General features: G+C 29.0%; 59 protein-coding genes, 1 pseudogene, 1 CRISPR repeat array and 1 other annotated feature (2 of these 62 cut by a window edge). Of the genes and pseudogenes, 11 read left to right on the top strand and 49 right to left on the bottom strand.

Features of this window, described 5'->3' with window-relative positions:
- The 7 genes from KQI42_RS13505 to KQI42_RS13475 all read right to left on the bottom strand — a co-directional run.
- Positions 1-221: the start of a sugar O-acetyltransferase gene (locus KQI42_RS13505; RefSeq protein WP_216520662.1), read on the bottom strand. 331 nt of this gene lie to the left of the window's left edge; only the first 221 of its 552 coding nucleotides appear in the window; the start codon lies at positions 219-221; its stop codon lies beyond the left edge, outside the window.
- 17 nt (positions 222-238) lie between these two features.
- Positions 239-679 (bottom strand): NUDIX hydrolase, encoded by a 441-nt coding sequence (locus KQI42_RS13500; RefSeq protein ID WP_216520659.1) that lies wholly within the window; start codon positions 677-679, stop codon positions 239-241.
- Positions 680-807: 128 nt separating this feature from the next.
- Positions 808-1,230 (bottom strand): metallothiol transferase FosB, encoded by a 423-nt coding sequence (gene fosB / locus KQI42_RS13495; RefSeq protein ID WP_246566576.1) that lies wholly within the window; start codon positions 1,228-1,230, stop codon positions 808-810.
- 41 nt (positions 1,231-1,271) lie between these two features.
- Positions 1,272-1,769 carry a GNAT family N-acetyltransferase gene (locus tag KQI42_RS13490; protein WP_216520657.1) on the bottom strand — a complete coding sequence of 166 codons (498 nt, stop codon included), beginning with the start codon at positions 1,767-1,769 and terminating at the stop codon, positions 1,272-1,274.
- Between the two features lie 33 nt (positions 1,770-1,802).
- Complete coding sequence (locus tag KQI42_RS13485; RefSeq protein WP_216520655.1) at positions 1,803-2,840, bottom strand: S66 family peptidase; 1,038 nt, start codon at positions 2,838-2,840, stop codon at positions 1,803-1,805.
- 204 nt (positions 2,841-3,044) lie between these two features.
- Positions 3,045-4,832 carry a thioredoxin domain-containing protein gene (locus KQI42_RS13480; RefSeq protein ID WP_216520653.1) on the bottom strand — a complete coding sequence of 596 codons (1,788 nt, stop codon included), beginning with the start codon at positions 4,830-4,832 and terminating at the stop codon, positions 3,045-3,047.
- A gap of 118 nt (positions 4,833-4,950) precedes the next feature.
- Positions 4,951-5,835, bottom strand: coding sequence for a LysR substrate-binding domain-containing protein (locus KQI42_RS13475; RefSeq protein WP_343231694.1), 885 nt, complete (start codon positions 5,833-5,835; stop codon positions 4,951-4,953).
- Between the two features lie 128 nt (positions 5,836-5,963).
- On the opposite strand from KQI42_RS13475, the gene KQI42_RS13470 reads away from it, so the two are divergent.
- Together KQI42_RS13470 and KQI42_RS13465 are read left to right on the top strand one after the other, a co-directional pair.
- Positions 5,964-6,542, top strand: a complete 579-nt coding sequence (locus tag KQI42_RS13470) for a chromate transporter (RefSeq protein ID WP_216520652.1) — start codon at positions 5,964-5,966, stop codon at positions 6,540-6,542.
- A complete protein-coding gene (locus KQI42_RS13465) occupies positions 6,535-7,098 on the top strand; it encodes a chromate transporter (protein WP_216520648.1) in 564 nt (187 codons plus the stop codon). Before KQI42_RS13470 ends, KQI42_RS13465 begins: the two co-directional genes overlap by 8 nt.
- Positions 7,099-7,211: 113 nt before the next feature.
- On the opposite strand, the gene KQI42_RS13460 is transcribed toward KQI42_RS13465, so the two are convergent.
- The 3 genes and pseudogenes from KQI42_RS13460 to KQI42_RS21010 form a co-directional block, all read right to left on the bottom strand.
- A complete protein-coding gene (locus KQI42_RS13460; protein WP_216520646.1) occupies positions 7,212-7,391 on the bottom strand; it encodes a DUF255 domain-containing protein in 180 nt (59 codons plus the stop codon).
- Positions 7,392-7,727: 336 nt separating this feature from the next.
- The gene (locus KQI42_RS13455; protein ID WP_216520643.1) at positions 7,728-8,273 is read right to left on the bottom strand and encodes a hypothetical protein; all 546 of its coding nucleotides are present in this window, start codon (positions 8,271-8,273) and stop codon (positions 7,728-7,730) included.
- Between the two features lie 365 nt (positions 8,274-8,638).
- Positions 8,639-9,466 (bottom strand): annotated as a pseudogene (locus KQI42_RS21010) (serine hydrolase domain-containing protein).
- Between the two features lie 396 nt (positions 9,467-9,862).
- On the opposite strand from KQI42_RS21010, the gene KQI42_RS13440 reads away from it, so the two are divergent.
- Both KQI42_RS13440 and KQI42_RS13435 read left to right on the top strand, forming a co-directional pair.
- Positions 9,863-10,984: a threonine synthase gene (locus KQI42_RS13440; RefSeq protein WP_216520639.1), complete on the top strand. Its 1,122-nt coding sequence runs from the start codon at positions 9,863-9,865 to the stop codon at positions 10,982-10,984.
- A gap of 186 nt (positions 10,985-11,170) precedes the next feature.
- The gene (locus KQI42_RS13435; RefSeq protein WP_343231693.1) at positions 11,171-12,226 is read left to right on the top strand and encodes a DmpA family aminopeptidase; all 1,056 of its coding nucleotides are present in this window, start codon (positions 11,171-11,173) and stop codon (positions 12,224-12,226) included.
- 18 nt (positions 12,227-12,244) lie between these two features.
- On the opposite strand, the gene KQI42_RS13430 is transcribed toward KQI42_RS13435, so the two are convergent.
- From KQI42_RS13430 to cysK, 18 genes are all read right to left on the bottom strand, one after another.
- Positions 12,245-13,435, bottom strand: a complete 1,191-nt coding sequence (locus tag KQI42_RS13430) for a hypothetical protein (RefSeq protein ID WP_216520637.1) — start codon at positions 13,433-13,435, stop codon at positions 12,245-12,247.
- A gap of 58 nt (positions 13,436-13,493) precedes the next feature.
- Positions 13,494-13,985 (bottom strand): GNAT family N-acetyltransferase, encoded by a 492-nt coding sequence (locus KQI42_RS13425; protein ID WP_216520636.1) that lies wholly within the window; start codon positions 13,983-13,985, stop codon positions 13,494-13,496.
- A 100-nt stretch (positions 13,986-14,085) separates the two neighbouring features.
- The gene (locus tag KQI42_RS13420) at positions 14,086-14,769 is read right to left on the bottom strand and encodes a 5'-methylthioadenosine/adenosylhomocysteine nucleosidase (protein WP_216520635.1); all 684 of its coding nucleotides are present in this window, start codon (positions 14,767-14,769) and stop codon (positions 14,086-14,088) included.
- A gap of 225 nt (positions 14,770-14,994) precedes the next feature.
- On the bottom strand, positions 14,995-15,879 hold the full coding sequence (locus KQI42_RS13415) for an SPL family radical SAM protein (protein ID WP_216520634.1): 885 nt from the start codon (positions 15,877-15,879) through the stop codon (positions 14,995-14,997).
- Between the two features lie 243 nt (positions 15,880-16,122).
- A CRISPR array of direct repeats spans positions 16,123-18,855; the repeat unit is 30 nt; unit sequence TTTTACATTCTACTTTAGTTCTATTAAAAG.
- Between the two features lie 186 nt (positions 18,856-19,041).
- Positions 19,042-19,320, bottom strand: a complete 279-nt coding sequence (gene cas2 / locus KQI42_RS13410) for a CRISPR-associated endonuclease Cas2 (RefSeq protein ID WP_216520630.1) — start codon at positions 19,318-19,320, stop codon at positions 19,042-19,044.
- An 8-nt stretch (positions 19,321-19,328) separates the two neighbouring features.
- Positions 19,329-20,321, bottom strand: coding sequence for a type I-B CRISPR-associated endonuclease Cas1b (cas1b, locus tag KQI42_RS13405; RefSeq protein ID WP_216520628.1), 993 nt, complete (start codon positions 20,319-20,321; stop codon positions 19,329-19,331).
- 11 nt (positions 20,322-20,332) lie between these two features.
- On the bottom strand, positions 20,333-20,824 hold the full coding sequence (gene cas4, locus KQI42_RS13400) for a CRISPR-associated protein Cas4 (protein WP_216520626.1): 492 nt from the start codon (positions 20,822-20,824) through the stop codon (positions 20,333-20,335).
- A 13-nt stretch (positions 20,825-20,837) separates the two neighbouring features.
- Positions 20,838-23,099, bottom strand: coding sequence for a CRISPR-associated helicase Cas3' (cas3, locus tag KQI42_RS13395; RefSeq protein WP_216520624.1), 2,262 nt, complete (start codon positions 23,097-23,099; stop codon positions 20,838-20,840).
- A gap of 19 nt (positions 23,100-23,118) precedes the next feature.
- Positions 23,119-23,886 carry a type I-B CRISPR-associated protein Cas5b gene (gene cas5b, locus KQI42_RS13390; RefSeq protein ID WP_216520622.1) on the bottom strand — a complete coding sequence of 256 codons (768 nt, stop codon included), beginning with the start codon at positions 23,884-23,886 and terminating at the stop codon, positions 23,119-23,121.
- Positions 23,873-24,757, bottom strand: a complete 885-nt coding sequence (cas7i, locus tag KQI42_RS13385; protein WP_216520621.1) for a type I-B CRISPR-associated protein Cas7/Cst2/DevR — start codon at positions 24,755-24,757, stop codon at positions 23,873-23,875. The genes cas5b and cas7i overlap by 14 nt, the downstream gene beginning before the upstream one ends.
- A complete protein-coding gene (gene cas8a1 / locus KQI42_RS13380; RefSeq protein ID WP_216520619.1) occupies positions 24,747-26,423 on the bottom strand; it encodes a type I-B CRISPR-associated protein Cas8b1/Cst1 in 1,677 nt (558 codons plus the stop codon). The genes cas7i and cas8a1 overlap by 11 nt, the downstream gene beginning before the upstream one ends.
- An 11-nt stretch (positions 26,424-26,434) precedes the next feature.
- Positions 26,435-27,160, bottom strand: a complete 726-nt coding sequence (cas6, locus tag KQI42_RS13375; RefSeq protein ID WP_216520616.1) for a CRISPR-associated endoribonuclease Cas6 — start codon at positions 27,158-27,160, stop codon at positions 26,435-26,437.
- Between the two features lie 77 nt (positions 27,161-27,237).
- Positions 27,238-28,191 (bottom strand): helix-turn-helix transcriptional regulator, encoded by a 954-nt coding sequence (locus KQI42_RS13370; RefSeq protein ID WP_216520614.1) that lies wholly within the window; start codon positions 28,189-28,191, stop codon positions 27,238-27,240.
- A 161-nt stretch (positions 28,192-28,352) separates the two neighbouring features.
- The gene (locus KQI42_RS13365; RefSeq protein ID WP_216520612.1) at positions 28,353-29,120 is read right to left on the bottom strand and encodes an SDR family NAD(P)-dependent oxidoreductase; all 768 of its coding nucleotides are present in this window, start codon (positions 29,118-29,120) and stop codon (positions 28,353-28,355) included.
- A 140-nt stretch (positions 29,121-29,260) separates the two neighbouring features.
- Positions 29,261-30,613 (bottom strand): MATE family efflux transporter, encoded by a 1,353-nt coding sequence (locus KQI42_RS13360; protein ID WP_216520610.1) that lies wholly within the window; start codon positions 30,611-30,613, stop codon positions 29,261-29,263.
- Positions 30,614-30,695: 82 nt separating this feature from the next.
- Positions 30,696-31,511, bottom strand: a complete 816-nt coding sequence (locus tag KQI42_RS13355; RefSeq protein ID WP_216520608.1) for a MerR family transcriptional regulator — start codon at positions 31,509-31,511, stop codon at positions 30,696-30,698.
- 86 nt (positions 31,512-31,597) lie between these two features.
- Positions 31,598-32,140, bottom strand: coding sequence for a serine O-acetyltransferase EpsC (gene epsC / locus KQI42_RS13350; protein ID WP_216520606.1), 543 nt, complete (start codon positions 32,138-32,140; stop codon positions 31,598-31,600).
- Between the two features lie 4 nt (positions 32,141-32,144).
- Positions 32,145-33,062 carry a cysteine synthase A gene (cysK, locus tag KQI42_RS13345; RefSeq protein WP_216520604.1) on the bottom strand — a complete coding sequence of 306 codons (918 nt, stop codon included), beginning with the start codon at positions 33,060-33,062 and terminating at the stop codon, positions 32,145-32,147.
- Positions 33,063-33,121: 59 nt separating this feature from the next.
- Positions 33,122-33,357: a binding site (T-box leader), on the bottom strand.
- A gap of 210 nt (positions 33,358-33,567) precedes the next feature.
- Here cysK and KQI42_RS13340 point away from each other — a divergent pair.
- Entirely contained in the window at positions 33,568-34,263 is a 696-nt protein-coding gene (locus KQI42_RS13340) for a response regulator transcription factor (RefSeq protein ID WP_216520602.1), read from the top strand.
- Positions 34,264-34,305: 42 nt separating this feature from the next.
- Here the strand turns inward: KQI42_RS13340 and KQI42_RS21390 are convergent, their stop codons facing one another.
- The 4 genes from KQI42_RS21390 to KQI42_RS13325 all read right to left on the bottom strand — a co-directional run bounded on the left by KQI42_RS21390 (position 34,306) and on the right by KQI42_RS13325 (position 36,081).
- On the bottom strand, positions 34,306-34,419 hold the full coding sequence (locus KQI42_RS21390) for an LDCC motif putative metal-binding protein (RefSeq protein WP_281420455.1): 114 nt from the start codon (positions 34,417-34,419) through the stop codon (positions 34,306-34,308).
- A 22-nt stretch (positions 34,420-34,441) separates the two neighbouring features.
- Complete coding sequence (locus KQI42_RS13335; RefSeq protein WP_216520600.1) at positions 34,442-34,774, bottom strand: hypothetical protein; 333 nt, start codon at positions 34,772-34,774, stop codon at positions 34,442-34,444.
- Positions 34,775-34,855: 81 nt separating this feature from the next.
- Positions 34,856-35,311: a GNAT family N-acetyltransferase gene (locus KQI42_RS13330; protein ID WP_216520598.1), complete on the bottom strand. Its 456-nt coding sequence runs from the start codon at positions 35,309-35,311 to the stop codon at positions 34,856-34,858.
- A 44-nt stretch (positions 35,312-35,355) separates the two neighbouring features.
- A complete protein-coding gene (locus KQI42_RS13325; RefSeq protein WP_216520596.1) occupies positions 35,356-36,081 on the bottom strand; it encodes an HAD family hydrolase in 726 nt (241 codons plus the stop codon).
- Between the two features lie 133 nt (positions 36,082-36,214).
- Between KQI42_RS13325 and ytaF the strand changes: the two genes are divergently transcribed.
- The gene (gene ytaF / locus KQI42_RS13320; RefSeq protein WP_216520591.1) at positions 36,215-36,838 is read left to right on the top strand and encodes a sporulation membrane protein YtaF; all 624 of its coding nucleotides are present in this window, start codon (positions 36,215-36,217) and stop codon (positions 36,836-36,838) included.
- Positions 36,839-37,156: 318 nt separating this feature from the next.
- On the top strand, positions 37,157-38,536 hold the full coding sequence (locus KQI42_RS13315) for a sensor histidine kinase (RefSeq protein ID WP_216520586.1): 1,380 nt from the start codon (positions 37,157-37,159) through the stop codon (positions 38,534-38,536).
- Here the strand turns inward: KQI42_RS13315 and KQI42_RS13310 are convergent.
- Genes KQI42_RS13310 through KQI42_RS13300 form a run of 3 tightly spaced genes read right to left on the bottom strand, consistent with a single transcriptional unit; the run spans position 38,533 to position 42,358 of the window.
- On the bottom strand, positions 38,533-39,651 hold the full coding sequence (locus tag KQI42_RS13310; RefSeq protein WP_216520584.1) for a GerAB/ArcD/ProY family transporter: 1,119 nt from the start codon (positions 39,649-39,651) through the stop codon (positions 38,533-38,535). The two genes, KQI42_RS13315 and KQI42_RS13310, sit on opposite strands and share 4 nt — an antisense overlap.
- A 2-nt stretch (positions 39,652-39,653) precedes the next feature.
- Positions 39,654-40,925 carry a Ger(x)C family spore germination protein gene (locus KQI42_RS13305; protein ID WP_216520582.1) on the bottom strand — a complete coding sequence of 424 codons (1,272 nt, stop codon included), beginning with the start codon at positions 40,923-40,925 and terminating at the stop codon, positions 39,654-39,656.
- Positions 40,922-42,358 carry a spore germination protein gene (locus KQI42_RS13300; protein WP_216520580.1) on the bottom strand — a complete coding sequence of 479 codons (1,437 nt, stop codon included), beginning with the start codon at positions 42,356-42,358 and terminating at the stop codon, positions 40,922-40,924. The genes KQI42_RS13305 and KQI42_RS13300 overlap by 4 nt, the downstream gene beginning before the upstream one ends.
- A gap of 133 nt (positions 42,359-42,491) precedes the next feature.
- On the opposite strand from KQI42_RS13300, the gene KQI42_RS13295 reads away from it, so the two are divergent.
- Complete coding sequence (locus KQI42_RS13295) at positions 42,492-43,409, top strand: LysM peptidoglycan-binding domain-containing protein (RefSeq protein WP_216520578.1); 918 nt, start codon at positions 42,492-42,494, stop codon at positions 43,407-43,409.
- Between the two features lie 136 nt (positions 43,410-43,545).
- Here the strand turns inward: KQI42_RS13295 and KQI42_RS13290 are convergent, their stop codons facing one another.
- The 9 genes from KQI42_RS13290 to nhaC all read right to left on the bottom strand — a co-directional run bounded on the left by KQI42_RS13290 (position 43,546) and on the right by nhaC (position 51,225).
- Complete coding sequence (locus KQI42_RS13290; RefSeq protein ID WP_216520576.1) at positions 43,546-43,983, bottom strand: ferritin family protein; 438 nt, start codon at positions 43,981-43,983, stop codon at positions 43,546-43,548.
- Between the two features lie 62 nt (positions 43,984-44,045).
- Positions 44,046-44,813: an S-methyl-5'-thioinosine phosphorylase gene (locus tag KQI42_RS13285; protein ID WP_216520574.1), complete on the bottom strand. Its 768-nt coding sequence runs from the start codon at positions 44,811-44,813 to the stop codon at positions 44,046-44,048.
- 40 nt (positions 44,814-44,853) lie between these two features.
- Positions 44,854-45,888: an S-methyl-5-thioribose-1-phosphate isomerase gene (gene mtnA, locus KQI42_RS13280; protein WP_343231692.1), complete on the bottom strand. Its 1,035-nt coding sequence runs from the start codon at positions 45,886-45,888 to the stop codon at positions 44,854-44,856.
- Positions 45,889-45,899: 11 nt separating this feature from the next.
- On the bottom strand, positions 45,900-47,189 hold the full coding sequence (locus KQI42_RS13275) for an amidohydrolase (RefSeq protein WP_216520568.1): 1,290 nt from the start codon (positions 47,187-47,189) through the stop codon (positions 45,900-45,902).
- Positions 47,190-47,272: 83 nt separating this feature from the next.
- Positions 47,273-47,800, bottom strand: coding sequence for an ECF transporter S component (locus KQI42_RS13270; RefSeq protein ID WP_216520567.1), 528 nt, complete (start codon positions 47,798-47,800; stop codon positions 47,273-47,275).
- A 21-nt stretch (positions 47,801-47,821) separates the two neighbouring features.
- On the bottom strand, positions 47,822-48,244 hold the full coding sequence (locus KQI42_RS13265) for a DUF1893 domain-containing protein (protein ID WP_216520565.1): 423 nt from the start codon (positions 48,242-48,244) through the stop codon (positions 47,822-47,824).
- A 21-nt stretch (positions 48,245-48,265) separates the two neighbouring features.
- Complete coding sequence (locus tag KQI42_RS13260; protein WP_216520563.1) at positions 48,266-48,604, bottom strand: DsrE family protein; 339 nt, start codon at positions 48,602-48,604, stop codon at positions 48,266-48,268.
- A 311-nt stretch (positions 48,605-48,915) separates the two neighbouring features.
- On the bottom strand, positions 48,916-49,713 hold the full coding sequence (locus tag KQI42_RS13255) for a M55 family metallopeptidase (RefSeq protein WP_216520562.1): 798 nt from the start codon (positions 49,711-49,713) through the stop codon (positions 48,916-48,918).
- A 102-nt stretch (positions 49,714-49,815) separates the two neighbouring features.
- Complete coding sequence (gene nhaC / locus KQI42_RS13250; RefSeq protein ID WP_216520559.1) at positions 49,816-51,225, bottom strand: Na+/H+ antiporter NhaC; 1,410 nt, start codon at positions 51,223-51,225, stop codon at positions 49,816-49,818.
- Between the two features lie 302 nt (positions 51,226-51,527).
- Between nhaC and KQI42_RS13245 the strand changes: the two genes are divergently transcribed.
- The 3 genes from KQI42_RS13245 (at position 51,528) to rpsD (ending at position 54,123) form a co-directional block, all read left to right on the top strand.
- Positions 51,528-52,895 carry an MATE family efflux transporter gene (locus KQI42_RS13245; protein ID WP_216520556.1) on the top strand — a complete coding sequence of 456 codons (1,368 nt, stop codon included), beginning with the start codon at positions 51,528-51,530 and terminating at the stop codon, positions 52,893-52,895.
- Between the two features lie 66 nt (positions 52,896-52,961).
- The gene (locus KQI42_RS13240; protein WP_216520555.1) at positions 52,962-53,381 is read left to right on the top strand and encodes an acyl-CoA thioesterase; all 420 of its coding nucleotides are present in this window, start codon (positions 52,962-52,964) and stop codon (positions 53,379-53,381) included.
- A gap of 142 nt (positions 53,382-53,523) precedes the next feature.
- A complete protein-coding gene (rpsD, locus tag KQI42_RS13235; RefSeq protein WP_216520735.1) occupies positions 53,524-54,123 on the top strand; it encodes a 30S ribosomal protein S4 in 600 nt (199 codons plus the stop codon).
- Between the two features lie 48 nt (positions 54,124-54,171).
- Here rpsD and KQI42_RS13230 read toward each other — a convergent pair whose 3' ends face one another.
- From KQI42_RS13230 to KQI42_RS13210, 5 genes are all read right to left on the bottom strand, one after another.
- Positions 54,172-54,924, bottom strand: a complete 753-nt coding sequence (locus KQI42_RS13230; RefSeq protein ID WP_216520554.1) for a hypothetical protein — start codon at positions 54,922-54,924, stop codon at positions 54,172-54,174.
- A gap of 77 nt (positions 54,925-55,001) precedes the next feature.
- The gene (pssA, locus tag KQI42_RS13225) at positions 55,002-55,589 is read right to left on the bottom strand and encodes a CDP-diacylglycerol--serine O-phosphatidyltransferase (protein ID WP_216520553.1); all 588 of its coding nucleotides are present in this window, start codon (positions 55,587-55,589) and stop codon (positions 55,002-55,004) included.
- A complete protein-coding gene (locus KQI42_RS13220) occupies positions 55,570-56,571 on the bottom strand; it encodes a lysylphosphatidylglycerol synthase transmembrane domain-containing protein (protein WP_216520549.1) in 1,002 nt (333 codons plus the stop codon). The genes pssA and KQI42_RS13220 overlap by 20 nt, the downstream gene beginning before the upstream one ends.
- Entirely contained in the window at positions 56,507-57,151 is a 645-nt protein-coding gene (locus KQI42_RS13215) for a nicotianamine synthase family protein (RefSeq protein WP_216520548.1), read from the bottom strand. Before KQI42_RS13215 ends, KQI42_RS13220 begins: the two co-directional genes overlap by 65 nt.
- A gap of 13 nt (positions 57,152-57,164) precedes the next feature.
- Positions 57,165-57,671, bottom strand: the 3' end of a protein-coding gene (locus KQI42_RS13210; RefSeq protein WP_216520547.1) for a ferrous iron transporter B. The gene runs 1,248 nt beyond the window's last position; 507 of the gene's 1,755 nt are visible here — the last part of the coding sequence; the start codon falls outside the window, past its right edge — the gene reads right to left on this strand; its stop codon occupies positions 57,165-57,167.

Genomic DNA, 57,671 nt, shown 5'->3' with positions numbered 1-57,671 from the left:
ATATTATATCCATAATCAAAATGAAATGGAGGTTCTATAAGAAAATCTCCTTTTAATTTAATTAACCTCTTTAAAATTTCTTTTCTTTTTTCAATTTCGTTAGGTCTTGAATTGTTAAATTCAAAGCTCACACTTCTAGCATATTCCCTTTCTTTAGATAAGATCTCATCACTAGCATCATATAGCTCTCCTGCTAACATCTTTTCTTTTTCACTTCTCATTATGATTATCTCCTTTTTCAGTTCTTCATTTTCCTTAGCCATAAAATAATTCTAGACTCATTTAGTATCTTTTTTACTAAATGTTCTTGCGAAATAGAATCCTTTATCTGCTCTCTTCTATGAGGAACCATTAATATAGGCAAATTACTGACTGAAAACCATCTTAATGCTGATGTTTCATCACTTTTATCTCTTGGTTTTCCATCCACTATTTTAGCTATAAATATATGTTGTCTATCGCTAAACTGTGGTCTGTAATATTCTCCAGTTTTCTTTTCAACTACAACCATATACCCTGTCTCCTCTTCTGTTTCTCTTATAGCACATTCTTCAATAATTTCATTTTTCTCCAGTCTTCCTCCTGGTAAATCCCAAATAGGAAAATCTCTCCTCCTAACAAGGAGTATTCTCTTTTCCTCATTAAATATTACTACAAAAGCTCCTTCTGTTATATCCATATTCTCTCCCTTTATCCATATTTTAAATTTAAATAGTATGAAATCTATAAGCTATTATGCTTATAGATTTCATACTCTGTGGATATCATTTTACTCCATGTGACCATAATAATATATTTAACTAATTTTTATATAAAAAATTCTAATTCTTCTCTATTATCTTTATAAAATTTTATTCTACCTTCTCTTGTCTTTGTATGAAACTCGAACAAGTGTCCATCGGGATCTCGAAAATATATTGATTTACCTTCTTCCTTATATCTTGGTCTACCTTCTCTTATATTTACATTTAATTTGTTTAGTTTTTCTACCACAAATTCATAATCCTCTTCGTCTATTGAAAAGCTCATATGAGTATAGGATTGATATATTTCATTCCTTTCAATATCACTTTCGACATTTAATGCAAGCCATATACCTTGTAAATCAAAATAAGCAAGTCTTTCTCCTTTAACTAGTAATTTTGCATCAAAAACATTTTTATAAAACTCTATAGATTTTTCTAAATTTGATACTGAAAAAGTTATATGATTTATTCCTTTAATTTTCATTTTTCATCCCCCTATAAGATTAATTTTTCTATATATAATTACTATAATTTTAGTTCATAGGATTCACTATCTTCATCTTCTTTAACCTTTATAAATCCAATCGATATAAATAAGTTCTTGGATCTTTCATTATATTTATAGATAGTAGGTATCTGAATCTTATCTAATTTAATGGATTTTGCCCTATCTATTAATGCTAGCACTGATTTTTTACCTATTCCTCTTCCCCAATATTTTTCATCACCTATTATTATAGGCATATTTTTTTCTGATAAAGTTATATCTCCTATAGGTATCCAAGTATCTTTTTCTAAGATTTCTATAAAATATAACTCTCCTATACTGCTTAAGTAACCATACATTCTATTTACAATTTCCATATCGTATATTCCTTGTATCAAGCCTTCTGAATAATATAATACTTTTGAATTTTCATACCAAGGCAATGCTACTTTCCATTCTTCCTCTCTTGCTTTTCTTAATCTTAACTCATTATCTACTATAATAATATTAGGTTGTTCTATATTTCTTATAGCCATGCCTATCATCTCCCTAGAATTATCTTTTTATATTTAAATAAAAGGACTTTCCATTAAGTAGATCTCTCTCTTTCTAGAATCTATTTTCATTCTTCCGCCTAAAGGCAATATGATCTTAGGGTCTGTATGTCCAGAATCTACATTCATAATTATTGGAACATCTTTAACTCCAAACTCAAAATTTACTATATTGAAAACAATTTTATTTAATTCATTCTTTTCTTCCTCATTATAGTCTTTTGGTCTCCCAAATAATATTCCTTTCACTTTATTCAAGATTCCTTGAGTTCCATAATTTCTTAGCATATAACCTACATTCTGAGGTGATGGCTTTTCTTCTGATGTTTCAAAAAACAATATTTTATCATTCCAGAATTTCTCATCTGGCCAATACTTTGTTCCTTTCAAAAATTCCAATACTTCAATACATCCTCCCCATAATAACCCTTCTGTTATCTTATCTCCTTGAAGAAACATATAGCCATCTTCATTAGAACAAAATTCAGTACATTCTCCAATGGTATCTTTGTTATTCCAGTCTTTATATCCATTTGTATACATGGGATAACTATTATATTTATAGGGATAATTTTCTTCAAACATTATTGATTTAATATGTTCTATACTTTCTACAGGTAAATGCTGCAATTGCGCAAATCCTGCCATAATTGATGGGCCATAAAAAGTTATCATGCCTTTATAGTTCAAATAAGATAGGAAAGTAGTTGCATCTGAAAATCCCATTATAAATTTTGGGTTATTTAAAATCAAATCTAAATCCAAATATTCAAGTATACGTACAGACTCATATCCTCCTATTGAAGTAATAATTCCATCTATAGAATTGTCTTTAAAAGCTTCATTAATATCCTTAGCTCTTTTTTCGGGGCTTTTATATAGCTCCTCAGGAGACATTCTTGCAGTAGGCATTTCTACAATATCCAGATTGAATATTTCTTTTAAATTCTTAATTCCAAGCTCATAGTTTTCTGGAAACAAAAATGGAAGACCATTTGATGGAGAAATAATTGCTATCTTTGAATTTTCCTTTAATCGTCTTACTTTATTCAAATTAATCCCTCCTAAGTTATTTTAATTTATTAAATATTATTAACCAATATAATTATAAGGAGTATACCATATAATATGAATTGATGCATGATTTTTAGAAACATATATTAAACAAATCTATTTTTGTTAATAAATTATGAAAACTAGGATTTTTCCTAGTTTTCATAATTGTAAATATATTCTTTTGTAGATATTCCATCATTTCTAATATAAATTTCCTAAAGCTATAATTGAATAAATATGAGAAAGAGGATTATTATTTATATCTTCGCCAACAGCATACAGAATTTGTCTAACTCTTTCACTATACTTTTCTTCTTTAATAATCATATATAACTTTAATAAACTTATTAAAGCAAAAGAGTTTCCTGATGGTATAGCTCCATCATAGAAATCCTTTGGCTTTGAAATTAACTGTTCTGATATATTACTGTAAAAATATAACCCTCCTTCTTTTTCATCCCAAAATAGCTTTAGCATATCTTCAGTTAATTTTATTCCAATATTTAAATATACATCTTCCTTTGTAGATTCAAATAATTGAAGAAGTCCATATATAAAGAAAGCATAATCCTCTAAAAAACCAATGTTATAAGATTTTCCATCTATATAAGTAGATAATAAATGTCCTTCTTTATCTATGCAATTGGCTATAATAAAGTCTGCAGCTTTTTTTGCTCTATTAATATATACCCTGTTATCAAAAGTTATTCCACCATAAGCTAAAGCACCTATCATAAGCCCATTCCAAGAAGTCAATATTTTTTCATCTCTATGGGGTTTGACTCGCTTTTCTCTATAGTTAAATAGCATTTGATTAATACTATCTAATTTAGACTTATCTGAACTACTCATGTTTTCTAAATCTTGATTTATTAAATTAGGAATATTCTTACCTTCAAAATTACCTTTTTTACTTATATCATAATATCTACAATATAAGCTTCCTAATTCTTCACCTAATAAATCTATAATCTCTTTGTAATCAAAAACATAAAATTTTCCTTCTTCCCCCTCTGAATCTGCATCTAAGGCTGAATAAAATCCGCCCTCTCCTGATGTCATATCTCGTAGTACAAACTCAAATATTTTTTCTCCTATCTCTTTATATAAGAAGTTTTTAGTTGTCTCATATGCTTTAGCATAAGTTATAGATAATAGAGCATTATCATATAACATTTTTTCAAAGTGAGGTACTAGCCACTTCTCATCTACAGAATACCTACAAAATCCATATCCTACATGATCAAATATGCCACCTTTATACATTTTATCTAAGGTAATTGTTGCTATTTCAATAGATTCTTTATCGTCTTTTCTATGTCCATATTCTAACAAAAACCAAACGTACTGAGGCATAGGAAATTTAGGATATCTTCCGAATCCTCCATTACGTCTATCAAATATCCTTTTTAAGCCTTCTTTAGTTTTATCATATATATCTTCCTCAATATCTCCTTCAGCATAATCCATATATCTATCTTTAACTTCTTCTACTATATAATTACTCTCCTCTTTTATCTTTTCTTTATCTTTATTCCAAAGTCTATGAGTTTTCTCTAACAAGTCTATTAGTCCCGTTAGCCTATCTCTGCTTTTTTTAGGAAAATATGTTCCTATAAAAAACGGATTACCTTCAGCTGTAATTAATACATTTAAAGGCCAACCTCCACTACCAGTCATAGCCTCTGCAAAAGTCATATAGACTTTATCTATATCTGGTCTTTCTTCTCTATCCACTTTGATAGGTACAAAGTATTCATTTAAAACCTTTGCAACCTCTTCATCTTGAAAAGACTCTCTATTCATTACATGACACCAATGGCATGTGCTATATCCTATACTTAAGAATATTGGCTTATCTTCTGTTTTTGCTTTAGTAAAAGCTTCATCACCCCAAGGATACCAATCCACAGGATTATGGGCATGTTGTAGAAGATAAGGAGATTTCTCATTTATCAATCTATTGGGTACTCTATTTGAGTTAGTCATACTATCACTTCCTTTCATAAGTTATTTTAGGTTATTATACCCTAAATAAAAAAGATTACTATAATTAATTTAATAGTAATCTTAGATGAATTCTTTTGATTTTTTTAATAGAGGTAATCTATTTATCCCTTGCTTTATTCTTGATTAGTTCAATTAGCGTTTTATAATTCTTAGTTTGAATCTTATCTTTATGAAATACAATATGATTTACACTGATTAATTCAAAATCATTTACTTTTACTTCAAAAAGCTCTTCACTGCTAAGTTCCTTTTCTACTAATATTTTGGGCAACACACTTATTCCTAAGTTTTGCTTTACCGCATAGATTAAAGCTTGTGAATTTACACTTGTCCACTCTGGATTTACAGTTATATTATGTAATAATAATGCACTGTCAAAAATATCACGAATGGCACTGCCTTCTTCTCTCAACAATAATCTTTCCTTTATTAACGTATTAACATCTATCGATTTTTCTGACACAAATTTATGTTCAGGCGAACAGAATACTGCCAATCTATAGTTTGAAAATGGGATTTTTATTAACTCTTCCTTATAAATAACTCCTTCAATCAACCCTAAATCAATTTCATTGTTAAGTAGCATATTTTCAATATTTCTGGCATTGTCAATTATAACCTTGATGGGAGTATTCTTGCAAACCGTTTCAAATTTTGCTATTGCTTTAGGTAAAATAAAATTTGCAATGGTTATGCTTGATCCAATTTTGATAGTTGCATTGTCTTCTAATTCTTTGGCGTTTTGTTCCAAGTCATCATATAAATCTAAAAGCTTTATTGCTTTTCTTAGAAATAGTTTGCCTGTTTCATTTAAATAAAGCCTTCTTGAAATTCTATCAAATAAACAAATGCCTAAATAGCATTCTAGTTCATTGATTGCATGAGAAACTGCTGGCTGTGTCATAAACAGCTTTTCAGATGCCTTTGTAATACTCTCTTCTTCGCATACAGTTTTAAAAATACGCAAATGCCTCAAATTCACATGAATCTCTCCCTTACATTACTAATTAGTTATGTTTATTATAACATTATACTATTTTACTTATGATATTTCTATAGGATATAATATAGAAGGTTTATAATTTGTATGTAGAGGAGAATTTTATCATTATGAAATCTAATAAATTAAAACTTTATTTTTCGCTGTTTAGAATAATGTTTTCTATAAGCGCATTTACTTTTGGAGGTGGATACATTGTTATACCTATGATGCAGAAATACTTCGTAAATAATCTAAAGTTGATTAGTGAACAGGAGCTACTGGATATGGCAGCGATTTCGCAGTCAACACCTGGTGCGATTGCAGTTAATATTTCTGTATTAGTAGGTTATCGTATTGCTGGACTTATAGGTGCAATCATTTGTTGTATCGGAACAGTTCTTCCTCCTTTGCTTATTTTATCTGTTATATCTTCTTGCTATAGTGTATTTCGAGATAATAGAGTTATTTCTTCAATACTAAAAGGGATGGAGGCAGGTGTCGCCGCTACTATCGTGGATTTAGTAATTGATATGAGCAAAGGAATTTTAGATGAAAAAAATTGGTTGTTAACATTAATAGTTCCTGCTTCATTCTTCGCTAGTTTCTTTTTAAATATTAATGTTGTTTTAATTATTATTTTCTGCTCATTCCTATGCTTTGTACAAACTTATTTGAAAAGCAGGAAAGGAGGGACAAGATATGACTAAAAATATCATTATTTTGTTAGTAAGTTTTTTACAGATTGGTTTATTTAGTATCGGTGGCGGTTATGCTACAATACCGTTAATACAGGAACAAGTAGTTGATTTCCATCATTGGCTTACTTTGCAAGAATTCACTGATATTATTACAATCTCTCAAATGACCCCTGGTCCATTAGCAGTTAACACCTCAACTTTTGTTGGGATACGAATTGCAGGTATATTCGGAGCTATAGCGGCCACATTAGGATGTATTCTATCTGGCTTTATTCTTTCCATCCTTTTATACAGATTTTTCAGAAAGTATAAAGATATAGATAGCATTTCCGATATATTGAAAGGACTACATTCTATTTCTGTTGGACTTATTGCGGCTTCTGCATCTACTATCGTTTTGATTGCCTTTTTTGGCTCCCCATTACTCAATGTTAAAGCTGTTAACTTTAATATTACTGCTATCATTGTATTTATTATTTCTCTATTTTCACTAAGAAATTATAAAATGAATCCAATATTGATTATTATTCTAACAGGTATTATAGGTTTATTTTTTTATCAATAATGTTTGGGGAATACTAATTTGCATAAACACTTTCTGTATTATGCATGATATGTATATTTATAATCTTCATAAACTGTTGTGCCTTATACCTCTGAAGGAAGTACTCATGGATTTTATCTGCTGCCACAGTGTACGTATCTAATTCTCCCTATCAAGGGATTATCTTCTGTTTTTGCTTTAGTAAAAGCTTCACCACCCCAAGGATACCAACTAATAGAATTATGGGCATGTTGTAGAAGATAAGGAGATTTCTCATTTATCAATCTATTAGGTACAACATTTGTATTTGGCATATTATCACGCTCCTTTCATATGTTTTTTCTTATTATACCCTGAATAGCTATAGTATCTTTTGTTTATAAGCAATGTCTATTTTAATTTCATTATCAGATGTTCTTATGTATATAATAAAAGAAATCCTCTTGGATTAATATTTATTTTGATATTAATCCAAGAAGCTTTCTTTACTTTACACAAAATTTTAACAATTTAAAAGTATTATTCTAATATTAATTTATACAGACTATTACTCAAAGACAAAAGTTATCAACATAATTCTGATAGATTGTCATCTCCTAAACCTTCGCAAAATTCTCATTATCGAAGGATGAATGTCAAAATAAAATCTATTACCAAAATTTATATGCTTCCCAGAAAATGACGTTGATTGTCATGATAAAACCTGCGACACCAGTCACAATCAGTTTTATCTTCTCCTTTCTTGTACAGTCGAGTTTTTTCCACTTTGCAGCCAAGATGACAGCGTAGACCATAGGAACTATGGCAAGCACCCCATTCAGTATGACACTCCATAGAACGTCCTCACGCAATGCCAACCCAGAAAACAACTTTATCGACACGTAAACAAACATCATTGCTGTAATAATGACAGAGGAATTTACAATGGCACGGTATATCTCTATTATCCCAAGAGACTTTTTGCGTTTTAGGAAACCAATGAAACTGATAATTAGTGCACAAAATCCGTAAAATGCTGCCAATGCGAATAACACCAACAGTGTATATTTTGCTATTACTCCATAACCGTTCACTTCCACATAGTCCGAAGCCGGTAACTGCAAGACTGTATGTCCATCTTCATCAGTTGACGGATAAATTATAAACTGCTTCAGCTTCAGCCCACCTTTATCCAGCAGATATGAGTCTGTGCCCATAGATGTGACGATGTCATTAGTTTGGGAACATAATATTCGCCCTCACCCTTCCGAAACAAATCGCATGAAGGAAACCAAGCTGTAGGGCTTTGCAAAACCTTTGAAGCAGGTTCTCGATGACATGTACATGCCCGAAATATCTTCTGCAGACATTGTAGCCGTACCGCCCTCATATTTCCCAAAAACCTTCGGCAAAAGACCACAGTTGTAAACCACCTCTCCACTCTGATTGGTAAGAATTATGATACCTGTTCCAGATTCCGGATCAGATGCAAACCATGAGAAACTTCCAATTGTCCCCCCGTTGTGCCATAAGACAGAAACACCGAGTTCATGTGTCCAAAACCCATGACAGTTCCTAGCAGTTATTCCATCGGCAAAAATAGGGAAGGCGAAATCATTTCGTCTAAAGTTTCTCTTTTTTCAAACAATAGTGATTTTTCTTCTTCGGCAGTAAGGAATGCTTGCCCAAATTTTATAAAATCATTGATGGTACCTGTTGCTATTCCCGCAGGATATAACGAAAGATAATACAGACAGGTTCCAAGTGATTCATTCTTAGTGGTATAGCATTTTTCTTTCCCACGCTTTTCGGCAACCCATTCATTATCCGAAAGTGTAGCATTTAAAGCCGTATGCTCCATGCCCAGTGGCTCAAAAATGTGTTCATGCACATAATCATTAAAAGATTGCCCACTGACGCATTCAACGATATATCCTGCCAGTGCAGTGCCCTAATTGGAATACGCAACCACCGTGCCCGGCTTATGAATCTAATCTGGTTCAATCAGCTGTAATGCTTCCCCAAGTTCCTTTACATCTTTCTTGTCCCCAATAAACAGATCTATAACCGTTTCCTGCCAGCCGGCATTGTAGTTCATAAGATTAAGCATCGTTATTGGAGTATCAAACTTAAGTTTTTTGAAAAATCCCTTTGATAGATATGCGCGGATATCCTCGTTGAGTTCTATCTTATCCTTCTCCACAAGCTGCATTACACTTGCCCACACTAGCAATTTAGTGCAGGAACCCCATTCGAAAACCGTGTCCTTGTCATTAGCAATTGTATTTTCTATATCTGAATATCCATATGCCTTTTCCATTAACACATCATTACCCGTAAATACTGCTAAAGATACTGCAGCTGTAGTACCCTTATAATCTTCAACATAGGTATCAATGACCGATTCCATATTAGAATAAGTGATACCTGACGGCAGCACACCTTTATCGTCTGCTGCAAATGTGGTCAATGATATTGATATGCATAAAACAAGTATAAGAGCAATGCTAATCAGTTTTTTCATAGATAGTCCATCCCTTCCCTTTGATACAACTGAAAAAATATAAATAATCACCAAAAGATACAACTATACTCTAATTTCAGTTATAAGTCTACTACCTTAGTTTATTTTACAATATAATACATATAAAACCAAGTTGACTTTTGGGGTTCTTGAAAATAGGAGCTTATATTATCTATAGTCTTATACTATAAATTTATAATTTTAAAATAAAAAATTGAAGATTATGTTAAATTATCTGATAATGTAATGGTAAAGATAAATAATTTAATTAGAGGTGATTAAATGTCAATTAACTATATATGTCATGAATGTGGTAAAAAGCATGATCCTAAATCACTAGTATTCCGCTGTGAATGTGGAGGTTTATTGGATCTTGAAAAGTTTAACTTTCAATTTTCAAATAAAAATATATTAAGGGAAGAATGGAGCTTATTTAGATATATAAAAGCACTACCTTTTGATGATAATTTTAGTTCATGGAAAGATATTTCAATGGGAGAAGGTTTAAGTCCTATCATTTCTTTGGAACAGAAAAATCCAAATTTATTAGTTAAAGTAGACTATTTAATGCCAACTTTATCCTTTAAGGATAGAGGTGCTGTAGTTTTAGTTTCGAAAGCAAAAGAACTAGGAGTGAAAAAAGTTATTCAAGACAGTAGTGGTAATGCAGGCACTTCTATAGCTGCATATGCAAATAGAGCAGGTATTAAATGTGATATTTATGTACCTGAAAATACATCTTCAAAAAAAGTCAAACAAATATCATCACATGGCGCAAAAGTTCATCTAATTAAAGGAACACGTGAAGATACTGCTAAAGCTGCTTTAACTGCAGTGGAGCATGGTGAAGGTTTTTATGCAAGTCATGTTTATAATCCATTTTTTTATCAAGGCACTAAAACCTATGCCTATGAAATCTATGAGCAATTAAATGGCAAAATACCAGATACTTTAGTAATACCAGTAGGTAATGGAACTTTGCTTCTAGGCTCATACTATGGATTTAAAGAACTACTAGAATTACATCTTATTCCCAAAATACCTAGAATTATAGCTGTTCAATCTGAAGGTTGTGCCCCAATATATAAAGCTTTTAATGCAGATGAAACCACTGTAAAAAAAGTTATTAATACTGGAACTTTAGCGGATGGTATAGCCATTACGGAGCCAAAGAGAGGGAAACAAATATTGAAGGCTATTCGAGATACACATGGAGAAATTATTATTGCACCAGAAAATAAGATTCTTAAGACAAGAAAATACTTAGCTGAAAAAGGATTTTATGTAGAGCCTACTACAGCTGCTACCTTTGCTGGATTTCTTGATTATTACAAAAAATACGGTCATAGAATAAATGGCAAAGTAATCTTACCCTTATGCGGAGCTGGATTAAAGGCTGATTAACTTTCAAGCTACAACTAAAAGCCTTTTTACTTAAAATTATTGATAGAGTTTTTCTTCTAGTTTTTTATATATTTTATTGAATATTTCTTTTCCTTTAGTAAAATTTATTTCACTATTAATACTTTTTATTTCTTTTATAATATATAATCTAAATAACAATATATCTACGAAAGGTGGGATATCCTAGTGGTAAATAAGAAAATTAGAGATTATGGTATTACTATCGGAAACATGCCCATAGGAAAAAACAATTCTTTAACTGACGTACCAGGGGTAAAAGTAGGTCATGTTACTCTTGATAAAGATAGTATAAAAACTGGTGTTACTGCAATATTACCTTATGATAAAAACTTATTTAGAGAAAAACTTATATGCGCCTGTCATGTAATCAATGGATTTGGAAAGAGTACAGGCTTAGTACAAATCGAAGAACTAGGAACTATAGAAACTCCAATTATTCTTACTAATACATTAAGTGTTGGAACAGCTTATGAAGCCTTAGTAAAATATATGCTAAACACAAATGAAGATATAGGTAAAACAACAGGAACTGTAAATCCTATTATCTGTGAATGTAATGACGGTTACTTAAATGATATTAGAGGATTACACATTAAAGATAAGCATATTTTTGAAGCTATAAAAAATGCAGATTGTACCTTTGAAGAAGGTAATGTAGGTGCAGGAACTGGTATGGTATGTTATGGCTTAAAAGGTGGAATAGGATCTTCCTCTAGAGTAATAAATTTAGATAATAAAAATTACAATTTAGGAGTTCTTGTGCTATCTAATTTTGGTTTATTGGATGATTTTATATTACATAATCAGCATATTGGTCCTAAGATAAAAGATATAATAAAATCCACAAAAGAAACTGAAGAGAAAGGCTCTATAATAACAATAGTTGCAACTGATATTCCTTTATCATATAGACAGTTAAAAAGAGTTATTAAAAGAGCGTATTCTGGAATATCTAAAACAGGTAGTTTTACAGGTAACGGAAGTGGAGAAATTGTTATAGGTTTTTCAACAGCTAATATTATTAGACATTATGAAGAAAAAGATATTTTAGATATTAAAGTTATAAATGAAAATAAAATTGACCAAATATTTAAAGCTGTGTCAGAAGCAACTGAGGAATCAATTTTAAACTCTTTAATATGTTCAAATACAACAATTGGAAGAGATGGACATAAGATTTATTCTCTAAAAGATTTCATTAATCGTATTCTACCTTATTAAAATAAAGGTAGAATACGATTATTTTACTCTTAAACTTCTTAAATATCTACCTTCTCCCTTTACATGCTCCGGTAACTGAACAAATCCTTTTCTAGCTAAATATTCATTAGTCAAACCAAAGATTTGATGCCATAGTTCGTTACCTATTTCTTTTATACTAACCTTATGTCTTATAGACGTTAGACCTGTAGCTTTATTTTCAACTTCTTCAAAAGTAGATTTAACTATTCCAAATATGTGATTGAGAATAATATTGGATATTTCATTAATTACTTTATCATCTTCCTTCTTAAATACAGGAATATTACAAGATATGATATGACTTTCTTTGTTTATAGTTAAGTAATTAAGTTCCTTTAAAAAGTCTACTATATCTTGTTCTTCTCTAGATAAATCATTATAACTTATTTCCTTAGAAAAACATTTCAACATCATTTCTCCACATTTTTCTATAATTAAATCATTTATATCATCCACTAATTTAATATAAGATAAATTTAAATTTTGAAATGGAGTTACTGTTTCAAGGGATTTCTGAGTTTTTCTAAAAAACCTGTATACATCTTTTCTTATTCCGTCAGAGTCACCAAAACTATTAAATGTAAAGTTTTTACTACTATAATTATTGCTGCTACATAATAACCTATTGCTATGAACTTCAACTTCTTCACAATCTTCATAACCAATAATGATATAATCTCTATTTCCTGGCTGTCTTTTAGAAATAGAGATTATATTTCTTTCCGCTAAAAAATCAAAAGCTGTATCATCAAAAACATCATCACAAATTATATGGTACAACAGCCTTTCTTTACTAAAGTAATTATGATTTTCTAGATTAGATATTTTATCATTAAGTAATTGACTCATTTCAATAATTTTCTTTCCTATAATCGCACCTATATCAACTAAATGCTTATTTAATATATCAATATCTCTTTCTAAAAATACTGGAAAATTTATTTTATATCTGTTTTCTTTAATATCTATTGCATTTATTATTTTAAGGCTTAAAATTAAGTCATCAAATTTTTCATTATCAATTTTTAATTTTTCAATTATTTCATTTTTAGTTATTGAAAAGGGTTCATTATATGCTATTAAATATAATATTTCAGGTATAAATTTTTTACTACAAATATATGATGGATTATATTTATCATATGTGCCAATTTCTCCGAAAAAATATAAATTTAACTTTTTATCCAAATTACCGCCTACCTTTTCTCTATAGAAAATAATCTATATTAAAATAGTTCTCAAATACTTACCGTAGGTATAATTCCATAATTATAAATTTAAAATCTCCTTCTTTATTCTTTCTCCAAAATTCCATTACTCTCTTAAAGCCAGCTTTTTCATATAGAGAAATTGCTCTTGTATTAAATTCAGCTACCGTTAATCTAATTTTATCCTCTAAAAGTTCTTTATTAGCGTATTCTAATCCACTTTTAATAAATTCATATCCATTTCCTTTACCACATAAGTCAGGTCTCATGCCTAATCCTATATCTATAAATTCCTTGTTATTATATACACCATATTCATTTCCAGCTGGAACTTGTGCTGATACTCCAAAGCAAAAATAACCTATAAGATTTTCTTTTTTATCTACTACTGCATAATATGAACCATCAAGTAGCTCTTCCATATTCTCTTCATCATTATCCATATTATAAATTTCATAAGGCTTATCATAGGTCCAATTTAATATCTTTTTAGCATATTCTTCTTTCATTGATTCAATATAAATACTCATAAGTTCCTATCCTTTCTAAATATAATACATTACTATCTACTTATTAACCAAAGTCTAATTTTTTCAAGTAAAATATATTTAAGTATTTTATTTACAAGCATTAAATCATATCAATCATATTTAGTACTAATTTTGCGGAAACTTCTGCTGATATCTTTTCAAAGGTGTCATAGTCCATATTAGCATCATTGTCTGCATTATCAGATATGCTTCGTATTACTACAAAAGGTATTTTATTAAGATAAGCAACATGACCTATAGCTGCTCCTTCCATTTCTACACAATGAGGATTATATTCTTCGATAATATTATTTTTTATATTTTTATCAGAAACAAAATACTCTCCACTTACTATCCTACCTACATGATAGTTTTCCTTTTTAGTAATTTCACAAGCTTTTATGGCAACATCTATCAAATATTTATCTCCTTCAAAATATTCCTTAAAAGGAAAACAACTTCTCATTTGATTTTTCCTCACATCATGATAAGTCACGTTATCCGATATTACTAGATCACAGATTTTTACTTCTTTATGTAGTCCACCTGCTATTCCACTATTAATTATATAGTCTACTTTAAATCTATCAATTAATATTTGAGTACAACAGGCAGCATTTACTTTTCCAACTCCACAACAAGTTAAAATTACATTTTTTCCCTCTATTCTCCCTATACAATAATTAAATCCTGCTATATTTTCTTTACTAATTAATTTCATATTGTCTCTCAACAGTTCTATTTCTAAATCCATAGCTCCTATTATTCCAATAGTTTTCACCATATAATAGTCCCCCCTAATGTTTTGATAATTTCTAAATCTGTTCAATATAAAATAAATTTATTAATATGTCATTTTATATTTTCAATAATATATAAGAATTTGTAAAAATTATGCCATATAAATGTTTAATTATACTAATATGTTAATAAGTTAAAGAGATAACTTTATTTAATATAGGAATGATGGAAAGTATATTTTATAGAAAGGTTCATTACTCTATAATATTTAGAACAATGACATTTGCTTAATTTGAACATTTTGCTTATAATTTTTAATAATATCTGACATTTTATAATCAATTCTATAGTTATTACACTCCCTAATGAAAAGCTCCCATAATTTTTTATGATTATGACTTAAACATTCGTAAGAATTGCCATAGGACTTTTTATATCTCTCTTTAATTCCAGGAAATTCTTTATCTAACTCATTATAAAAATATTCTCTTTGTCCTAAACGTAATGTTACTCCAAACCATGGATATATAAACTTTGCTCCACACTCCACTCCTTTTCTTACTATGGAAATAATATTTTCTTCACTATCTGATATAAATGGTAAAATAGGCATCATTAAAACACCTGTATATATTCTATGATCAGATAGCTCTTTTATGGCTAAAAAGCGTTCAGATGATCTAGGTGAATCTGGTTCAATCTTTGATGATAATTCATCATTGGCAGCTGTTATGGTAATACCAATACAAACTGGTGAATGTATATTTATCTTCCTCAGTAAATCAATATCTCGTACTATAAGGTCACTTTTTGTTATAATATTTATACCAAACCCATATTTATTTATTAGTTCAAGAGCTCCTTTTGTAAGCCTATGCTTCCTTTCCATCGGATTATATGGATCACTCATAGCACCTGTTCCAACTATACCGGTTTTCCTTTTAGATTTAAGTTCTCTTTCTATTATTAATAACGCATCTTCTTTGGCCACAATTTCATTAAAATTATTAATTTGATAACATTCACTTCTAGAATCACAATAAATGCAATTGTGACTACAACCTCGATAAATATTCATATTATAATTAATTCCAAACCACCTACTAGGATCTTTCTTAGGAATAATTATGTTTTTAGCAGCAATATATTTCATTGTATATCATCCTTATTTATATATATGATAACAGTATAGCATATCATTTTGATCCATAGTTAATGGAGTCGTCAATTATATTTCTTCATAGCATTCATTAATGTTTCAACTTGTCCCTCTATGATTTTATATTCTATATTTTTCAAAGCTCTTCTTAATACTATAATATTTTCTTCCAACGATAAACTAAAATAATTTATGTATATAATTTAAATTAGGTTTTATCTCAAGTTTTAAATAGTAACTTATTCTCTACTTTAGTTCTATTAAAAATACTCTTTGAGTAACCTACTGGTAAATTTACATTCTACTTTAGTTCTATTAAAAGTTGGTCACTTGGAATTACTGGAAGTCTTGAGAATATCTTTACATTCTACTTTAGTTCTATTAAAAGGAATTTAATAGATTTAAAATCGTTTAACCCAAGTGTCTTTACATTCTACTTTAGTTCTATTAAAAGTAATGCAGTTCCACATAACCTGCAATAGTCATAATCCTTTACATTCTACTTTAGTTCTATTAAAAGTAATTATTATGTTTCAAGATATTTATGTAAAATTATCTTTACATTCTACTTTAGTTCTATTAAAAGAGTACTGGGAGAATTCTTTTACTACTATCAGTCTTCTTTACATTCTACTTTAGTTCTATTAAAAGACAATCTTTGAAAGTGAACATTGATGATAGTAGTAACTTTACATTCTACTTTAGTTCTATTAAAAGTAAAATTCTACTAGTTTCTTTTCTCCACTCTGCCTTCTTTACATTCTACTTTAGTTCTATTAAAAGTTTTTTATAATTAATTAATTCTGCTAATGTAGATGGCTTTACATTCTACTTTAGTTCTATTAAAAGGTTCTTTTATTTTTATCATGAAAGGTGGTGATGAAATTTTACATTCTACTTTAGTTCTATTAAAAGATGTTTCTAAGAGTGGGCTTAAGATTGTAGGAGATCTTTTACATTCTACTTTAGTTCTATTAAAAGGGGTCTCACTTGTGGAAGGGTCCCGCAGTTTTGCCATTTTACATTCTACTTTAGTTCTATTAAAAGTATACTATGCGTTCGCTTATTACTACCACTAATCCCTTTTACATTCTACTTTAGTTCTATTAAAAGTATCTTCTGAAGTAAACCAGTAATACCTTCTAAATCTTTTACATTCTACTTTAGTTCTATTAAAAGCTCTAAAGATTCATTCCTGACCTTTTCAGTTGCAGCTTTTACATTCTACTTTAGTTCTATTAAAAGAATCTTTAACAGAGCAGACTAAACAGCTTTTTCAGTCTTTTACATTCTACTTTAGTTCTATTAAAAGTAACTCTCTAAATTTCTTTATCAATTTTTTAGCTATTTTTACATTCTACTTTAGTTCTATTAAAAGCTATGACAGGAGTGTCAGAGGCATCTTCATATTTAATTTTACATTCTACTTTAGTTCTATTAAAAGTTTTAAAACCGAAATAAACACTAAACAAGTAACAGATTTTACATTCTACTTTAGTTCTATTAAAAGCTTGCCATTTTTTCTTTATTCCTTGCGACAATGCATTTTTACATTCTACTTTAGTTCTATTAAAAGTCATATGAAGGTATATCAAAGTAGTTATTATATTGTCTTTTACATTCTACTTTAGTTCTATTAAAAGGCAATAGAATGTTCCTGTTCTTCTATCGTTTTCCTGTTTTACATTCTACTTTAGTTCTATTAAAAGGGATAGGGAACTAACAAAAGAAGAAGCAAGGGAACTGGTTTTACATTCTACTTTAGTTCTATTAAAAGCCATTCTATATAATGACTAGGATTTCCACTTGTTCCTTTTACATTCTACTTTAGTTCTATTAAAAGTCCTGTTGATTTTAAAATAAATCTCTATGGAGAAAGTTTTACATTCTACTTTAGTTCTATTAAAAGTAGCCCATCGGGGACAGCGTTACAACATCTTTACAATTTTACATTCTACTTTAGTTCTATTAAAAGTATCTATTACATTTGAAGTCAATAATATCATTTCTCCTTTTACATTCTACTTTAGTTCTATTAAAAGAAATGAAAATGAAAAAGAAATAATAGAAAGAGCTGTTTTTACATTCTACTTTAGTTCTATTAAAAGTGAAAATAGGCAAGAAATACGACATCAGATATACTTTTTTACATTCTACTTTAGTTCTATTAAAAGTAGAAGGAAAAACACTTAATGAGATAGCTGAAGAACTTTTACATTCTACTTTAGTTCTATTAAAAGTGAATTTCTAGAGGTTAGCCTTGGGGCATATAAAAAGTTTTACATTCTACTTTAGTTCTATTAAAAGATGATGTTGCTAATCTCTATCATAATAATAATCCGATTTTACATTCTACTTTAGTTCTATTAAAAGTTACCTGGAGAGCATGGGGAGGATTTAATTATTGCCATTTTACATTCTACTTTAGTTCTATTAAAAGTAATCCTTTTATATGTTTGTATACATTGCGATAACGTTTTTACATTCTACTTTAGTTCTATTAAAAGTAATAGACCTTAATGCCACTCAAGCGGCTATTAGGGCTTTTACATTCTACTTTAGTTCTATTAAAAGTTAAGGAAAATCCTAGTGACTATACGGTAGAAGAGTTTTTACATTCTACTTTAGTTCTATTAAAAGTTTTTGAGTTACAAGGTTTTGCTTTTCCCATATATGTTTTACATTCTACTTTAGTTCTATTAAAAGAGGTTTATCTATTTCTTTCATTTCAGATATTGAGAATTTTACATTCTACTTTAGTTCTATTAAAAGACCATTTTGAATCGGTATATCCAAACATTGAACTAATTTTACATTCTACTTTAGTTCTATTAAAAGAAAGTGACGAAAGCTTACTAGAACGATACTTTGAAATTTTACATTCTACTTTAGTTCTATTAAAAGAAGAACGTAAAACATGAGAAAAGAGGTGGGAAAATGTTTTACATTCTACTTTAGTTCTATTAAAAGGCTTTTCTTTGAAGGCATTGATTTATCTAGTGTTATCCATGCATTTCTGTCTATCAAGTATTTATATCAATTAAATTAATAAAAACTTTCTATGAGTCTTCTATATTTTATACTCTAAATATGTATTTTATCAGGATTGTCTATCTCCATAGTTTTTTGCACTATTACAGGTCGACAGAAAGATTCTTAAAAAAAATTAGATGTTTTATCATCTACTAATCCTATAAATTCTTTTTCTAACCACCTTTCATTTCTACTTTTAAATATAATTAAAGAGTCTTTATCTTTTCGAATATATCTATTCAATTCTGACTTCAGCTTCATTAAATTCAACTCTGTTAAATTACCTTCAAATACAGATTTTTGAATATGAGTCAAATATTTTTTACATATCTTAAAAATATTCCTGTGTATTTTAGGACCACTTTCATCCATAATTATATCATACATCAATACTATATACATGATTAATATCACCACCAAATTTTAAATCCATTATACTCTTTTTCTCCAATAATATCTTTTATTATCTTATAACATTCCAATCTTATAAGATATCTATAGGACACATCTCTTCCTAATTCTTTGTGAGATATAGTCTGATTAAGTCTCTTATCGTACTCCATTAATATTTTCTTTTTTCCAGTCTCTTTTAAATATAGAAAATTTGATTCTTTTTCAAAGTCATCTTCTGTTATCTGGTTTTTATTTAACATGGAAAATATCATTCTGTCACCAATTAAAGGCTTAAATATTTCTGCTATGTCCAAGCACAAAGAAAATCTCTTTGTTCCAGGTTCATGCAAGTAACTTATTGTGGGATTCAATTGAGTTTTATATATTTCACTTAATACTGTTGTATATACTAAACTGTTAATAAATGAAATCAATGAATTAATCATGTTATCTGGCGGCCTTTTTACTCTTTTTTGAAAATCTATATCTTGCTTTATTATGTCATTCCATGTAGAATAGTATTTCTTTCTTATATTACCTTCTACTCCCATAATTTCATTTATACTATTTCCAAAGTCTAGTTTATTAGCAAGACTCTGTATCTCCATCATCGGTATATTTAAATCTATTCCCCTTCCATTATAATATCTTAAATTTCTATAAATATTATAAGAAGCCGCTCTTAATATTTCTTTTGCAAGTTGTAATCTCCTTTTCTCATTATCGTAGCTTCTGACTTGCTGTACAAGAAGATAGCCACTTATATTTGCCTCTCTAGGATAGTAACTCCCACTATAAAATCCATAGTAATTAAACACATGCATTATTATACCTTTTTGTGATAAAAAATTTAGTAACTTAGTATTCATGCTAATTTCTCCAAAAAGATATATTTCATCAGTTACTTCAGCTTTTAGATTTTTTGCATCTCCTTCTATACTTGTAATAACTACGTTATTATCTTTTCTTCTCAAATTTCCATCCTTTAAAATATAAAAAGTCTCTCCCAATATTTTGCCCCCTATATATAACATAGTTCATAATAAGAACATTTCTTGCAAAATGATTTATTGGTAACTACAGGAGGTAAGTCCATATTGATAATATATTGAATTTGTTCTAAAACCTTCATTAACTCTTCTTCATCAGAAGTAGTTAAAAATATCTCCTCCCGTTTTCTTAGTAAAGGATAATCTAATATACCTTTTTCTATTTCAATTCCTTTATTTCTTAAAACCCAAATATAATATTTAAGTTGCCATTTAGCAGCCTCATCTAATTTTCTGGACTTCTTTACTTCATGTATGATTTTCCAATCTTTTAAAAAATCAACATTAATAGTTTCATCTATTAAGATATTCTTTTTCTCTCTACTATAAGAATTTTCATCTATTAATTTCCCCATTCCTACCAATTGGCTATTGTGTTCCATATTTACATCATTCTTAAAATACCATAATTTTCTTTTACATACAAAATAGTAGTATACCATTACCCCTGTTACATTCTTCATTCTATCACCTATCTTAAGACAATCTTTCTTCAATGCTTATAGTATCTTTCTTACCATTATCTTTAGGTTTATATATTATCCCGATGTTATCATTGTAATCGCATTCAAATATCTCTATAAATTCATACTTATTAATATCTTTCTTTTGTAAAAGATGCTTTTCTGCTCTATATAATGGTATACTTAAAGTAAAGTTATCTAAGTTAATTCTTGCTTCTAATTTTTCTTCTTTTAATTTTTTTCTTTCTATTTGAGTCATTTCTTTATTATATTCTTGCCTTAATATATCTATATATCTTTCTATTTCAACTTCATTATTTTCATAAATAGGTTTGGGTATAACTGTTTTAGATTCTATATTCCTAAATATTTTCTTTATTTCAGAGCTTGATTTTTCATAGGATTCTATCAACTTAACATATTCTATGGCATCCATTAATTTATCATAGTAATCTGTCCCTTTTAGCTTTTCCATAGTATAGACGCCATCTATTAGATTTATCTTTTCATCTTCCGTAATAGGTCCATCTATATTCTTTAAAGCGTCTTTAGAAAGAGCAAATATATATTCATCTATAAATTTTCCAACTCCATTACATTTAGAATTACCACCATCAAATACATAGCAATTATACCCTTCTTTATCCCAATCTCTATCTCTATAACACCTTCCTAATCTTTGAAAAAGACCATTTAAGTCCGAAAGTTCTGTAACAAGAATATCAAGATCTATATCTAAAGATGCTTCTACTACTTGAGTTGTTATCCATATACCCTTACAACGATTTTCCTTATCTCCAAATTTTAATATATATCTTTCCTTTTTCTTTCTATCAGATTTTATAAATCCACTATGAAATAAATTTATATTCTTTGTAACCTCTTCATCTTCTGATAACTCTTCATAAATTCTCTGTGCTTCCTTTACAGTATTACATATAACTAAAACCTTATTATCTCTATATAGCTCTTTTACAAATTCAGAATTTAGTTTTTCATGTTTTACCTTCACACTATGCCTTATTCTCTCATTGGTAAAAGGTTCAGGTTTTAGAAACTTCACATTTTCTTTCTCTAATAGTTCTACAAATATCTGAGGTAAAGTTGCTGTTAGTATGGCAAACTTTCCACCTATTTTATCTATATAGGATAATCCAACAACTAGATATGCTAATAAATCCGGTGCATACATTTGTACCTCATCTATTACTACTTTAGAATATGCTAGGGTAGCAAGCTTTGGCTCGAATCCCCTATACCTATATACAAAATCAAATATTTGATCCATTGTACATACGGTTAAAGGTAAGGATAATTGCTTTGTTTTATTATAATATTCGTCGAAATCTATTTCTTCTTTTTTACTTAAATATTCCCTTTTAATATCTGAGTGTAGAAGTCCTACTTTATTTTCATAATCATCAATGACTATCTTTTCTGTTATTCTTTTATACATTGCATTTATAGCTGTTTTAAGTGGAAGTGTAAAAAATCCTTTGTTATCTCCTATCCATAAAAGCCCTGCCTCTGTTTTTCCCATACCTGTTTGAGCTGTAATTATAAGATTATCATTTCTATGGTCTATCATATACTTCTGAAGTTTATTCCACTCAGCATTAGGATTTTTTCTTTTGAAATTTTCCAATAGATTTTCTTCTAAATTTTTTAGTAAGAAATTATTTTCTTTTTCAACATCAATACCTCCGCTAGCTGCATAGTCTATTCTATTAAGTAATCCTTTTATCATTATATACTTAAAGAAAAGATTACCTCCCTCACCCTCATCATTTTCTCCATGTTCTTCATAAATTCTATTCATAGAGAAATATTTTGCACTTAGTTTTTTTACAACTATATTATTTATTCTTTTATATTTAAACTCATCAATTTCTAGTTTCATTAACTCTATTTCTCTTTTTAGCATTTCCTTGTCAAAATTAAAATCTCTATCGTGATGATATGCTATTGCTTGAGCAAGCAACCTTATACGTTGTTTAGAATATCCTTTTTCTTCTAATTCTTTTGCATTTAAAAATGCTAAACTTAACATACCGTGAGGTATTTCGTCTTCATGTATTTTTATTTTTTCTATTTTATCTTGAAACTTTCTATTCATTTTTCCTAAGTCATGGTATAAACATGATAGGTATAATATATCCCAATCTACATTGAGATTAGGATATATTTTCTTCAATTTATTATAATTATCTATTAAGTTATCAGTATGTTCTACAATAGTTTCTCTAGGATTAGATTTAGCTAAATAACTATTCAACTTTTCTCACACTCCTGCTTTAAGCATTTAATATAATATTATTATCTACATCTTTTAGTATAGTCTCGCCTCCAATAGCCGTAATCCTTGAGCTATACAATACATCCACCTTATTCCATTGTCTAAATATTTTAGGGGATTTTACTGTTCCATAATTTACAAGTTCATAATCTTTTGTAACTCTATATCTTGTTCCTCTACTTTTTATTCCAGGTTCTGCTCCATCTACTACAATTGATTCATTTTTTATGATATTTAGTGGAATATATGCTGTAAAATCTTCTCTTAATTCAATATCTTCTTCTAACTCCTCTTCAAAAATATCTACTACTTTAACTTCTTCAATAATTACAATATCCTCTCTTCTACCTAATGAAGGATACTCTCTAGGATAAAGAAAAGCTTTTTCTATTTCTCCTACTAAACTTTGATCTTGTGGAATAATATGGATTAATAGTTCTACATCAACTAATAGTTCTACTGTAGAAATACCTCTACTTATACCAAATTCTCCTACCTGTAATTGATGCCTTGCTGGGTCAAACTTCATACCATTTTTAAATTCATATCTAGTATATAAATCATTTACTTTAGAATGGTATTTCCCCTGAACACTAACTTCCATTTCCTTATATTCCTTATAATCACAAAGGCTATGAACCATGCCTATTACTGTGGAATATGGTGGTAGTGGATAGGACTCTTTAAGTTGAAAACTAGTTGGTTTCTTATAATTAACCATATTCTGATATAATCTTAGCCTAACTGCCTTTTTATTTTCCTTCATAATAATCTTTCACCTTGCTTTTTAACCCATTAAAAAATTCAGGCATAGTTAATGCATTTAACTTTTCTTTTATTTCATTATCATTACTAAATTTACCTTCAATTAATCCACAGCTTGTATCTTCTTTTATAGAATCAAACATAACTCCTTCAATTTGTTTAACTACTAATCTATTGTCTTTTACATCTAGGACATTTTCAAATATAGGATTCTTTATATTATAAACTCCACCTATAGCAAACAAAGGTTTAAAATCTTCTCTTCTACCTCTAATATCCCTATATAAGAAGGCGATAGTATCTAACAATTTATTAACCCTTCTTATTTTTTCTTCATCGTCAAGTTCAATAGAATATACTTCATCTACTCCTATTTGATCTAAATCCATAACTATTGTATATCTATAATATGATCTATGAATTTCAGATTGGGCTATATTCATATTTTCATCTATTCTATCTGCTAAACCTTTATTTGTTAAAAAGTCTAAATCTCCTTTAAATGTCTCTAAAGATATAGCATTGGACAGTCTTACTTTTGCAGTTCTCTTCTTTCCACCCGTATTTTTGGCAGTTTTTAGATATCCAAAGAAATCTATTTCTGGATAATCTCTTATGGTAGCTTCTTCTGAAAATTGAATAACCTTTTTCTCCCCACTACCTTCTGCTTTTACTGTTGCTAATTCTTCTCCTAACTGCTCAGATATATTGTATCTAATTGCTTGTCTTGAAATATAGGTATATTGTTCTCCTTTATCTCTAGTTAGTTTCTTCAAAGATGCTACATTACCTACTCCTTCTCCATAGTTTGCACTTTCTGCTTCAAATATCATCGACATAGCTAATCCTTTTGGTTTTAAATTATTTTTCATTTACTTTTCCCCCATTCTTATCATCTATTTTCCCTTCTATAAGTCCAGCTACAAATGCATATCCAATAGTTTTAAAGTCTTCCTCGCTTCTTAAAACATCTAAAAATACTTCAGGAACTGGTAACTTTGCATATAGATAACAATTCAACATAGTATCCATAAAACTATCTGTATTATTAGTCTTTAATGCATTTAACAATCTATATGATATACCACTTAACTTGTCTACTGCACCTTTCTCTTTATACTTTTCTCTTAAATAATATCCAGAGGCATTTCCTCTTTTAACTATATCTTTGTCTACATCTTTCATGTAACCTATCCCCCTTAAAAATTTTGTATTAATCTTTAATATTACAATTATATGAAATGTATTGTAATGAGAATCCTTCGGTTGTGATAATTTATAATGGAGCATCTTTTGAACCAGTGTAAACATATTTTGACTATTCAACAATCTATCTATAACTAATTCATAAACATTGAAATAAGTATTAATCTCTTTAAATCCACAATTAATCAATTTATTTAAATCGTCCTTAGAATCTTTAATAACTTGTAAGGATTTTCTAGACAATATATTAAATCTATATTTCTCATCCTCATATCTAATAAGCTGAATATCCGCTAATTCATATTTTATTTTATCGTTATATTCCTCATTTATTGATTCTACCAATGCTTTATAGGTTAACTTCTTATCTTCACTATTTTGTTTAAAAATTTCCATATATATTTTGTTATTTATATCTATAGCATTTTTCATACTTGAATTATCGTTTATATATATTCCTTTATTATAAAGATAAGAAATTCCCGCTGGCACACATGAATATATTAGTTTACAAATAGGACAAATAGCTATATCGTTTTGAAAATCCCATACATGGGACGATTTTTTGTTTACATCAAATCCTATAGAAGTTAAAAAACTAAGGCTATTATCTAGATTATTCATTTTTCCCTCACAGGAGAAACAATCATATATAAATGTGCTTTTATCTACATCTATATACTCTATTGTAGGTTTTACAAAATGTCCTTTGTAATCGAGGTACATGTCCTTTTCTTTAGTTCGAGGATAGAAAAAGCAACCTTTATTCCATCCATTATTAATAATAGTATACATAACATTCACTGCACCTATATATTTTCTATATTTATCTGATTTCATATATTCAATTATTTGTTTTATTAAATAGAATGTATCTTGTATTTCTGGTATTATATCTTTTATATTCTGTTTCCTTTTTAACTTAACAATCTTTAATTTCTTTTCTAAACTTAAAATATCAATAGATGATTCTATTAATTCATAAGCCGATTTATAACTAGGTGATTTTAAATACCTTTTTATTACATCAGATATATATTTATTTGTAAATTCAAGGCTTTTTTCGTTAAATTCTTCAAAATTATTTTCTTCATGGTATAATATAAATTCTTCAAATGAAATTACTTTATTCAGTGATAATATATCCTTGTATTTATCTATAAAGTAATTAAAATATTTTTTTTCAAATTCTATCAAATGCTCAGGTTCAACCTCTATACAGTTTTCTTTTATTATAACTTCATCTTCTGCATATTTTAAGATATTATAAAATCCAACTAATCCACTATTCTTTAACCAATCCTCCATATATATCCTTATCTTTTCCCCCATTTTATCACCCCCTATACTAAGTCTACCATTCCAAACCCGCTACTCCTCTTAGAACCTATTCCTGATTTATAAAGATAATCTAAAATATACGGTTTAGCCTGAATCTTTAACATACATATATTTGATAAGACTTCTATTCCATAATTTTTTACTTTTACTTCCTTGTTCTTCAATACTTGAAATTTTATTTCTTCAATATCTAATCTTCTTTCTTCTCCAAAATTATCTAGTAGCTGATATTTAAGATTTTTTAAAAAAACTTCTTCTCCTCTTTCTTCACTTAAAGAATAATACCAAGTTTTATTATTATCTCCATTATGTTCTCTAACAACTATTGGAGACATAGAAGAATAGACAGCATAATCATTAGTTATTACTTTTTCTTTATTTATATTTATCCTATTTACAGTTAGAGAATTACCTTTAATCTCATATTTTTTCCCCTTGTTGCTTAATAGAGCATTATAGAAGAAAATGCCGTCTTTCATATCAGCTGTTGAGAAATTTAAAATTATTTTTTTATCTGGAATAATTATTTCTTCTCTGGTGAATTTACAATTTGCCATGTATAAAGAAAATGTAAAGGTTTTTCTTTTATTTTCTTCATTTAAATATAATGAATCATAATACTTTTTATCATAGGACTCATAAATATGTTTAAAAAATGAAAGAATTATTCTATTCTTATCTTTCGGTATAGCTTCTTTATCTAGTAGCAGTTCTACATTAAATCTCATACTCTCCCCTCCTTTCTGAAATCATATCATATAATGCTGAAACCATTGGTAAGGTTTATATAAAAATTAAAACTTTTTTATTCGTATAAATTTCTAATTTTATTTACTTCCTCTAATATATCTTCTTTAAGCTTCACTGGTTCGATTACTTCCACTAAGCTTCCCATACTCATAACCCAAGATTTTATTTCTCTATAACCCTTAAGCTTTGCTTCAAAATATATGGTATTTTCATCTATATCTCTTATATTCTGATTTAAAGAATACTGTCTTTCTTTTACTATTTGACTCATTGGATAATGTATTTTAAGCTTTAAATCTATTGGTTCGTCATCATATATTCCAAAAGATTTATTAATTATTTCTTTTAAGTCATATTTTATATTAATTTTAAATTTATCTTTTAGTATTTCATATTTATTAATACGTGAAAACTTAAAAAATCTAATATCCTTCCTTAATTCACAGTAGCCATAAAGATAGATTGCTCCCTCGTAATCAAAGATTCCATAGGGATGAATAATTCTAGTTTTTATATTAGGTTGATTTTTATCGTGATTTATGGAGCTATAATTAATTTTTATTTTATTCTCTTCAATAATTGCCTTATTGATGTGAGTCCATATTTGTTTTTCTTTTTCTTTAATTTCAATAGGTTTCAATATGTCTTTGTTATAATAAGGGATTTCTTCAAAATGCTTTTTAGCATTAAGTATTTTACTAGATAAAATTTCAAATTCAATTGCATAATGATAATTCCCACTTTTTATTGCTTCATTTGCCATCTTTAGTGCTTCTACTTCTTCTTCTGTAATATTGATTCCTTTTAAATTTAAAGTATTTTCTAGATAATAGCCTCCGTTTCTGCCTAGCTTAGTACCTATATAAATATCAGCTTCATATAGATCTTTCTTATATTCATAAACCATTTTATTGCTTACTTCTAATATTTCTGCGATTTCCTTAACAGTCATTATTTTTCTTTCTTGAAGAAGCATATACATCTTTAATGCATTGGAAACTCTTCCCATACTACTCTCCCTTCTATAAAACTACAATATAAGTCAAATATTTTAAATTCTTATATTATCTATTCCACATTTTCAAGGAAAATCCTTCCTTATATAAATAGTCTTACAAAAAGCAAAATGGACAAATACAAATAAAAGTATTTGCCCATTTAAGATATTGATTATACTGCAGTAGTACCTCCATCGACACATATTGTCTGCCCTGTTGTATAGCTTGAAGCATCTGATGCTAAATAAACTACAATGCCGTCTAGCTCTCCCATTTTCCCATATCTTCTCATTGGTGTAGTTACTTTCATATAGCTTAAAAATTGCTCATCTTTTAAAGCATTGTCTGTCATCTCAGATTCAAAGAACCCTGGTCCAATTGCATTAACAGTAATTCCATACTTAGCCCATTCTGCTGCCAAAGCTCTAGTTAAATTAACTACTCCTGCTTTGGATGCATGATAAGGTGAAACTGACAATGCATTATTAGCTACGATTCCATACATGGATGCGATATTTATAATTCGGCCATATTTATTTTCAATCATATGTTTACCTACTTCTTTTGCTACTAAGAAAACAGAATTTAGATTTACATCAATTACATTTTTCCATTCTTCTAATGGAAGGCTTTCAGCTGGAGTGCCAGCACCTACTCCTGCATTGTTAACTAGAATATCAATTTTCCCAAATTCTTTTATTGCCTTTTCTATAGCAGCTACAACTTCATCTTCTTTTGTTACATCACATTTTATTGGGAGGCATCTCCTACCTAAGGTCTCAATCTCTTTACTTACTTTCTCTAGTTTCTCTAATCTCCTTGCTATGATTATTACGTCTGCACCATAATTTGCAAGAGCTTTTGCAAATTGTACTCCCAATCCACTAGATGCCCCTGTAATTAAAGCTACTTTACCACTTAAGTTAAATAGATTGTTCATTAATTCCTCTCCCTTCATTTTAAATATTTATTGTTTCAGTAAGCTTTTTATACCCATTATATTTTAGAATAAAAATCTATATTTCTATAAAAAAGCCTTCCACTTTTATAAAAAATGGAAGGTCTGATTTAAATTATTTTTTAAGAAACAACACTTTCAGAAATGCCTTCTATATAATCTTTAGACTTTTTAAAACATAATATTGCAATTATAAATGTGATTATCTCTGCAAATGGTACTGTATACCATACACCTTTTAGTCCAAAAAGTTTTGGAAGTATACTAAGACCTAATAATATAAATACCATACCTCTGGCTAATGAAATAGTAGTTGAGAACTTAGGATATTCTATAGATTGAAAGTAAACTGCCATGGTAATGTTTGCTCCCATAACTAAAAAGCTGAAAAAGTAAATCTGGATACCTTGCACAGTAATATTTAATAATTCTTTATTCCCTTCATTAAAGAGCGAAACCAAAAACTCAGGAAATAATCTTCCTATTATAAAGAACACAACCCCTAAAACAGCTACTGTTACAAGAGAATATTTTAAGGATTTATATACTCTATCCATTTTTTCAGCACCATAATTTATACTAATTACAGGCTGAACGGCCTCTGCAACTCCAACAAATATTGTAGAACATAATAAAGATATATTTGCAATTATACTGTAAGCAGATACACCAACTGCCCCAGTAATCTTCATCAATACATTATTAAAAGCAAAAATAACTATACCTACAGATAATTCCATTATAAAGCTTGGTAACCCATTCAAAATTATTCTTTTTAAAATTAAATTATCTACTTTCTTCTTTACTAGTTTTAAATCGGTATTTCCTTTTTTAAAATGTGGCATTAGAACTACTAAACTCACTACAGGAGATAATGCTGTAGCAAAAGCTGCCCCCCACATGCCCCAGTGAAATATAAAAATAAATAGCCAATCTAAAAATACATTTAATACTGCACCAGATAACATGGCTATCATACCTAGTCTTGGAGCATTATCATTTCGTATAAACATGTTAAGAGAATTAAATAACACAAAAAATAAACTGGCAGAAATAATTGTTTTTGAATAATCTTTAACCAATGTAATAGTTTCATTAGTTGCACCTAGAAAATAGCAGATTTTATCAATAAAAACTATTCCAAAGATAGTATAGACTAGACCTAAAATAAATGCTAAAACCATTCCATGAGTGAAGATATCATTAACTTTATCATATTTTTTCTCCCCTATAGATACGGACATTGCAGCAGCACCTCCTATCCCCGTTAAGAGCCCAGTAGCTGTTAGCAAGTTCATTATTGGTATAGAAATATTTAAAGCTGCCAATCCTTCACTTCCTACGCCCCTTCCTACAAACATAGTATCTGCTAAAACATAGAGAGATGTTCCCAACATACCAGCTATACTTGGTACTGCATACTTTAAAAATATGGTAGAAATATTATCTTCCAATAAATCTATTTTCTTTTTCATGTAACCATATCCTTTCTAAAATTTTTCATACTAGAAACAATTTTAAGGGTTATAGTTACTATAAGGTCAATAGATTTTTATCTTATATAACGGGTATCTGTATTTCGTTTATATATTCTTTTTCAAATGCAGTAAAAGTGGCATCTGTAATAGTTATTAATAGACTATCTCCTATGACTTTAAGACCTTCATTTTTTATAAATTGAAGTAATTTATCATAGTAAACTTCTCCTTTATCATAACTACCTTTATAAACTATAGTTGCATACTTACCCTTAGGTATAGTTTTTAAATTGCTATTTAAAATATCTTGATGAAATAATAATCCAATATACTTATATTGATTATAATTACCTTTAAGTAGATCTTCCATTCCAACAATACAAGTAATCATACTATTAAACGAAGATAATTGATCTCCAACTAAGGAATCTAATTCTTTTAAATTATATTCAAAATCTAACACACTTCCATTCTGTTCAAAAGGTAGATATATTATTTGCCGAAGAGAAGTAGTTTTTATTTCACATTTATCAAACACATTTTCTTTATTATACTTTTCTATTAGATCTATTTTAGACTTAATACTTCTTTTCCTTAATTTAAGTAATTCTATTTCTTTTTCAATATCATCTTCTTTTTCCCTTAGCATGGAAATCATATAATTCAAATTCCTGTTATCAAAGTATTCTTTTATGTTTTCTAAAGACATACCTAAACTTTTTAAGAAAAGTATAGAATCAAGATGAGCTGACTGCTCTATATCGTAATACCTATAGTTATTATCTTCTTCTATATAAGCTGGTTTCAAAAGTCCAATTTTATCATAATACCTTAAAGTCTGAGTAGATATATTATGAAGTTTTGCCATTTTGCCGATTAGTATTTTAGCTTTCATAATATCAATCCCCTTTTATTTTCTTTGATTATTATTTAATTATACAATAAAACCTTCCATCTCAAAATAGACGGAAGGTTTTATATCTATATTACATACATTAGATAATTTTCTTTCTTTTTAACTATTCTTGCAGGTATTCCTACAGCTGTAGTATATGCTGGTACATCTTCTAAAACCACTGCATTAGCTCCAATCTTCGCTCCTTTTCCAATTGTTATAGGTCCTAATATTTTAGCTCCTGCTCCTATAATTACATCGTCTTCTATAGTGGGATGCCGTTTAGCACTTGTTTCATTTCCAACACCACCTAAAGTAACTCCATGATATATAAGAACATTGTCTCCCACTTCAGCAGTTTCACCTATTACGACACCCATTCCATGATCAATAAAGAATTTTTTTCCTATTTTAGCACCAGGGTGAATTTCTATCCCAGTCTTTCTTCTACCTCTTTGAGAAATAATTCTAGATAAAGTATATCTCTTTTTGTTATATAACCAATGGGCTATTTTATGATATATTAAAATCTTCAAACTTGGATAGCAAAAAATAGTCTCAAATAAGTTCTTAGCTGCAGGATCCTTCTCTAATATATTTCTTCCTTCCTTTATTAAGAACTTAAACATAATATCACTCTCCAATAAATAAATCTGTAGACAAATATCTTTCTCCCGTATCTGGAAGAACTGTCACTACTCTTTTCCCTTTGCCTAATCTTTTAGCTATAATAATTGCGGCAGCTAAATTAGCTCCAGATGAGATTCCACAAAGTATTCCTTCATATTTTCCTAAATTTTTTGCCTGTAAATAAGCACTCTCTTCATCAATACTAATTATTTCATCAACTATAGTTTTATCAAGAATATCTGGGACAAAGTTAGCCCCTATTCCTTGTATTCCATGACTGCTAGGTTTTCCGCCAGATAGTACTGGAGACTTTGATGGTTGTACTGCAACTATCAATGTATCTGATTTTATTTCTTTTAATCTTCTACCTACTCCAGTAATAGTACCTCCAGTTCCAACTCCTGCTACAAAGCTATCTATTTCTCCATTAACATCTTCTAATATTTCTACTGCTGTAGTTTCATAGTGAGCCTTTACATTATTATTGTTACCAAATTGGTTTGGCATAAAGTATCCATTCTCCTTAGCAAGTTTTTCAGCTAATTCTACAGAACCTGCCATACCATACTTTCCTTCTGTTAACACAACTTTTGCTCCATAGGCCTCCATAAGCCTTCTTCTTTCTATACTCATAGTATCTGGCATTACTATTATCACTTTATATCCTTTTGCTGCTCCAATCATAGATAAAGCAATTCCTGTATTTCCACTAGTAGGCTCTATAATAGTTCCTCCCTCTTTAATTAATCCGTTTCTTTCAGCATCTTCAATCATATATAAACTAGCTCTATCTTTTATACTTCCTGCTGGATTAAAGGACTCAATCTTAACTAATATTTCTGCCATATCTCTTTCCTTAATATGATTTATTCTAATAATCGGTGTTTTGCCTATAGATTCATAAATGTTATTTAATATCATTATTTATTCCTCCCATTTTATAAAATAAAAAAACCCTTTACCTCATGTATATATAAATATACAGAGGCAAAAGGTTACTTTCGCGGTTCCACTCTGTTTAGGATAAAATCCTACCTTAAATCAAGTACTTCCATACTCTAGTTCTGTAACGGGAACTACCGTTTAAGTCTACTGAAATTTTCGACCAAAAGCTCATTGGTGCACTTCAAATATATATTGTATAGATTCCTCTCACCAATTAGAATCATCTCTGTGATACCTTATATAATCTACTTTACCAAATCATAGCTTTTCATAAATAGTATTATTTAACTGTTCTATAAATTTATTATATTCAAGTATAACATAACTGTTCATATAAATAAACAATTTTATTTATATATTTTTTGTAATATTTATATATATTTAAAAATTCATCTTCATATTTCCTTCACATTTCTTTTATACAATTAAATTTCCATAGATTTTATTATATTTTGGGTATCATATTCTAAGAGGTGATAATATGGAACATAAAAATATTTTAATAGTTGAAGATGAAAAAAATATTGTAGAAGTTATAGAAGCATATTTATCCAAAGAAGGATTTAATGTGTTTACTGCTGAAGATGGAAAAAAAGCTTTAGAGTTGTTCCACTCTAATAACATTCATTTAATAATATTAGATTTAATGATTCCTAAAATATCTGGGGAAGAAGTTTGTACTAATATAAGAAGTACGTCCGATGTTCCTATTATTATGCTTACAGCTAAAGCTGATGAAGACCATAGAGTCCAAGGCTTGTCTATTGGTGCTGATGATTATGTAATAAAGCCTTTTAGTCCTAGAGAGCTAACGAGTAGAGTAAAAGCTCTGCTTAGGAGAAGTTATAGAGATTACGGTCCTTTAGCAGAAAACTTAGTATTTAATGATGGAGATTTAGAAATTGAAGTAGAAAAAATGATTGTAAGAAAACAAAATAAAAGTGTTAATCTAACTGTTAATGAATTTAAAATATTATTAGCCCTTGTTTCTAATCCTGGTGTGGTTCTTTCAAGGGAGCAACTTATAGAAAATTCTTTTGGTCATCAATATGAGGGCTTTGATAGAACAATAGATACTTATATAAAAAACATTAGACAAAAAATTGAAGATAATCCTAAAAAACCAAAATATGTTTTAACAGTTTATGGGGCTGGATATAAGTTTGGAATCATATAATTATATATTAGATATATTAACAAAAAAGTTAGGAGAAATTTTTTAATCTCTCCTAACTTTTTTACTTAATTGGCAGCAATCAAGTTTTTCTTGTCCAAAAGATTCATTATTAGCTTTAGTAATTTTATCTAGCATCTTTTTTATCCACTTAAACAAAGTTACTCCACCTGCCCTTGGATTATCTATTCCATCTACTACCTCTCATCATACCATTTCCATGACATCCCCCTGACATAAATCCATTTTCACTATGAAACTTTTCCATATAAGTAAAATGTTCTTCCCACTTTTTAGATTGCTCTTCTGTTATTAATCCATCTTCTAAAGCTTGTTTTACTTGATCTTTTCTCCAGCCCATTTTTTCTTTAAACCAGCTTTCTCTATTATCTATTACTCCATCTGAACTTTGAGGCAATACTGTTGATGATGGCTTATCCGTATCAGCATAAACAAACATTGATCCAATTCCTAAACTTAACACTAAAGCTCCAATTCCTAATAATTTCTTCATATATATCTCTCCTTTCATTTTCTAAATTCATTATATCTTTAAAATATGAAGGAAATATGAAGATAAAAATAAAATAGTCTATTAATTATTCAGTGTCCATTCATATACACACTTTTTCTTTTCTCCTCTCAAATAGATCTCATTATCTGGAGGTAAATCTAATATTTCTATAAATTTAGCTCCAATTTTTTCACAAGTTTTTCTAGATGGGATATTCTCAGGATTACAAGTTATTATTACTTTATACATTTGATATCCTAAAGCCACTTCCTTTATAATTCTACATGCTTTTGCTGCAAAATTATTTCCTCTATACTTCTCATCTATTTCATATCCAATATGACCTACATACTTGGTATTATCGTTATGCCCAATTCTCATGTCTATAATTCCTATCTTCTCTTTTGAATCATGCAAACAAATTTTATATATATACGCTTGAACATAACCCTTTGCCGCATCCGCTCCTAGCTTCTTTTCAAGTATTAAGTCTATTTCTCCATCTGTTAAGTAATCAAAATCATTAAATTTATGCATAGTATCCCCCTTTAACATCTTAATTTATATTCTTATTAAAGTGTCTATATGTAATTACATATCTCTGAAATCTTTGCTATTTCTATATCTGGAATAGTTCTAGTTTTGTTTTCAATATTATTTTTATTAAACCATACAGTATTTATTCCTAGTTCTAAGGCAGGTTTTATGTCGGCTTCAATATTATCTCCTACCATAATTGATTCTCGTGGACAAACATTGGCTTTTCCTAGTGCTACTTTAAATATCTCTTTATTAGGCTTAAGTATTCTTAAATAATAGCTAAAAGTATAGTAATCTATTAAATTATCTATCTTAGCTATTTTAAAACAGTCTTTAATCACCTCTTCATAATAGCAAGTATTTGAAATAACTCCTATTTTATATCCTTTTAACTTTATACATCTTAAAATCTCCACAATATCATTTTCAAAATATAATTGTTTTTTATACTCTGTATAGAACAAGTTAATTGCTTTTATACACTCACTATGACTCAATTTAACATTATATTTATGAAGAAATCCATTTAAGTAATCATCTATTGGAAACTCTATTAATAGCTTTTTTCTTAGAGGCATGATTTCCATCCATTTATCATAAAAATCACTTTTTATTTCGTTTAAAGTTATCTCTTCATTAAACTCTTTAAGATAATCTGCTAATAATCTTAATCCAATATCATCTTTTTCTTCATCTGATTTTCCATAATGAAAATGTAATAATGTATTTCCCATATCAAAAAATATAACTTTAATATCTTTAAACATATATTCCTCCCTTTTCTTAAAGAATTCTCCTCTCTTCAATTAGCACTTACTTTTTGGAACTATTAAATAAGCATATTAATAATATATTAATAGTTATACTTAGACTTTAAAATAGTACAAAGGAGTGTTATTGATGTTAGAATCTCTATTATTAGTATCTGCATTATCTTTAGATGCATTTGTCGCCAGTATTGCTTATGGAACAAATAAAATAAAAATACCTTTTATGTCGGTAACTATAATTAATATTATCTGTTCTTCTTTTCTTGCTATATCTCTTTTTTTTGGTTCTATAGTAAAGAAGATTATACCAGAAAATGTAACTATAATAATCAGTTTTTTAATTCTAATGTTATTAGGAGTTTACTATTTATTTGAAAGTATTGTGAAAACTTACTTAGATAAAAAATCTAATTCAGATAAAAAAATCAAATTTAAATTATTCAATTTACAATTTATAATAGATATATATGTTGATGAAACTAAAGCTGATATTGACCATTCAAAAAAACTAAGTTCTAAAGAGGCTTTATACCTTGCTGTTGCCCTTTCTTTAGATTCATTAGCTGTAGGTTTTGGAAGTAGTTTAGGTAAAATAAATTACACTCAAGTATTATTATTATCTTTAATTACGGATATGGTTGCTGTATTGGCAGGATTGTTTGTTGGTGAAAAATTTGTTGAGAAATCAAAAGTTAACATATCTTGGCTATCTGGAATAATCTTAATGACTTTAGCTATTCTGAGAATAGTTTAGAAATAAATAAATTAACTTCTAAAAGTATCAAGTAAAAATTGATACTTTTATTCTTTCTGTTTGATTTAGATTTTGCCTCCCATTATAATGTATTTATAATAAATTTTAGTCTGATGTTATATATTAATTCCATAGGTATCATTAAAATCCTTTAATTTATAGAAACTTTCTTTAGGCTTTAGTATAAAAACAATATTTTAATTATAATGGTATAATAAGAAATATTGAAGAATAAACTAAAAATTATTTTTTCATAATTCCTTCATTATAATTAGTTATAATTTTTATATAGTTATTTAATATTCGGAGGTTACCCCCATGAAATTATCTAAAAAACTTACAATGAGTTTTATATTTTCCATAATTCTTTCAATCTTTATCATTAGCTTAATTTCTAATTCTATGATTAATAGAAAATTTGAAAGTTTTTTGGTCAAGGAACGGGAAAATAGATTTGAACAAATAAGAAAAGATATAAATGATTTATATTTAAAAAATAGCTATACCCTATCTCAAAGAGATATTGCTAACTATGCTTCTTTAGAAGGAGTCTATATTGAGATTAAAGATAGTAATAATCAGACTCAATGTCATTCAAGCAAAGGCCAGAATATGGGTATGCATAGAAAAATGATGAATAATGGGCATATGAGAATGATGCAAAATATTTCTGCTGGAAATTATCTTGAAAGATCTTTTCCTTTATTAGATGGTAAAAACATTGTTGGAACTCTTATAATAGGATATATTGATAATTCTTATCTAACAGAAAGTGCTTTAATTTTTAAGAATACTTTAACTAAGTCTTTTATGGTTTCTGGCATAATAACTATAATACTTGGCTTTGGAATAAGTATTTTGCTATCCAAAGGTCTAACTAATCCTCTTGTAAACATTAGAAATACAGCAATCGAAATGAGAAAAGGGAATTTAGAATACCGTTCTAAAGTTAATACCAGCACTACGGAAATATTAGAATTATCAGATTCCATAAATTTTTTAGGAGAAACTCTTGCAAGTCAGGCAAATATAAGAAAAAGATATGCTACAGATATTGCTCATGAGCTCCGAACCCCATTAACTACACTAAAAAGCCATCTAGAAGCTATTATAGATGGAGTATGGGAACCTTCTGAAAAGCATTTTAGCATATTAATGGAGGAAGTAGAAAGACTATCCGATTTAGTTGAAGATCTTAAAAATTCCTTTAATGCAGAAGAAGTAAAAATAAACACTAAAAAAACACAGTTTAATATATCTGCTGAATTGGAAAAAATAATAATAGCTTTTATACCATTATATAATGAGAAAAACTTTTCCATTGACTATTCATTAGAAGAGAATATAGAAATTTTTATGGATAAAGATAAATTTAGACAAATAATATATAACTTATTGTCCAATTCTATAAAATATCTTAAAGAAAATGGTATAGTTTTTATATCATTAAAAAAACATGAAGAAAAAGTAGTTATAAAAATAAAAGACAATGGTATAGGAATAAAAAAAGAGGACTTACCATTTATCTTTGAAAGATTCTATAGGAGTGATATTTCTAGAAATAAAGAAACTGGCGGTACAGGTTTGGGTTTATCAATAGTGAAATCTCTAGTTGAAGCTCATAATGGTATAGTCGAAGTCCAAAGTGAATATAACAAAGGAACAGAATTCACTATTGTATTGCCTATAGAGTATTAATTTTTAATTGGCTCTTTATCCTTTAAAGTTTTTCTTCTAAAGAAGTAAACAATCAAGGCTATTAAAGGAATTATAAACATAGCAATAACAGATAAAATTAATGTAATATTTTCTATAGGTTGTTTTACACCTAATACGGTTCTCCTATTAATTAAAAATAATGAAATTATATATGTTATAGTAGATATTAAAATAATAAATGTATTCGGCTTATTCTTATTCAACACTTGACTAATGGATAAACTAGCAAAAAATAAATAGCCAGTAATTTTACCAACATTAGATATTATCCATACCATAATATATATAGATTCTATTCTCTGAATAATTCTATATATATCTATTAATCTAGTAAAGGTGAAAAATGGAAAATTAGCATGTTTTGCTTGCTCAATTCCTAAAGATGTTTGACTAACAACTACTGCCAGTATAACAATAGATAGAGAATAAAAAAGAGATTTAAAAAAGATTTTATTTATTTCCTTTTTGTTTTCTAGATTAGGAATAATCATAGATAATATCAGCACATCTGTAAACTTAAAAGCAATATCTATGGCTCCAATGTTAATTTGCCTAAATGTGGAATCCTTATATATAGGCAGCAGTACTTTAAAATCTAATTTATTAAATCCTAATATTACTAAACCAATAATTACACTTATGATTATAGGAACAAAGAATTCTGCTCCTCTTCCAAGAACTTCAACACCTTTAGAGGCAACATACATGCAAGTTAATATCATAAATAATGTAATTATCCAATAAGGTGTTTCAGCTAACATTGTAATTCTCACTATTTCAGAAAGAATACTTACAAAATAAACAGCACCTAAAATAAAGAAAATTGTATAAAAGAGTCCTATAATTTTTCCCACTACTTTTCCAAATAACTTTTCCATATATTGAATTAAGGTGAGATTACTAAATCTGTTTCCTAGAAATAGTAAAGGGCTGCAAACTAAAGTACTGTATAAATATGAAACTATTAGTACTATCCATGAATCTTGGTTCCCTGGTGGTACATTAATCGCAGGTAAATAAGAAAAAGCAATAGCTATTCTAAATGCAATAATTAAAAATATAACTTGTCTTGATGAAACTTTCTCTATCTTCACTTTTATCTCCCCTTTATTCTGTTACTAGGTGTATTAACTAATCCTATTCTAATTATCTTTGTTTCTACATCAATTGTATAATCCATTTCAGAGAATATATTATTCCAGTTATCAGAAATTTTTCTCCACTCTTCAGGATATTTTCGATGAAATAACGCTCCTATGCTAAATGTATCTTGTTTAAATTCTTTTTGAGCCTTTTTTAAAACTAATTCTATTTGTTTTTTTATTTCTTCAGAGCAAGCCTTTTCAACTACTTTTATAACTTCCCTATTAGATATTTCTATATCTCCAGTTTCTTCTGCTAATCCACCTTTAATATCAACTTTCATTTTAAAATGTACTTTCCCATCAACTATTTCTATATTATTTTTAGTCTTGCTACTTAAAATTTCTACCGATGTGACTCCATGTTCCTTAGCTTTAGTACTACTTACATCGCCTTCAATAGGTGGGATTGTAGTAGATAAACGATCAATATATCCATTAGGAGTATCAAATGTAATTATTCCTCTCTTCAATTCATCTACAATAATATTAAACCCTATCATTTCTTTTCCTGTATAATACCCTATTAATTTTTCTTTATTAAAAACTGCTCCTCCTTCTACATTTAAAAAATAATCTACATTACTAGGAGTACTTGAAACTTTATTAATTTCAGCTCTTTTTTCGCTTTTAACAACGCCTAAAACTGGCTGATTACTTTTATCATAGTAGTATTTAAAAAATTCAGTCATAGTAAGACTTCTAGTTTTTCCATTATGCTCATAATTTTCTACTAGCTCTAATAAATAGCCACCTGGAATATTATTTACTCCTCCATTTACTCCCATTACCTCATAAGCTTTAGAGTCTTTTGCAACTAAAAAATAGGAGGTTTCTCTATGCTCATTATTTCTCTGTAAAAAGTCTAGGAAATCCACGATACCTCTTTTAGCAAATTCTTCTCCTATAATAAAAACTTTGTTATGAGATAAAAAGATTCTCCTATCTAACTTTAAAGTTATGTTTCTTATAGCATCAGAAATGCTATCCCCTGTGCCTTGAACATATCTAACTCTGCTTTGCATTGGTACATTCATATCTCTTTCAGCAGATGTTGGATTTATAATTTCAGCAGTAAGAAGAATTTCGTCATCTTCAGTATCGATTCCAATCATTATAACAATTCCTAAAGTATTTAATTCTCTAGAATTCCAACATGATGTTAAAAATATTGACATCAATATAATTAAGATTATTAATAATACTTTTTTACTATTAATACTCACTTCTTTTCATTCCTCTTCTTTCTAGCATTTCCTTTAGCCAATGATTTTGGTCTATAGATCAATTGTTTTAATGGGAATCTAATTAATACATCTTTCATTCCTTGTTTTTCATAGGGAGCTATAGGATAAAAATAGGATACTCCAAAAGACTTTAATGACATAATCTGAATCATAAATACTACAAAGCCACAGGTTATACCATATAGTCCCATAAATCCGCCTAATATAATTATCAATATCCTATATATAATAATAGCTTCTGTAAGGGAGGGTATTGCAAATTCAGCTATTCCTGTTACAGCAGTAATTATAACCATTGGAGCACTAACAATCCCTGCTTCTACTGCTGCTTGACCTAAAACTAATGCACCTACTATACTTACTGCTGAGCCTACAGCTCGAGGTAGTCTTATTCCAGACTCTTTTATTAGTTCTAACATTAAAGTCATTAGCAATGCTTCTAAAACTGCTGGTAACGGTACTCCTTCTCTAGCTCCAGCCATGGATATTAATAGAAGTGTTGGTATCATTTCTTGATGATAGGTCTGTAATGCTACGTATAATCCAGGTAATACTATACTCATAAACAATGAAAATATCCTAATACTTCTTAAAAAAGTGGCATAAACAGGTCTAAGATAATAATCTTCTGCCGTCTGTGTATCTTCAATAAATAGTTTAGGTACAGTCAAAACATGAGGAGTTCCATCACAAAGAATTCCTATTCTTCCTTCTAGAATTTTTCCTGCTATAACATCTGGCTTCTGGCTATTCCCTATGGTACTGATAATGGATTTAGGCTCGTCTTCTATAAATTGTTCTATATATCCAGTTTCTAATATAGCATCTGTATCAATCTTATCTATCCTACTTCTTAATTCCTCTAATACTTCCTCGTTCACTATTCCCATAATATAAACTAAAGATATTCTAGTATTAGTTTCAACTCCTAAAGTATAATCTTCAAAAACTAATTTGCTATTCCTAATTCTACGTCTTATTAAAACTTTATTTGTTGCTATATCTTCTATAAATCCTTCCTTTGGTCCTCTTACTACAGCCTCTGAATTAGGCTCTTCCAAAGTTCGCTTTTCCCAATGACTTAGATCAATACTATATGCAATATTAGACTCGTCAATAAATAATATTACACTACCATTTACTAGCGGTTTTACAATATCCTCAATAAAATAGATTTCGTTAACACTTGAAATATAAACTGTATTTTTAATATATTCTACCGAACTAAAGTTTTCCATCATCGGCTTTATTAAATCTCTATCTAAACTAGATTTATCTACTAATCCATCTAAATAAGCAATGAGTATCCTGCTACATGAATTAGTTTCAAATTCATATAATACTAAATCACTAGTGCTATTGAAAACTTTTATAGTCTGCGCTCTATTTTCATCTATGTTTCTTGAAATCATTATTATCACCTTTACAAGCTTTTTAAAAATTATAACCAATTTTATTAATAATATAATCAATTTCTATATATCTATGAACCAAATTGCCTAAAATTAAATATACTGTATTATACTGTTTAGAAAGGAGGATATTATGAATAGCTATAATCGTCCCCAAGGAACCATGCCTTATGTTATCAAGGCAGGAGACACTCTATATAAACTGGCTATGGAGTTTAATACAACTGTAGATAAAATTATTCAATATAACCCTTATATGAATCCAGACTATTTAATTGTAGGTGAAAAAATGTATATTCCTACTGAATCAGTTCATACCCCCTGTCCTGGCGGTAATTATCACATTATAAAATCTGGAGACACCTTATACAAATTGGCTCAACAATACAATGTATCGATAGAATCAATAATTGAAGCAAACTCAGGTATTAATCCTAATATGCTAATAATCGGCAAAGTAATATGTATTCCTATTGGACCTAAGGAAGAATGCCCACCAGGTAGTACTCCTTATACAATTCAAAAGGGTGATACACTCTATCAAATTTCAAAGAAACATAGGATTCCTTTAAATGATCTTTTAAAAGCCAACCCTACAGTAGATCCTTATAATCTACAAGTAGGTCAAAAAATATGTATCCCTAATTACTGGGCTACTTTCCAAAGTGAATTGTTTAAAGTAGAATTTCTATATCCATCAGATTGGAGTATGGTAAGAGAAAATTATTATGAAGGCCCTAGTGGTTATTTTTCCGTTTCAGCAATAGACAGTGATTCTTCTCTAATTGATGTTTGTAAAGAAGAAGCTTATCAACCTATTCTACAATATGGAAGTAAGCCTAATATAAGTAGTATCAAAGTAGATGGTCAAGAGGGTTATATTACAATACCATCAGAAGATCAAAGAATAGAAATGGATAACCAAGCAGGTTTAATCATTAAATATCCAAAGCCAATTAAGATTAATGATACAGAGTTTAACTACTTAATTATATGGGTAGAGAAACAATATGCAACAATAGTTCAACAAAGTTTAAAGTTTATACAATAACAAGTAATAACAAAGGCTTCTATTTAAATATCTAAAATTAGAGAAGCCTTTGTTGAAATTCTTTAATATCAAGTCTGCACTAGGGAAATTTTTATTTCCCTATGAACTATAAAAAAGCATGATTTCTCATGCTTTTTTATTCTTCTTCTAACAAAATTGGAATAAGCATTGCGTGACTTCCTTCAATTTGACTCATCCTAAAAAAACTATCTTTAAAATATTTGTTGTATGCCATTAAGTATTCTTCTCCATATTTTCTAAAATCTTTAGTTTCTGGCAGGGATCTTATCTTTAACCCTTTTTCATAGTCTTTTATCATAACAGGATTTAAAGGTTTTGGAATATAACTCACTCCAGTAATACACATATACATCTCTTGAAGTCTCTCTGCATGGTCAGCTTCATCTATACTAAATTGACTAATTATATCTCTTGCCCAAGGAGTTGGAGCTAGTTTTGCTAACTCTTTATAATAATTACTATCATTTAACTCATCATTTATATATTCTTCTAGCCTTGGTATCAAGCTCATATAATAACTTTGATCATAATAATTGCTACAGTCATAATCCATAAAAACACCTCCAACCTTTTCTACTATTTATAATATTCAAGTAGAAGCTGGAGGTGCGTTTTCTATAACTTTATTAAAGAATCCTTACATCTACACTTGTTCTGATCTAATTCTTTCATAAATACTTTTATAAATATCTGTGTTATTTCTTTCTTATTCTTCTCTACAGAACCTGTGATATCATGAATAGTAAATTTCGAAGTTTCTATACCAGTACACCAATTAGTTACTATCCCTATTGCAGAATAGCACATACCTAGCTCTTTAGCTAGAATAACTTCTGGCACATTAGTCATTCCTACAACATCTCCACCTATCTTTCTATACATCTTTATTTCACTAGATGTCTCAAACCTAGGCCCTTCTGTACAAACATATACTCCATCACCTTTAATAAATATGCTGTCTTTAGATTCTTCTATGAATAAATTATTTAAATTCCTGCAATAAGGCTCTGTCATATCTACATGTATAACTCCTTCTTCTCCACCTTCATAAAAAGTAACAGGTCTATTCTTTGTAAAATCTATGAAGTCTTTTATTATTACTACATCTCCAGGAACAAAATTTTCATTCATGGATCCTACCGCAACAGTTGAATAAATATATTTAACTCCTATATCTTTTAAAGCCATCATATTAGCTCTATAGTTTATTAAATGCGGCGGTACCGAATGTTCTCTTCCATGTCGAGGTAAAAATGCTATTTTTTCTCCCTGAATACTAATTATATCTACTTCTACTTCTCCATATTTAGTAGCTATCTTACTGGTATAGCTGTCCTCCCCTATATCATACATTCCTGTTCCACCAATTATAGCCTTTTGCATATTTATCCCCCTTTATAAATAAGATATCAATCATACTTTTTTATTTTAACTTTAATATATTCTCTTTAAAAGGTGGCCTAATAATGCCTTTTTCTGTAATAATGGCTGTAATATTTTCCTCAGGAGTTACATCAAAAGCAGGATTATATACTTGAACTCCTTCAGGCATTACTCTTATGCCTTCTATATATGTAATTTCTTCTGAATTTCTTTCTTCTATTACAATATCTTTTCCAGTTTCAATATTAAAATCAATGGTAGAAGTAGGAGCTACTATATAAAAAGGCACATTATAAGTTTTTGCAACGACTGAAAGCATAAAAGTCCCAATCTTATTAGCTGTATCTCCATTAGTGGCTATCCTATCAGCACCTACTAATATTAGGTCTATCTTTTTATCTCTTATTAAAGTTGCTGCTGCACTATCTGAGATAACCTTTGAAGGTATGCCCTCTTGCAACAATTCCCAACTAGTTAATTTACCGCCTTGAAGTCTTGGTCTTGTTTCATCAGCATATACAAATATATTTTTATTTGAATAATGTGCTTCTCTAATAACTCCTAAAGCGGTACCATAATCAACAGTAGCTAAAGCTCCTGCATTACAATGTGTAAGAATAATAGCCTCTTCTGGTACTAAGGTATTTCCATACCTTGCCATTTTTCTATTTATATCAATATCCTCTTCCTTGATTCTGTCGCCTTCTTCTTTTAGCAAAACATATATTTCTTCTGTAGATTTTTCCTTATTTTTTTCTATAAGTTCTTTCATCTTAGTAATACCCCACATTAGATTAACAGCCGTAGGTCTAGATTTATTTAGTATATTTAAAACTACTTCCATTTTATCTAAAAAAGTTTCTTTATCTAAATGTTTAAATTCCTTAGCCCCTAATACTACACCATAGACTCCACTAACCCCTATAGCTGGTGCTCCTCTTACCACCATATCTTTTATAGCAAAATCTACATCTTTATAAGTTTCACATAAGAATATTTCTACTTTCTCGGGTAGTTTCCTTTGGTCTATTAAATATAACTTTTCATCTATAAACTCTAAAGTTTTAATCTTCACCAAACTTCCCCCTATCTATTTATTAAATTTTTAGCCACCTTTCCTACATTATATTTTATCTTTTCTACATCTAGAGTTTTAATTTCTCTATTCTCCATTATTATTTTACCATCTACTATAACCGTATCTACATCAGAGCCTTGTACAGAATATGCCAAGGAAGAAATAATGTTGTGATGCGGATATAAATGAGGCTTATCTATGTCGATTAATATTAAATCTGCTTTTTTACCTACTTCAATAGATCCTATTTCTTCACTCCAAAGTAAAGCTTTAGCACCATTTATGGTAGCCATTTCTACTGCTGTTTTTGCAGGAATAGATACTGCATCCATATTTACTGCTTTATTTACTATGGCTGCTAAATTTATTTCTTCAAACATATTCAAATTGTTATTACTAGAAGATCCATCAGTTCCTAATGCTACATTAACTCCCTTTTTAATCATCTTATCTACAGGTGCAAACCCACTAGCAAGTTTTAAATTACTTCCAGGGTTATTAACAACACTTACATTGTTTTCCTTCAATATCTCAATATCATTATCATCTACATGTACACAGTGAGCTGCAATAGTGGGAATTTCAAATACACCTAAATCATATACATGTTTAATCGGAGATTTTCCATGTTGTTTGAAGCTATCTTCAACTTCCCTTTTAGTTTCAGACAGATGAATGTGGATTCCAGTATTTAGCTCTTTAGCTAAAGCACAGCTTTTCATTATAAAATCGGGACTACATGTATATGGTGCATGAGGTGCAACCATTACTTTAATCCTTCCATTTCCTTTTCCATTCCAATTTCTATAAAGTTCCCTAGTTTCATTTAATTTAATAATACTTTTTCCTTCTTCTTCAATTAACCCTCTTGTTAAAACTCCCCTAATTCCAGCTTCCTCTAATCCCTTTCCTACTTGATCCATAAAAAAATACATATCACAAAATGCTGTAGTTCCAGATTGGATCATTTCTACCATACTAAGTAATGATCCCCAATATACGTCTTCTTCCGTTAGTTTAGCTTCTATAGGCCATATTTTTTGTGTTAACCATTCATGAAGGGGTAAATCATCAGCAAAATTTCTAAGTAAAGACATACCTATATGAGTATGGGAATTTATTAAACCAGGCATCGCTACCATGCCTTTGCCGTCTATTATTCTATCTACCTTTAAATCTCCTCTTAAATACCCTATATGTTCTATTTTATTATTTAAGATATATATATTAGTGTTTTCTAAAATATCATTCTTTTTATCCATTGGAACTAAAGTTACATTTTTTATTAGTAAATTCATAATATTCCTCCTATAAAATATTCTATTATTAGTATATCATAATAACCTTATTTTTTAGTATAGAAAAAGGCGATATAAATCGCCTAATCAAAGTTTATCGTAGTATATCTTACTATTCCATAAATTAAAGATGGTATTAATATTAGCTGAATAACAATTCCAGGAAAGCCAGTTAGGATTCCTCCCTTTACAAACATTATAGGATTCATTTCTATCCCTAAAAAAGAAACCAAAATAAAAACAACTATTCCAGCAACAACTCTTCCTACTATCATAGAAATTATTAGTGATAATAATGAAGGTAAGTGAAATTTTCTATACATTAATGAAGCTATTAATCCATAAAATGCTAATTCAAAAGTCATAATAATTGCCATTGGAAATAAAGGCGGCATTCCTGTTAAAAAACTATTTAATAAAGGTGTTATAAGTCCTAAAAGTAAAGCTAAATATGGCGGTAGCAAAAATCCTCCTATTAGTACTGGAATATGCATTGGTAAAAATATGGTTCCTGCTATTCCTAAGGTATGAAATATCATAGGAATTAGTATTCCCATAGCTAAAAGTACTCCTGCAATAACTAGTTTTTTTGTATTATTTCTTTCTACCATTAATTTTCCCCCTTTAATATCTTACTTAATAGATTTAAAAAAATCTGCAAGCCTTTCTAAAAACAAATTAGGATCATCTAGATTAATAGCCATCTTTTCAATAGGACAAAGATCTGTTTTATCCTTATTTTTTATATAAGAACAAGTTTTGTCACTTATAAAAGGAATTTTACTTTCCTCTAAAACCTTTATTCCCCCCTCAGATATAAGTTTACCATAGACATTTACTATTCCAATATATTTACATAAAAGAGCAGCTCCCTTTCCTACTACCTTATCGGCAATAGATGCTCCTTTACCCTTGTCCTTCATTTCCACAGCCATTATGTACATTGGCTTTATTCCCTTATCCTTACTCTTATATATTACTTCTCCTTCTCTAACTACAACTAAAGCCAAATCTTCCTTCTCTAGTATTTCTCTCGCTATACAAATATCCTCCAATATATCAACTCCTATTATAAATTAAGGCTTAATGTATCCATAACCTTCTTGTTGTTTCTCAATTATTTCTTTCACTCCTGCTTCTATTATTTCTACTATAGGCAGTATTTCGTCTTTTGATATTCCAATATTTTTTAATGAATTATTGCATACTACAAACCTTACTCCCCTATTATATTGTTTCTCTATAATATAGTCTAGTTTGAAATCTTTTTTAAGACCTAAGACCCCTTTTGAATTGGCGACAACTTCTATTATGGCTTGATCGTCAGTAGACTCTAACAAATTTTTTACATTAGCTAGCAATAAATCCCACTTTTCTATTTCATCTATGTGAAATAAAGCTTTTAATCCTCCCATATAATCACCTCTAGTAACCTATACCCTTATTTTAAAATCGATAACTGGATATTAATTCCAGACAATAACATTGTCTATTTTAAATTAATCTAGATACTTGCAAATTTTATTCTGTAATTCTTTTTAATTTTTATAATTACTAGCACCATAAGCTTGGCAACAAAGACAGAAATCCTTGTTGCCACTCCTTTAAAAATATAAATCATATTGTATTAAATATACTGGGCTAAAAAATCTATTTCTTACTGCCTCGTTTGCATTAACTGTTAATTCTAGCCATAGATATAATATACTTACACTACTACACAGGATTATAATAAAAACTTCATAGCTCTAACTACTTCCATATAATCATTATGAGTAAACTTAACTACTTTTGAATCTATTAATTCTGCTCCTGGATAGTTTGACTTTCTAAGAGCATTAGCATGTTCATTATACTTTATCTCTAATTCAAAGATTTCCGGTAATTCAAGTTTACATTCTGATAGTTTTTTACTTAAACTTTCTTCTACTCCATTTTTTATCAACTCTAAAGATAATTGCGGGTGAATACTTATTGTTGAATTTCCTATACCTTCTTTTACGGGGATAGTTACTATGTTTTCGTTTATGTTCTTAACTTCATTACATAGTCCCAAATCTCCACACAGAAATACTACTGGAACTCCTAAATACGCTGCAATATATGAATGAATTAAAAATTCACTTGCATATCTTCCATTTAATTTTATGTAATCTAAAGTGGTATTCATAGTGTGAGACAGTGGATTAGTATTGGTTCCTGCTGCTGAATGGTATCCAACATATAATAAAGCATCAAAAGAAGAATCTAATTCTTGAACCATAGAATATAAGCCACCACTCCATCCTCTAACTAATTTAGTATTTTTGGGAAGCAAGTTATGGTCAATATTTCGACCACTATCATGAGCATCTTTTATCCAGATTTCATTAACCCCTGCATTAATCGCACCTTCACAAGCAGCCTTAACTTCTAGAGTCATTTGATGAGCAAAATCTCTATAATCGCTTTCATTCTTCTCAGTTTCATCCCAATGAGTTACACCAGTAACACCTTCTATGTCAGCACTTATAAATATTTTCATTTAAATACCTCCCTTTTTTTATCTATATCTATTACTATACCACTATAAATATAAATACGAAATAAAAAATCCTCTTATAAAGTTTTATAAGAGGATTTTTTGTTATGATATTTCAACTGTATTTTCCTTATCTAGTTTAGATACGGTAAGACCTATAAAACTTAATAGTATAACAACTATAGGAGTGAGATAATTAAAAAATGCCCACTTTCCATATTGTAAAGCTGATACGCCTAAAATACCTTTCATAAAGGCACCACAAGTATTCCACGGTATCAACGCTGATGTTAAAGTCCCTGAAGACTCCAAAGCATTTGATAAGGTTCTTGGATGAAGTCCTTGTTCCTTATAGGCAGAAGCATACATTCTGCCTGGAACTACTATAGAAATATATTGCTCTGGCATAGTCATATTACTAAATATACAGGTTAATATAGTTGTTGTAATAAGACCTGTCGCACTTTTAACTTTCTTTAATATAGTATTCACTATTACTTCTAATTGACCTGTTTTTTCCATAATGCCTCCAAACATCATAGCAATTATAGTTAGAGATATGGAAGGCATCATTCTAGTTAGTCCACCTGCTGTTAGAAGTTCATCTATCATTTCTAATCCTGTCTGACTTATAAAACCATTATAACTTGCTTCTAACAAATGACCCAAAGTAGCTCCTTGAAAAATCATAGCCTCAATAGCACCTAATAGAATACCAATAGCTATTCCAGGTATTGCTGGAACTTTAAAAGCTATAGAAATAATAACGGCTAAAGGTGGTATCAGTAATAATGGAGAAACTCTAAAAGATGAAGCTATTCCATCTCTTATTGCTTCAATAGAAGATAAATCGGCAGCCACCCCTTTAAATCTAAAACCAATAAATAAGAATAGGACTAATGTAATTCCGTAAGTTATTATTGTATTTGGAAGCATGAATTTTATATGAGTAAAAACATCTGTTCCAGCAACTGCTGGTGCTAAATTTGTTGTATCAGATAAAGGCGATAACTTATCACCAAAATAAGCTCCTGATATTATGGCTCCAGCAGCTATAGGTGCTGGAACTCCTAGACCTTTGGCAATTCCCATAAGAGCTATACCAATAGTTCCTGCTGTACCCCAACTAGTACCTGTGGCTAAAGATGTAATTGAGCAAATTATAACTGTAGCTACTAAAAATATACTAGGCCGTAATATGCCCAAACCATAATAAATCATACTTGGTACAACACCAGCTAAAATCCATGTACCAATTAGCACACCTATAATCGCAAGAATAATGATTGCTTGTAAAGCTTGATAAATGCCATCAAACATGGATTTTTGGATTTCATCCCAACTATAGCCAATTTTCATAGCAATAACTGCCGCAAACATCGTTCCTACTAACATTGGAATGTGTGGATCTGCACCATAAATAGAAATACTAGCTGCCATTATGGCAATTAAAAATCCAAAAGATAAAAGTGCCTCATACAGATAGGGCTGTCGTTTCTCTTCTTTAAAGTTCATATAACTCCCTCCTTAGATTATGTGTGAAAACCTTTTCACCAAATGCATTAAAATAGGATATTAACTTATCCCTACTAAAAGTAATCTTAAAATATTTTTTATGAGATTACTTTTATATCATTTTTTGAATTTTATATATATTTTATATTTTACTAATAATTTTGATTATTTGCAAATGATAATATTTTACAACTTTTTTGTCATATTCATTATATTCATTGATATATTGCTAAAAATAGATTAATATATCTATATATTAATTTAGAAAATCTAATTAATTCAAAGGAGGAATTGGATTTTATATGGATCATAACAATGAATTATTAACAGGCAATTTTAAAAAAAATTTACTTAAAATGTCTATACCGACTATGTTGGGATTTGTTTTGCAAGCTGTTTATGATATGGTAGACATGATCTGGGTCGGTAGAATATCTTCTTCAGCAGTAGCTGGTGTTACAATATTTTCTACAGTTTTCTGGCTAGTTAATATTCTTAACGATGTTATTGGCACAAGTTCTATTTCTTTGATAACCCAGAGCTATGGAAAAAACGATGTAGATAGATCAAGGAAAATTGTTGAGCAAACTCTAGCCTTTAAAGGATTGGTTGCCGTTATTACTGCTATTATCTTTTCTGTTTTATTAAAACCTTTGTTAAATTTCTTTACTGATGATCCTGAAGTTTTAAAGGCAGCTTTAGACTACGGATACATTAGAATGTTTTTTCTACCTATTATGTTTTCATCATATTCAGTAAACACCGCACTGAGATGTTTAGGTGATGCTAAAACTCCTATGAAAATTATGATAATTTCTTCTGTTGCTAATATAATACTAGATCCAATATTCATGTTTGATAAAATACCTGGTACTAATATCCCAGGATTAAATATGGGCGTATTTGGTGCTGCTTTAGCTACTGTAATCTCTATAGTTATATCTTTTATACTAGGATTTTATGTGCTATTAAAAGGAAATGAAAAATTGAAAATAACTATAAAAGGATTGTTCCAACTTGATTGGGAGATAGATAAAAAACTGCTAACAATTGGACTGCCCACAGGGATAGAAATGTTGATGAGAAACTTATCGAGTGTAGTTACATTAAAATTTATTTCCTTATATGGAACCAATGTAGTAGCAGCTATGGGTATTGGTGGAAGAATATTCAACTTTGCCTTTATGCCTTTAATGGGTATAAACATGGGAGCTAGTACTATCGTTGGTCAAGCTTTAGGTGCCAATGATATAGATAGAGCCAAAGAAACAGCCAGATTTTCTTCTCTTATTAATGTAATAATGATGGGCGTACTCACACTCTTTGCTATAATTTTTCCTGAACAAATTATGAAAATTTTCATAAATGATCCAGATGTTATTTTAATAGGCAACACTATGGTTAGGGTATTGACTCCGGCTCTAATTCTAGCTGGAATTTCAATGGGATTGGGTACAGTTTTTACTGGTTCAGGTCATAATATCCCCTTTCTTATAGCTAGTATATTATCTCGCTGGGCAATCCAAGTACCTATTCTCTACTTTTCAACTAGAGTATTTCATTTACCTATAATCATCATTTGGTTTAGCTATGTAGCTGCCGAAGTTGTAGAATTTTTAATTGTATCTATAGAATATAAAAGAGGAGTATGGGAAACTAAAAGAGTTTAGTATTGTATTAAATTAATATACTGTTATAATGAATTTGTGACAATGAAAGCAAAGGGGGAAATTTAATTGGAAACAATAAAAGTATCTAGATTAGTAAAGTCAGAAGATTTAAATCATCATGGTACTTTGTTTGCAGGAAGAATGGCAGAATGGTTTATAGAGTCATGTTTTATATGTGGTGCTAAAGCCACAGAAAAACCAGAAAATATTGTGTGCGTAAATGTTCATGGATTAACCTTTAAAACACCCGGTAATAAAGGAGATATTATAAATTTAGAATCTAGAATAGCTAAGGCAGGTAAATCGAGTTTTATGGTATATGGAAAAATAACTAAAAATAATTCTGAAGAAATATTATCTGATGGTTTTATTACCTTTGTCTTTGTTGACGAAAATGGTAAAACTATACCTCATAATATAGTCTTAAACGACCCTATAGACGAAGAAGATATGAAAATAAGAAAAAGAGCAGAAAGCTTACGATAAACAAGTGGGATTAATAAAGAGTAAATAGTGAAAGTAATAAAATGTAAATGATAATAATTATCATTTACATTTTATTACTAATATGCTATACTTAAATTGGCTTTAAATTATCGCGGCAAATATATTTATGGAGATGATAATTATAGCTAATATGAAAGGACCTAGATTTAAACAATCTAGAAGATTAGGATTAAATGTATGTGGCCATCCTAAAGCCATGAATAGAGCCAATAAAACGACTTCTAGAGCTGATAAAAAACTATCTAGTTATGGAATGCAGTTACTAGAAAAACAAAGACTAAGAGCCTATTATGGTGTAATGGAAAAGCAATTTGAAAAATACGTTAAAGAAGCAAAGAAGTCTAAAGAACAAACGGGTCATGTTTTGATTAAAACTTTAGAAATACGGTTAGATAATTTAGTTTATAGGTTAGGTTTTGCTTCTTCTATAAGGCAAGGAAGGCAAATGGTTGTTCACGGTCATATACTAGTAAATGGCAAAAAAATAGATATTCCTTCTTATAGAGTAAATGTAGGAGATGTTATTTCGTTAAAAGAGAAATCTAGAAATGTAGAAATATTTAGAGAAAACTTTCTTTCTAGTATATTAATAAAATATCCCTACTTGTATAAAGATGAAAATAACTTTTCTGGTACCCTAATACAATATCCTGAAAGAGACCAGATACCTATAGAAATTGATGATCAATTAGTCGTTGAATATTATTCAAGACTTATATAAAAAATTATGGCACAAAATTTTGTGCCATAATTTTTTTATTTACTCCGATTAAATACTTTCCTCATCTATTTCAATGTATTCCTCTAATTTATATTCAGCAGAATTATGATCATTAAAGTCTAGATTCATAAAGAATATAGTTATTAATACTGTAGAAATAGCTCCAATAATATCTACTATAATTTCAGTGATAATACTTAACTGACCAAAATAATAGGTCTGAAATTTAAATAAACAAAAACTAATTCCTCCTAAAATTAAGTTAAATAAAAATATAGTTCCAAATACCTTCCACCATCTTCCTGACACCATTTCCTTACTAAAATCTAAGGCTTCTTTTCCTCTTAAATCTTTTATTACAACTACTTGCAAACTAAAAATATAATAAATAGACCATATAATACCGGGTACAATAAGTAACAAAGTCATCCCTATTATTATCAATCCACTAAGTAATTCTGTTATTAGCACATCCCACCATTTAGATAGAGATTCTTTAAGAATATATCCTATGTTAATATCTTCATTGTGAAAATCAATTAGTCTTTCTTTTACTATAAAAATAATCCCTACATTTATAAATACTGTTATAATCCCGCTAATAATTGTAATAATATTTAGCGGACTATTCCTAGTCCTAAAACTATTAAAATTAATACCTAAATAATCCATAACTATATATAAGGGCAAATAAAGTAAAATTATAAGAAATATATGCTTAAAACATTTTTTATATATTTCCCAACTAGTACTAAATAATCCCATAAGTGTCAACTCTTCTTTGTCAATATCTTTATACATTTATTATACCTCCTCTAAATTTATCCCTATATATAATGATATTCCCTTAACACAAAAAGTTCCCAAATCTTTTTGATTTAGGAACTTTTATTTAATAATTTAGGTTTTTTAATTTTAAAATTACTTATCATTAATAAGGATAATATAGCCATCAGTATAATATTGTCATAAGGCGCTATTGCAAAGATATTGCCTTTTAGCTTATAGTTATAGTCCATAATATACTTTATAGTCATTATAGCTCCTGACATAGTTATAGGCAATCCTATAATATAGGTATCATCTTTTGTAACATTGAATCTAGCCAGCCTAAAGATTCCTGCTCCTATAAATATTAAAGATGTCACTATACCTATTGAACCTAAAAGGTTAATGCCCATATTCCATCCAATGATTACAGGAGCTAACCCAAAGGACACTAAATCGCATAAGGAATCTAATTGTTTACCAAAGTCACTAGTCATATTAAGCCTTCTAGCTACAAATCCATCCAACTTGTCTGTAATTGCAGCTAATAACACTAATATACAGGATACTCTTAACTCTTTTAAAGATCTATTATTGATAATTAAAATAGCTGTTGCCCCCAACATCATATTAGAATAAGTAATTAAAGTAGGTAATACATAGTATTTCTGGTACTTATTAGGTCTTGCCTCCAGCATATTTACCACCCTTTATAAAATTCACAATTAATCTATCTATGCTTAATACAATTAAACTAATCCAAAACTCAAACCAAAAAGTTATAAATCTAAATATAACAGAAATGGCGATACCTTGCTCTATTGGAACTCCTTTAATAGCTAGAAGACTAACCATAGTACTTTCAAAACTTCCTATACTTCCAGGTAATAAAGGTATCATCCCGACTATATATGTTAAGTAGGTTATTGCTGCTATTGAAATAAATCCAATCTTTATGTTAAATCCTTTTACCACTAAACCCATTTTAAAAGCAAATAATAGCCATATGAACATACCTAACAACATTTGATACAAGAATTTATCTTTCTTTATTAGCAACTTATTTAGTGCTAAATTATACTCTTTAAAAAATTTTTCTAATTTATTTTTAATTTTTATATTAAAAGGAAGTTTGCTCAATATTTTTTTAACAAAGTTAGGCTTAATGCATACTAATATTAAAGCTAATAGACTTAGAGTTAAAATAAGTACTCCTATAAAAAAAACATTAAAATAAACTTTATGTTGATTTTCCATATTAATAAAGAACCATACTAAGCTTATTACTGTTAGGAATAAGAAACTTAAAAGGCTAACAGTTTTTTGTAAACCAACTACTACCGCTGCTTCACTTAAGTTTAATTTTAATCTATTATGTATTTCATAAGCTCTTGCTAATTCTCCACCCATTTTAACTCCAGGCGTAATAGCATCAACAAAATTTCCTTTCATATTAACTCTGAATACATTTATAAAACTACACTCCTTATCTATCCACAAAATCATAAATTTCCATTGTATAGTTATTAATATAATCGTAAGGAGTTGTAAAATTAGTGCTAATAAAAACATTTCTATAGATATTGACTTAGTATATGTCCAGACAGCCTTCCAATCAGAGTATAGAACTATGAGTACTAATCCTATTCCCCCTAAAAGGTACAGTAGGTATTTCTTCATAAATAGTATCCTCCTTACCTTTTACCATGAGTAAGATTTCTTTCATCGTATTACATCTATTTTGCAAACAACAACCTTCAATAGAAGGTTTCCTTTGGCTAAGAAACTCATCAGATAAGTTCGAATAGAAACATTTTAAACTTTTTTTAGGTAACCGAACTACTATCCTAGTTCCTTCTGTAGATTTACTCCAAATATGCTCTACAACTCTTTCTTTTGGAGTAACTTGTAATGCTATGTGAATAACATTATAAGAGCCAACATCTATATCTTCACCTTTTGCTTCTGTGACATATATCTTATTTCCCAATCCCATCTTTCTTATTATATTTTTAGCATTATTCACTGCCTTTCTATCAATATCTATTACATGAACTTCTGCTCCAGTTAAGTTTGCTATCTGCAAGGCTGTACAAGGAATGGAACCTCCTCCAATACATAATACCTTATCCTTATTGGTCATTTCAGCTAACTTAACTTCATCCTTTACAATTTTTCTATAATAGTTTTCATACAATCCTATTAGAAAATTTGAATTTGAAATCTTTTTTTCCATCCACTTTGTCCAACTAGTTATCATAGTCTATCACCTTTTAAACTATAGCCAATATAAGTCTTCCAATTTGGTTAATTAACCCTGCAAACACAAAAGCAGAAACTGTCGTAGCAATTCCTATAGCAATTGCTGTCTTTAATGAAAATTCTTTAGCTAAAACAGCAAAGACGGATAAACATGGCAAATAGAATAATGCTACTACAGAGCCAACTAATAATTGTAAGGTATTTAAATTAAGCTCTAATAAGGGTAATACGGCTAATTCTCTTCTTATTATTCCTAATAATAAAGATAAACTAGCTTCTTTAGGCAATCCTAGCCAGCCTTCAACTAAAGGTCCAAGCCATATACTAAACTTATCTAAGATTCCAGTTTCTGCAACAATTGCTGCTAAAAGAATCCCCAACATCATAGGAACCTCTGCTTCCAATAAAAAATGTTTCATCCTAATCTTAAGTTTTTTCTTAAAAGCACTTTTATCAGGCATCAACAAATTTGGTATCTCTAATAACATTGGCTGACTTTTTCCTGGTATAACTCTATT

The organism is Tissierella simiarum (genome assembly GCF_018917865.1).
In the GTDB taxonomy this organism is placed as follows: Bacteria; Bacillota; Clostridia; order Tissierellales; family Tissierellaceae; genus Tissierella_C; species Tissierella_C simiarum.
Note: the sequence above shows the minus strand (reverse complement) of the source record. Positions and strands in the feature narration are given on the sequence as shown.

Bases quoted from the DNA above. Each gene is read 5' to 3' on its own strand.
- KQI42_RS13500 (WP_216520659.1), bottom strand. From the start codon at position 679: ATGGATATAACAGAAGGAGCTTTTGTAGTAATATTTAATGAGGAAAAG.
- fosB (WP_246566576.1), bottom strand. From the start codon at position 1,230: ATGAAAATTAAAGGAATAAATCATATAACTTTTTCAGTATCAAATTTA.
- KQI42_RS13490 (WP_216520657.1), bottom strand. From the start codon at position 1,769: ATGGCTATAAGAAATATAGAACAACCTAATATTATTATAGTAGATAAT.
- KQI42_RS13480 (WP_216520653.1), bottom strand. From the start codon at position 4,832: ATGACTAACTCAAATAGAGTACCCAATAGATTGATAAATGAGAAATCT.
- KQI42_RS13470 (WP_216520652.1), top strand. From the start codon at position 5,964: ATGAAATCTAATAAATTAAAACTTTATTTTTCGCTGTTTAGAATAATG.
- KQI42_RS13465 (WP_216520648.1), top strand. From the start codon at position 6,535: ATGACTAAAAATATCATTATTTTGTTAGTAAGTTTTTTACAGATTGGT.
- KQI42_RS13460 (WP_216520646.1), bottom strand. From the start codon at position 7,391: ATGCCAAATACAAATGTTGTACCTAATAGATTGATAAATGAGAAATCT.
- KQI42_RS13455 (WP_216520643.1), bottom strand. From the start codon at position 8,273: ATGGGCACAGACTCATATCTGCTGGATAAAGGTGGGCTGAAGCTGAAG.
- KQI42_RS13440 (WP_216520639.1), top strand. From the start codon at position 9,863: ATGTCAATTAACTATATATGTCATGAATGTGGTAAAAAGCATGATCCT.
- KQI42_RS13425 (WP_216520636.1), bottom strand. From the start codon at position 13,985: ATGAGTATTTATATTGAATCAATGAAAGAAGAATATGCTAAAAAGATA.
- KQI42_RS13420 (WP_216520635.1), bottom strand. From the start codon at position 14,769: ATGGTGAAAACTATTGGAATAATAGGAGCTATGGATTTAGAAATAGAA.
- KQI42_RS13415 (WP_216520634.1), bottom strand. From the start codon at position 15,879: ATGAAATATATTGCTGCTAAAAACATAATTATTCCTAAGAAAGATCCT.
- cas2 (WP_216520630.1), bottom strand. From the start codon at position 19,320: ATGTATATAGTATTGATGTATGATATAATTATGGATGAAAGTGGTCCT.
- cas4 (WP_216520626.1), bottom strand. From the start codon at position 20,824: ATGAAGAATGTAACAGGGGTAATGGTATACTACTATTTTGTATGTAAA.
- cas5b (WP_216520622.1), bottom strand. From the start codon at position 23,886: ATGAAGGAAAATAAAAAGGCAGTTAGGCTAAGATTATATCAGAATATG.
- cas7i (WP_216520621.1), bottom strand. From the start codon at position 24,757: ATGAAAAATAATTTAAAACCAAAAGGATTAGCTATGTCGATGATATTT.
- cas8a1 (WP_216520619.1), bottom strand. From the start codon at position 26,423: ATGGGGGAAAAGATAAGGATATATATGGAGGATTGGTTAAAGAATAGT.
- cas6 (WP_216520616.1), bottom strand. From the start codon at position 27,160: ATGAGATTTAATGTAGAACTGCTACTAGATAAAGAAGCTATACCGAAA.
- KQI42_RS13370 (WP_216520614.1), bottom strand. From the start codon at position 28,191: ATGGGAAGAGTTTCCAATGCATTAAAGATGTATATGCTTCTTCAAGAA.
- KQI42_RS13365 (WP_216520612.1), bottom strand. From the start codon at position 29,120: ATGAACAATCTATTTAACTTAAGTGGTAAAGTAGCTTTAATTACAGGG.
- KQI42_RS13360 (WP_216520610.1), bottom strand. From the start codon at position 30,613: ATGAAAAAGAAAATAGATTTATTGGAAGATAATATTTCTACCATATTT.
- KQI42_RS13355 (WP_216520608.1), bottom strand. From the start codon at position 31,511: ATGAAAGCTAAAATACTAATCGGCAAAATGGCAAAACTTCATAATATA.
- epsC (WP_216520606.1), bottom strand. From the start codon at position 32,140: ATGTTTAAGTTCTTAATAAAGGAAGGAAGAAATATATTAGAGAAGGAT.
- cysK (WP_216520604.1), bottom strand. From the start codon at position 33,062: ATGATATTAAATAACATTTATGAATCTATAGGCAAAACACCGATTATT.
- KQI42_RS13340 (WP_216520602.1), top strand. From the start codon at position 33,568: ATGGAACATAAAAATATTTTAATAGTTGAAGATGAAAAAAATATTGTA.
- KQI42_RS13335 (WP_216520600.1), bottom strand. From the start codon at position 34,774: ATGAAGAAATTATTAGGAATTGGAGCTTTAGTGTTAAGTTTAGGAATT.
- KQI42_RS13330 (WP_216520598.1), bottom strand. From the start codon at position 35,311: ATGCATAAATTTAATGATTTTGATTACTTAACAGATGGAGAAATAGAC.
- KQI42_RS13325 (WP_216520596.1), bottom strand. From the start codon at position 36,081: ATGTTTAAAGATATTAAAGTTATATTTTTTGATATGGGAAATACATTA.
- ytaF (WP_216520591.1), top strand. From the start codon at position 36,215: ATGTTAGAATCTCTATTATTAGTATCTGCATTATCTTTAGATGCATTT.
- KQI42_RS13315 (WP_216520586.1), top strand. From the start codon at position 37,157: ATGAAATTATCTAAAAAACTTACAATGAGTTTTATATTTTCCATAATT.
- KQI42_RS13300 (WP_216520580.1), bottom strand. From the start codon at position 42,358: ATGATTTCAAGAAACATAGATGAAAATAGAGCGCAGACTATAAAAGTT.
- KQI42_RS13295 (WP_216520578.1), top strand. From the start codon at position 42,492: ATGAATAGCTATAATCGTCCCCAAGGAACCATGCCTTATGTTATCAAG.
- KQI42_RS13290 (WP_216520576.1), bottom strand. From the start codon at position 43,983: ATGGATTATGACTGTAGCAATTATTATGATCAAAGTTATTATATGAGC.
- KQI42_RS13285 (WP_216520574.1), bottom strand. From the start codon at position 44,813: ATGCAAAAGGCTATAATTGGTGGAACAGGAATGTATGATATAGGGGAG.
- KQI42_RS13275 (WP_216520568.1), bottom strand. From the start codon at position 47,189: ATGAATTTACTAATAAAAAATGTAACTTTAGTTCCAATGGATAAAAAG.
- KQI42_RS13270 (WP_216520567.1), bottom strand. From the start codon at position 47,800: ATGGTAGAAAGAAATAATACAAAAAAACTAGTTATTGCAGGAGTACTT.
- KQI42_RS13260 (WP_216520563.1), bottom strand. From the start codon at position 48,604: ATGGGAGGATTAAAAGCTTTATTTCACATAGATGAAATAGAAAAGTGG.
- KQI42_RS13255 (WP_216520562.1), bottom strand. From the start codon at position 49,713: ATGAAAATATTTATAAGTGCTGACATAGAAGGTGTTACTGGTGTAACT.
- nhaC (WP_216520559.1), bottom strand. From the start codon at position 51,225: ATGAACTTTAAAGAAGAGAAACGACAGCCCTATCTGTATGAGGCACTT.
- KQI42_RS13245 (WP_216520556.1), top strand. From the start codon at position 51,528: ATGGATCATAACAATGAATTATTAACAGGCAATTTTAAAAAAAATTTA.
- KQI42_RS13230 (WP_216520554.1), bottom strand. From the start codon at position 54,924: ATGTATAAAGATATTGACAAAGAAGAGTTGACACTTATGGGATTATTT.
- pssA (WP_216520553.1), bottom strand. From the start codon at position 55,589: ATGCTGGAGGCAAGACCTAATAAGTACCAGAAATACTATGTATTACCT.
- KQI42_RS13220 (WP_216520549.1), bottom strand. From the start codon at position 56,571: ATGAAGAAATACCTACTGTACCTTTTAGGGGGAATAGGATTAGTACTC.
- KQI42_RS13215 (WP_216520548.1), bottom strand. From the start codon at position 57,151: ATGATAACTAGTTGGACAAAGTGGATGGAAAAAAAGATTTCAAATTCA.